General features: G+C 41.6%; 45 protein-coding genes and 3 pseudogenes. 25 read left to right on the top strand and 23 right to left on the bottom strand.

All coding sequences use genetic code 11. The features are described 5' to 3' along the window. Window positions 1–308 precede the first annotated feature (308 nt). From ilvN to RMZ41_RS25780, 6 genes are all read left to right on the top strand, one after another. Window positions 309–827: an acetolactate synthase small subunit gene (gene ilvN / locus RMZ41_RS25805; protein WP_069069184.1), complete on the top strand. Its 519-nt coding sequence runs from the start codon at window positions 309–311 to the stop codon at window positions 825–827. A 264-nt stretch (window positions 828–1,091) separates the two neighbouring features. Further along, entirely contained in the window at window positions 1,092–1,700 is a 609-nt protein-coding gene (locus RMZ41_RS25800; protein ID WP_322643078.1) for a hypothetical protein, read from the top strand. 79 nt (window positions 1,701–1,779) lie between these two features. Continuing rightward, a complete protein-coding gene (locus RMZ41_RS25795) occupies window positions 1,780–3,564 on the top strand; it encodes an OmpA family protein (RefSeq protein WP_322643079.1) in 1,785 nt (594 codons plus the stop codon). 17 nt (window positions 3,565–3,581) lie between these two features. Then, on the top strand, window positions 3,582–4,079 hold the full coding sequence (locus tag RMZ41_RS25790; protein ID WP_322643112.1) for a Rab family GTPase: 498 nt from the start codon (window positions 3,582–3,584) through the stop codon (window positions 4,077–4,079). Beyond that, the gene (locus RMZ41_RS25785; RefSeq protein WP_322643080.1) at window positions 4,080–4,478 is read left to right on the top strand and encodes a hypothetical protein; all 399 of its coding nucleotides are present in this window, start codon (window positions 4,080–4,082) and stop codon (window positions 4,476–4,478) included. It abuts the gene before it with no gap. Window positions 4,479–4,520: 42 nt separating this feature from the next. Further along, window positions 4,521–5,636: a HAMP domain-containing sensor histidine kinase gene (locus RMZ41_RS25780; protein ID WP_322643081.1), complete on the top strand. Its 1,116-nt coding sequence runs from the start codon at window positions 4,521–4,523 to the stop codon at window positions 5,634–5,636. 342 nt (window positions 5,637–5,978) lie between these two features. Here the strand turns inward: RMZ41_RS25780 and RMZ41_RS25775 are convergent, their stop codons facing one another. Both RMZ41_RS25775 and RMZ41_RS25770 read right to left on the bottom strand, forming a co-directional pair. Next, a complete protein-coding gene (locus RMZ41_RS25775; protein ID WP_322643082.1) occupies window positions 5,979–7,124 on the bottom strand; it encodes a SpoIID/LytB domain-containing protein in 1,146 nt (381 codons plus the stop codon). 196 nt (window positions 7,125–7,320) lie between these two features. Then, the gene (locus RMZ41_RS25770) at window positions 7,321–9,525 is read right to left on the bottom strand and encodes a polysaccharide biosynthesis tyrosine autokinase (protein WP_322643083.1); all 2,205 of its coding nucleotides are present in this window, start codon (window positions 9,523–9,525) and stop codon (window positions 7,321–7,323) included. A gap of 606 nt (window positions 9,526–10,131) precedes the next feature. On the opposite strand from RMZ41_RS25770, the gene RMZ41_RS25765 reads away from it, so the two are divergent. Both RMZ41_RS25765 and RMZ41_RS25760 read left to right on the top strand, forming a co-directional pair. Beyond that, complete coding sequence (locus RMZ41_RS25765; protein ID WP_322643084.1) at window positions 10,132–10,401, top strand: hypothetical protein; 270 nt, start codon at window positions 10,132–10,134, stop codon at window positions 10,399–10,401. A gap of 126 nt (window positions 10,402–10,527) precedes the next feature. Continuing rightward, entirely contained in the window at window positions 10,528–11,331 is an 804-nt protein-coding gene (locus RMZ41_RS25760) for a sensor histidine kinase (RefSeq protein WP_322643085.1), read from the top strand. A 61-nt stretch (window positions 11,332–11,392) separates the two neighbouring features. Here RMZ41_RS25760 and RMZ41_RS25755 read toward each other — a convergent pair whose 3' ends face one another. The 3 genes from RMZ41_RS25755 to RMZ41_RS25745 form a co-directional block, all read right to left on the bottom strand. Beyond that, window positions 11,393–12,352 (bottom strand): ribonuclease Z, encoded by a 960-nt coding sequence (locus RMZ41_RS25755; protein ID WP_322643086.1) that lies wholly within the window; start codon window positions 12,350–12,352, stop codon window positions 11,393–11,395. 243 nt (window positions 12,353–12,595) lie between these two features. Continuing rightward, a complete protein-coding gene (locus RMZ41_RS25750; protein ID WP_322643087.1) occupies window positions 12,596–13,879 on the bottom strand; it encodes an aspartate aminotransferase family protein in 1,284 nt (427 codons plus the stop codon). Window positions 13,880–14,445: 566 nt separating this feature from the next. Beyond that, entirely contained in the window at window positions 14,446–16,233 is a 1,788-nt protein-coding gene (locus tag RMZ41_RS25745) for an ABC transporter substrate-binding protein (protein WP_322643088.1), read from the bottom strand. 255 nt (window positions 16,234–16,488) lie between these two features. Between RMZ41_RS25745 and RMZ41_RS25740 the strand changes: the two genes are divergently transcribed. After that, window positions 16,489–17,505 carry a potassium channel protein gene (locus RMZ41_RS25740; RefSeq protein ID WP_322643089.1) on the top strand — a complete coding sequence of 339 codons (1,017 nt, stop codon included), beginning with the start codon at window positions 16,489–16,491 and terminating at the stop codon, window positions 17,503–17,505. Between the two features lie 91 nt (window positions 17,506–17,596). Here the strand turns inward: RMZ41_RS25740 and RMZ41_RS25735 are convergent. The 4 genes and pseudogenes from RMZ41_RS25735 to RMZ41_RS25720 all read right to left on the bottom strand — a co-directional run. Next, window positions 17,597–17,968, bottom strand: a pseudogene (locus RMZ41_RS25735) (DUF4351 domain-containing protein); the annotation flags it as partial. 56 nt (window positions 17,969–18,024) lie between these two features. Continuing rightward, window positions 18,025–18,582 carry a methylmalonic aciduria and homocystinuria type D protein gene (locus RMZ41_RS25730; protein WP_322643090.1) on the bottom strand — a complete coding sequence of 186 codons (558 nt, stop codon included), beginning with the start codon at window positions 18,580–18,582 and terminating at the stop codon, window positions 18,025–18,027. Between the two features lie 309 nt (window positions 18,583–18,891). Next, window positions 18,892–19,098 (bottom strand): glycogen debranching protein, encoded by a 207-nt coding sequence (locus RMZ41_RS25725; protein WP_322643091.1) that lies wholly within the window; start codon window positions 19,096–19,098, stop codon window positions 18,892–18,894. A gap of 146 nt (window positions 19,099–19,244) precedes the next feature. Further along, on the bottom strand, window positions 19,245–19,898 hold the full coding sequence (locus tag RMZ41_RS25720; protein ID WP_322643092.1) for a MotA/TolQ/ExbB proton channel family protein: 654 nt from the start codon (window positions 19,896–19,898) through the stop codon (window positions 19,245–19,247). Between the two features lie 176 nt (window positions 19,899–20,074). On the opposite strand from RMZ41_RS25720, the gene RMZ41_RS25715 reads away from it, so the two are divergent. Both RMZ41_RS25715 and RMZ41_RS25710 read left to right on the top strand, forming a co-directional pair. Beyond that, the gene (locus tag RMZ41_RS25715) at window positions 20,075–20,254 is read left to right on the top strand and encodes a DUF6888 family protein (protein ID WP_409875971.1); all 180 of its coding nucleotides are present in this window, start codon (window positions 20,075–20,077) and stop codon (window positions 20,252–20,254) included. Next, window positions 20,251–20,475 (top strand): DUF6887 family protein, encoded by a 225-nt coding sequence (locus tag RMZ41_RS25710; protein WP_322643093.1) that lies wholly within the window; start codon window positions 20,251–20,253, stop codon window positions 20,473–20,475. Before RMZ41_RS25715 ends, RMZ41_RS25710 begins: the two co-directional genes overlap by 4 nt. Before the next feature lie 13 nt (window positions 20,476–20,488). On the opposite strand, the gene rsmH is transcribed toward RMZ41_RS25710, so the two are convergent. After that, complete coding sequence (gene rsmH, locus RMZ41_RS25705; protein WP_322643094.1) at window positions 20,489–21,385, bottom strand: 16S rRNA (cytosine(1402)-N(4))-methyltransferase RsmH; 897 nt, start codon at window positions 21,383–21,385, stop codon at window positions 20,489–20,491. A 493-nt stretch (window positions 21,386–21,878) separates the two neighbouring features. Between rsmH and RMZ41_RS25700 the strand changes: the two genes are divergently transcribed. The 5 genes and pseudogenes from RMZ41_RS25700 to RMZ41_RS25680 form a co-directional block, all read left to right on the top strand. After that, window positions 21,879–23,063 carry an NAD(P)H-quinone oxidoreductase subunit H gene (locus RMZ41_RS25700; protein WP_194041009.1) on the top strand — a complete coding sequence of 395 codons (1,185 nt, stop codon included), beginning with the start codon at window positions 21,879–21,881 and terminating at the stop codon, window positions 23,061–23,063. Between the two features lie 231 nt (window positions 23,064–23,294). Next, complete coding sequence (locus tag RMZ41_RS25695; protein WP_322643095.1) at window positions 23,295–25,163, top strand: phospholipase D-like domain-containing protein; 1,869 nt, start codon at window positions 23,295–23,297, stop codon at window positions 25,161–25,163. Window positions 25,164–25,314: 151 nt separating this feature from the next. Then, complete coding sequence (locus RMZ41_RS25690; protein WP_322643096.1) at window positions 25,315–25,824, top strand: hypothetical protein; 510 nt, start codon at window positions 25,315–25,317, stop codon at window positions 25,822–25,824. After that, window positions 25,802–26,086, top strand: coding sequence for a hypothetical protein (locus tag RMZ41_RS25685; RefSeq protein ID WP_322643097.1), 285 nt, complete (start codon window positions 25,802–25,804; stop codon window positions 26,084–26,086). The genes RMZ41_RS25690 and RMZ41_RS25685 overlap by 23 nt, the downstream gene beginning before the upstream one ends. Continuing rightward, window positions 26,032–26,484, top strand: a pseudogene (locus RMZ41_RS25680) (Uma2 family endonuclease); the annotation flags it as partial. The gene RMZ41_RS25685 and the pseudogene RMZ41_RS25680, both read left to right, overlap by 55 nt. A gap of 66 nt (window positions 26,485–26,550) precedes the next feature. Here RMZ41_RS25680 and RMZ41_RS25675 read toward each other — a convergent pair. Both RMZ41_RS25675 and RMZ41_RS25670 read right to left on the bottom strand, forming a co-directional pair. Then, window positions 26,551–26,901 (bottom strand): annotated as a pseudogene (locus tag RMZ41_RS25675) (DUF4351 domain-containing protein); the annotation flags it as partial. Between the two features lie 831 nt (window positions 26,902–27,732). After that, a complete protein-coding gene (locus RMZ41_RS25670; RefSeq protein WP_322643098.1) occupies window positions 27,733–29,064 on the bottom strand; it encodes a hypothetical protein in 1,332 nt (443 codons plus the stop codon). A gap of 154 nt (window positions 29,065–29,218) precedes the next feature. Between RMZ41_RS25670 and RMZ41_RS25665 the strand changes: the two genes are divergently transcribed. Then, complete coding sequence (locus tag RMZ41_RS25665) at window positions 29,219–29,791, top strand: Uma2 family endonuclease (protein ID WP_322643099.1); 573 nt, start codon at window positions 29,219–29,221, stop codon at window positions 29,789–29,791. A 146-nt stretch (window positions 29,792–29,937) separates the two neighbouring features. Here the strand turns inward: RMZ41_RS25665 and RMZ41_RS25660 are convergent, their stop codons facing one another. The 5 genes from RMZ41_RS25660 to rpsT form a co-directional block, all read right to left on the bottom strand. Then, window positions 29,938–33,984 (bottom strand): DNA-directed RNA polymerase subunit beta'', encoded by a 4,047-nt coding sequence (locus RMZ41_RS25660; protein ID WP_322643100.1) that lies wholly within the window; start codon window positions 33,982–33,984, stop codon window positions 29,938–29,940. Window positions 33,985–34,107: 123 nt separating this feature from the next. Next, window positions 34,108–35,985 (bottom strand): DNA-directed RNA polymerase subunit gamma, encoded by a 1,878-nt coding sequence (locus tag RMZ41_RS25655; RefSeq protein WP_322643101.1) that lies wholly within the window; start codon window positions 35,983–35,985, stop codon window positions 34,108–34,110. Window positions 35,986–36,101: 116 nt separating this feature from the next. Then, window positions 36,102–39,401, bottom strand: coding sequence for a DNA-directed RNA polymerase subunit beta (gene rpoB / locus RMZ41_RS25650; protein ID WP_322643102.1), 3,300 nt, complete (start codon window positions 39,399–39,401; stop codon window positions 36,102–36,104). Between the two features lie 742 nt (window positions 39,402–40,143). Next, entirely contained in the window at window positions 40,144–40,929 is a 786-nt protein-coding gene (locus tag RMZ41_RS25645) for a TatD family hydrolase (RefSeq protein ID WP_322643113.1), read from the bottom strand. Window positions 40,930–41,275: 346 nt separating this feature from the next. Further along, window positions 41,276–41,575, bottom strand: a complete 300-nt coding sequence (rpsT, locus tag RMZ41_RS25640) for a 30S ribosomal protein S20 (protein WP_322643103.1) — start codon at window positions 41,573–41,575, stop codon at window positions 41,276–41,278. A gap of 714 nt (window positions 41,576–42,289) precedes the next feature. Between rpsT and hisD the strand changes: the two genes are divergently transcribed. Continuing rightward, a complete protein-coding gene (gene hisD / locus RMZ41_RS25635; protein WP_322643104.1) occupies window positions 42,290–43,591 on the top strand; it encodes a histidinol dehydrogenase in 1,302 nt (433 codons plus the stop codon). Between the two features lie 351 nt (window positions 43,592–43,942). Beyond that, the gene (locus RMZ41_RS25630) at window positions 43,943–44,368 is read left to right on the top strand and encodes a universal stress protein (protein ID WP_322643105.1); all 426 of its coding nucleotides are present in this window, start codon (window positions 43,943–43,945) and stop codon (window positions 44,366–44,368) included. 116 nt (window positions 44,369–44,484) lie between these two features. Here RMZ41_RS25630 and RMZ41_RS25625 read toward each other — a convergent pair whose 3' ends face one another. Beyond that, window positions 44,485–44,871 (bottom strand): hypothetical protein, encoded by a 387-nt coding sequence (locus RMZ41_RS25625; RefSeq protein WP_322643114.1) that lies wholly within the window; start codon window positions 44,869–44,871, stop codon window positions 44,485–44,487. 207 nt (window positions 44,872–45,078) lie between these two features. Here RMZ41_RS25625 and hslO point away from each other — a divergent pair, with 207 nt between their 5' ends. Both hslO and RMZ41_RS25615 read left to right on the top strand, forming a co-directional pair. Continuing rightward, on the top strand, window positions 45,079–45,984 hold the full coding sequence (gene hslO / locus RMZ41_RS25620; RefSeq protein ID WP_322643115.1) for an Hsp33 family molecular chaperone HslO: 906 nt from the start codon (window positions 45,079–45,081) through the stop codon (window positions 45,982–45,984). 154 nt (window positions 45,985–46,138) lie between these two features. Then, window positions 46,139–48,214: a chromosome segregation ATPase gene (locus RMZ41_RS25615; RefSeq protein ID WP_322643106.1), complete on the top strand. Its 2,076-nt coding sequence runs from the start codon at window positions 46,139–46,141 to the stop codon at window positions 48,212–48,214. A gap of 139 nt (window positions 48,215–48,353) precedes the next feature. On the opposite strand, the gene RMZ41_RS25610 is transcribed toward RMZ41_RS25615, so the two are convergent. From RMZ41_RS25610 to RMZ41_RS25600, 3 genes are all read right to left on the bottom strand, one after another. Continuing rightward, entirely contained in the window at window positions 48,354–49,220 is an 867-nt protein-coding gene (locus RMZ41_RS25610; RefSeq protein WP_322643107.1) for an NAD(P)-dependent oxidoreductase, read from the bottom strand. Between the two features lie 387 nt (window positions 49,221–49,607). Then, the gene (locus tag RMZ41_RS25605) at window positions 49,608–50,795 is read right to left on the bottom strand and encodes a class I SAM-dependent methyltransferase (RefSeq protein ID WP_322643108.1); all 1,188 of its coding nucleotides are present in this window, start codon (window positions 50,793–50,795) and stop codon (window positions 49,608–49,610) included. A 256-nt stretch (window positions 50,796–51,051) separates the two neighbouring features. Then, complete coding sequence (locus RMZ41_RS25600) at window positions 51,052–52,419, bottom strand: DUF3370 domain-containing protein (protein ID WP_322643116.1); 1,368 nt, start codon at window positions 52,417–52,419, stop codon at window positions 51,052–51,054. Window positions 52,420–53,011: 592 nt separating this feature from the next. Between RMZ41_RS25600 and hisH the strand changes: the two genes are divergently transcribed. Together hisH and rsmD are read left to right on the top strand one after the other, a co-directional pair. Beyond that, on the top strand, window positions 53,012–53,647 hold the full coding sequence (hisH, locus tag RMZ41_RS25595; protein WP_322643109.1) for an imidazole glycerol phosphate synthase subunit HisH: 636 nt from the start codon (window positions 53,012–53,014) through the stop codon (window positions 53,645–53,647). An 84-nt stretch (window positions 53,648–53,731) separates the two neighbouring features. Further along, on the top strand, window positions 53,732–54,322 hold the full coding sequence (rsmD, locus tag RMZ41_RS25590) for a 16S rRNA (guanine(966)-N(2))-methyltransferase RsmD (protein ID WP_322643110.1): 591 nt from the start codon (window positions 53,732–53,734) through the stop codon (window positions 54,320–54,322). A gap of 61 nt (window positions 54,323–54,383) precedes the next feature. Here the strand turns inward: rsmD and petG are convergent, their stop codons facing one another. After that, the gene (gene petG, locus RMZ41_RS25585) at window positions 54,384–54,497 is read right to left on the bottom strand and encodes a cytochrome b6-f complex subunit V (RefSeq protein WP_063721252.1); all 114 of its coding nucleotides are present in this window, start codon (window positions 54,495–54,497) and stop codon (window positions 54,384–54,386) included. 210 nt (window positions 54,498–54,707) lie between these two features. On the opposite strand from petG, the gene RMZ41_RS25580 reads away from it, so the two are divergent. Continuing rightward, window positions 54,708–55,082: a c-type cytochrome gene (locus RMZ41_RS25580; protein ID WP_163928961.1), complete on the top strand. Its 375-nt coding sequence runs from the start codon at window positions 54,708–54,710 to the stop codon at window positions 55,080–55,082. 1,074 nt (window positions 55,083–56,156) lie between these two features. Further along, the gene (locus tag RMZ41_RS25575; RefSeq protein ID WP_322643111.1) at window positions 56,157–56,945 is read left to right on the top strand and encodes a peptidylprolyl isomerase; all 789 of its coding nucleotides are present in this window, start codon (window positions 56,157–56,159) and stop codon (window positions 56,943–56,945) included. Between the two features lie 521 nt (window positions 56,946–57,466). Here the strand turns inward: RMZ41_RS25575 and RMZ41_RS25570 are convergent. Further along, window positions 57,467–57,671 (bottom strand): hypothetical protein (locus tag RMZ41_RS25570; RefSeq protein ID WP_409875957.1); only part of this gene is annotated, 205 nt, incomplete at its 5' end.

Below are 57,671 nucleotides of genomic sequence, written 5' to 3'. Positions count from 1 at the left end.
GTTTAAAGGCTTTACAAAAATGCCGCATCTATCAATGAAAAGAGATCCATTCTATAAAATTATTCCTTACAGAATAATTTCTGCCCAATTTATCTCTAGAGAATGCAATGAGTGCAACCATTGAGTTTACAATAAAAGGTCGCACTGACAATTAGTGCAATAGTACCTTAGCCCAGAAATCAACATACATTTTACAAAATGTCAAGAGTTTAAAACTCAAGGAATTTTGAATTTTGAATGAGTGAATTCTGCAAAACAGTACTAATGTTTGCCTTACTTAATTCCTGCTCTAGCCTCTGTTGGCGAAGATGAAACATACCCTTTCAGTTCTTGTAGAAGATGAGGCGGGGGTTCTTTCCCGCATTTCTGGTTTATTCGCCCGTCGTGGTTTTAATATTGAAAGCCTTGCTGTTGGCCCTGCTGAACAGGGAGGTGTCTCCCGAATTACAATGGTTGTACCTGGTGACGATCGCGTGATCGAGCAACTCACCAAGCAACTATACAAGTTAGTCAATGTCTTAAAGGTACAGGATATTACTGAAACCCCTTGCGTAGAGAGGGAATTGATGCTTTTGAAGGTGAATGCTAGTAGCAGCAATCGCTCAGAAGTAATCGAACTGTCTCAGATATTCCGGGCGCGAGTCGTGGATGTGGCGGAAGATTCTCTCACCTTAGAAGTTGTGGGAGATCCTGGTAAAATGGTAGCGATCGTGCAGGTGTTGCAAAAATTTGGTTTGAAAGAAATCGCCCGCACTGGCAAAATTGCCCTGACTCGTGAATCGGGTGTGAATACCGAGTTACTCAAGTCTTTGGAAGCAAAAGTTTAGTTGGTAACTTAAATAAAAGCTTGCATAAATCAACTTTTGGGGGCAAACAGATGTTCGCCCCCAATGTGTGTTGCATCGATGTATGAGCGAGAATAATTTAGATGCCTTTACCGTGGTATAGCAGGGTAAGCAGTCTTAACATATTCAAGTAGATGTAATTTCTTGATGTATAAATATACTTTATACTTATTAGTATCTATGCTGTAAAGATAGTATTAAAACCAACAATCAAACCAAATTTGAGTTGTAAAAGGAATTAAAAATATGAATTCACCTGAAGAATACATCAATAATAATTCATCCAATATGGAAAAACAGGGGTCGAATCCAGATATAAATGAGTTGCAATTTAGTAGTAATAATATGAGCGAAGGTAGGAACTTAGAGAAAGTTAGAGAAATTCTTTTTGGCAATCAAGTACGAGATACAGAAAGAAGGTTTACCCGTTTAGAAGAACATTTAATCAAGGAATTGGGTAACGTGCGAGATGAGACAAGAAAACGTCTTGATGCTTTAGAAACTTATATTAAACAAGAAGTTGATTCTTTAACACAGCGCTTAAAAAATGAGCAGTTAGAAAGAGACTCCCAGGTAAAAGCAGTTGCTGAAGAAAGTAAAAACACAAGTATATCTTTAGAAAAAAAGATTACTCAGTTTGAGGGAGAAAATACTAATAATCAACGAGAGTTGCGCGAACAGATTCTCAACCAATCTAAAAACTTACAAGATGATATCCAGCAAAAATCTCAAGAAATCCTAGCTTTACTAGAACGGGAAGCTCAAGAACTTCGCAAAGGTAAAACGGATCGTTCTCATCTTGCCGCTATTTTTACAGAATTAGCCATCCGACTAAATGCAGAAAATAAGTCTTGAGTTAATAGTTAGAAAACACAAAGTTGATTTTTTCTCTATTAGCGCATCTTTATTACTTGAGACTTAGGAGATTTTGGTAATGAGTGACTATTCGACAAATCCAATACCGAAAGCATTCTCTGAAGGTTTGAACAGCAACAGCCAAACCTCCAAAGTCAACGATGAATTAACTATACTCCGCAGTTTGCTTCTAGATATTGAGCCGACTAAACTTAAAAAACTTTACGAGCGATTAGAAAACCCTCAAATTCAGCCAGAAGATATTAGCCAGATGCTTCCAGAAGCTATTATCTTACGCTCAAAGCAAGATAAACAACTTGGACAAGTAATGGTATCAACAGTGGAAAATGCCATTGAAGTTTCTGTTCAACAAGACCATAATGTGCTTGCAGATGCATTATTTCCAGTTATTGGCCCAGCCACTCGCAAAGCGATTTCCACCGCTCTTGAGGAAATGATGCAATCGATGAATCAAACTCTAGAACATAGCTTGTCTCCACAAAGCTTTAAGTGGAGATTAGAAGCGCAACGCACAGGAAAATCATTTGCGGAAATTGTCTTGTTACGGACGCTTGTTTATCGAGTAGAACAAATATTTCTGATTCATAAACAATCTGGATTATTGCTACAACATTTAGTAACAACCCAGGTAGGAGTTCAAGATCCCGATTTAGTAGCTGCAATGTTGACAGCAATCCAGGATTTTATCAGAGATTCATTCAGTGTCCAAAAAGTAGATGGGCTAAAAAGTTTACGCTTTGGAGAACTGATAATTTGGATTGAAGAGGGGCCACAAGCGTTAGTAGCAGCGATGATTCGGGGGAATCCTCCCCAAGAATTAAGGTTAGTTTTGCAAGAAGCAATAGAAAAAATTCATCTCAAGCTCAGTAGAGAAATTAAAAATTTTACCGGGGAGACAGAAGTATTTCAAGCCAGTAAACCTTATTTAGAAGCTTGTCTGGTAGTTCAGTATAAATCTGCGGCTAAGAAAAATTATACCTATGCCTGGGCTTTCTTGGGTGCGATCGCGATCGCTTGTAGTATTTGGGGCTTTTTTGCCATTAGAGAACAACTCCGTTGGCAAGCCTATCTCCAAAAACTCAACTCTCAGCCAGGAATTATTGTGATTAACTCCAAGCAAACTTTTGGAAAATATTTTATTTCGGGAATGCGCGATCCCTTAGCAATAGATCCCAACACACTAATACAAGCAACAAATATCAATCCCAAAATAGTAATTACCCAATGGCAACCTTATCTTTCATTGGAGCCACAATTTACTGCCAAAAGAGTTAAAAAGTTGTTGCAGCCACCGCAAAGTGTATCACTCAAAATTGATAATAACGGTATTCTTAATGTCACTGGTTATGCACCTCGCAAATGGATTTTAGAAGCCCGGAATTTATGGCGATTTATCCCTGGTATCACCCAATTTCAAGAAAATAATCTTGTAGAAATAGAACTTAGACAATTAGAATTATCCAAAAAACAAATAGAGCAACAAATATTGTTATTTTCTGAAGGAACAACTGATCTAATGCCTGGTGAAGTTGACAAACTACCTAATTTATTGATATCAATTCGTAGATGCTTAAATATTGCTAATTATCTAGGTAAGAATGTAAAGATTCAAATAATTGGACATACTAATAGTGCCGGAACTGAAGGGCAAAATAAGCTCCTCAGTCAAGCCCGTGCTAATAAAATTCTATCTTATTTAAAATCCCAAGAAATTAATAGAAACCAATTTAAAGCATTAAGTGTAAGTTATAGCCTACCTTTCCAGCCAGAACTAACGCCAGAATCTAAAAAAGTTAATCGCAGAGTATCTTTCAAGGTATTGATGGTTAATACCCATAAATAAAGCTATATCAATTTATGATTATCCAGAAAAAAATTTGTATGATCGGTGCATTTGCTACAGGTAAAACTAGTTTAGTAGCGAGGTTAGTCCACAGTATTTTCTCAGAAAAATATCATACGACAGTGGGTGTAAAAATTGATAAAAAAACTATAGAAATTGAACAAAATAAATTAAATCTTATTCTTTGGGATATTTATGGAGAAGACGAATTTCAAAAGTTACAAATGTCTTATTTACGGGGTTCTGCTGGTTATTTATTAGTTGTGGATGGTACTAGGCATAATACTCTAGAACAAGCTTTTGATTTACAAAAAAAAGTAGAAGATGCAATTGGGAAAATTCCTTTTATTTTGGTAATAAACAAATGGGATATAACGGATGAGTGGGAAATTGAATCTGCTGAGATAGATGATATTATTCATAAGGGTTGGACTGTGATTAAAACAAGCGCTAAAAATGGCATCGGTGTAGAAGAAGCTTTTCAAATTATTGCTAAAAAAATATTGGATTGCTAAATGTTAAATATCCCTGTTTTTGTGATTACCTATATTCTAAGTTTTCTAACAGCAGAGCCTTCTCTTGCCTATCTGTTGGTTAATAAAGATGGTATCCTTCTAGCTTGGGGCGGGCAGTTGGCAACTTATGGAATTACTAATCTTTGTGAAGGGAAAAAGGCAAAAGAGCAAGTTGTTTTTCTGGAAGGTTTACTACCATTAGATGGTACTTCCTTATTTCTACCATTTATACAAACAGAGTATGGGAGTTGCGTAAATGTTCATATATTACCGACAAAAGAAGTAGATTGGATATTGCTGTTAGATAGTAGTTGTGATAAAAATTACCTCTTTTCTATTCAACAAAAAGCCAATGATTTCAAACTTTTACAGGAAAAACTAAATCGGAAATTAAATTAGTAACCTAGAGTCAAAATAAATTGATTGTAGTAGGTTTAAATCATGAATACATCTATAGCAAACGATCTGCTTACCGCTTTAGACATTTTATCGTTAGAGCAAATTAATGAAGGTTTATTTAAAATTATTGGTAATTTACCTGATTGGTTAAATCAATTCAATTGCAATAAATTTGCATTAGGAATGAATATATTGATACCGCAGGAAGAGTTTTGTTTTTTAAAGAATTTTTTAATTGATGCTGAAGAATTTTGGTTGAACAATAATGCTAAAAAACTAAGTTCCGGTTTATGGACTGAAACAGATATAACTGGTCAAGAATACCATTTTAAAGCTTATGCAATTTTTGCCGATAATAAGAAAGTTTTATTAATCGAGGCTTTAGAAGATAGCTATAAAGAAAAACAAGATATTCTCCAGAAAGCTAGAGAATATAAATTAATTTATCAGCAATTGCTCAAAGATAATCAAAAAAAAGAGGTTTTAATCCATTGTCTGATTCATGACATAGCAGTGGAATTAAGTGCTATAAATTGCTGTTTTTCCCTGCTAGAATATGAAGAATTAACAACTCAAGGAAAAGAGTATTTAGAAACGGGTATTAAGCAATGCTTCAAGCAAAAAATACTAATTCAAGATATTTTAGATGCTTTTTCAACTGAAGTAATATTACCAGAAGATTCTCCTACTGACATTGACGACGCACCAAATATATTAACTTCTATACAAGAAGTAACTGAGTTTTTAAAGCCTAATTTTGCGCTTAATCATATCCAATTGCAGCTTGACACCAACATTGACAAGACTATTGACTGGACAGTTATTGGAGATCAATCTCGTTTAGACAGAGTGATTTCTAATTTAGTAGAAAATGCTTATCGTCACAGCGTGGCAGATTCTACTGTGACTATTAATCTCCAATTGGATGGGGAATATGTTTTAGTTACTGTAGACGATCAAGGTTTGGGTGTACCCCCAGAAATGGTAAAAAATTTATTTCAAAAGTTTTCCCAAGGTAAAGATAAATCAGGAAGAGCAGGTCTGGGTCTTTATTTTTGTAGAATTACACTCGAACGTTGGGGAGGTAAAATTGGTTATTTACCCCGTCCCGAAGGTGGTTCTAGATTTTGGTTCCGCTTGCCAAGAGCAGCACATTAGTATCAAAGTCAGAATAACTACAGCTAGACAATTAAATAGATGCAGTTATGTCTTTTTCTAAGGTTTCTGATAGCAAGAGATTGCAACCGCCAAAACGGTTAAGACATATTATGTAGAGCGATCGCTTATGCTCAAATTGCCAAGGCGATCGCTACAAATGAAAAGTGCTGAGTTGAGTTAGCGGAAGCGGGGCGTTTAGCCCGTGCTGAGTTAAAAGACCGTCCACAAGGGGCGGGGCTTTTACCATAGTGTGGAAGTACTGAGTAATCTTCTTGCTACTCATTACTCATTACTCAGCACTCATTACTCATTACTCAGCACTGAGTGTTGTAAATAATTAGACTACTTTGCCTTAATTGGTGTTAAGGCTACACCTTGATAATAATGTCCCAAAATTTGCAAATGATTTACTCCTTGTCGAGCTAGATTGTACGCCCCCCACTGACTCATACCCAAAGCATGACCGTAGCCAAGCCCTTGCAGTACAAAACTTCCATCGGCTCCCTTAGTAACGGTAAAGCGAGTACTTTTTAGCTTCAGGGCTGTTCGCACTTCCTCGCCCTGTAGTACCTTTGTGCCCTTGTTACCGACGATTTTCAAGACTTTAACACTACGGAAAGGCGAGTATGTCTCTGGAGTCATCGCCGTCACACCGCCAACTTCAGGAAATTTAGCACTAATTTCACTAGGCGAGAAGGTTTTTACCCAATTACACTCCCTGATATTTTGATCGTAGTCTTGAACAGCCCGTAGGTAGGGTAAGGTATTTCCCCAAACATCTTCGACGTTTTCGGTGTGTCCCCCAGAACAAGCGTGAAAAACTGAGAGAATAATCCGGTTTTTGTAAGTTAACACCTGCCCTAGTGTAGAATCCACTGCGGCGTAAGTAGCAGGAGCTTCACTGATAACACCTTTGTAAATTTGCCAACGATCGGGGGTATTACCTAAATCGTAAACGGGATTATTCCGTTGTTTTTCTCGTTCGTAAAGAGCATAAGTGCGGGCTGCGATCGCTTGGGCTTTTAGAGCTTCTTGGGGCCAGCTAGCATCCATTTCGCCACCGAGAACGCTGTAGAGATATTCTTGGTCATCAACCCAATTAACGGCCGTTAAGCCTTTTTCTGTGGGAACAACCAGAGTTCTGCCTCGATACCAGCGATCGCCAATATAAACGAATCCTTTACCTGTTGGCTCAATCCAAAATAAACCAGACTGCCATTTATCTAAAGCAACTCCCCCTGGAATGGCTTGAGCATAATATGCACTCATCGCTGGTAACTGTCCCAGAGTCCGCCCGGTACTATCCTTGACAATTCCAGTGGTGGAACTGCCTACTTTTACCTGATTAACGCCCCTCTCAATTGCCACGCGCAGAATTACAGACGCTTGGGCGGGGGCAACTAAAGCAATCCATAAGAGGACACTTACCCACCAATGACGTACTTTAATCTGGGAAAATAAAAAGCCTAAGTAAAGTTGGAATTTCATACTGGTCATCTAATCACACTAGTATCTAATTGACGCTCTAGATTATTGCGTCTACTACTTTAAGATGAGACACCACTCCAACGCCGGAGGTTGCCACCTCCTACTAATTATGCATTTTGCTTTAGCTCTCAGCTAGAAATCAGGAAAAGAAGCTAGGCGGATAATTCCTCTCCTATACCAATTCCCCATTCCCAATCTACGATGCCAATACCTTTTGAGAATTGTTCACATCATTAGCGATAATTCCAATTAAATTCAACTTACTCAAAATTTCTGTAGCTTGAGTTAGTTCGGTTCGAGTCACTTTACCCATACGCTCTACCATCACAATACCATTACAAAAAGATGCCACAATTCTGGCATCAACCGTACCTAAAATAGGCGGAGCATCTATCAGTACCAAATCATAACTTTCCTCAAACAACTCTATTAATTCCTTCATTCGTTGAGAACTGAGCAACTTCACCGTGTCTTCTGGTTCCGGCCCAGCAGTCAAAATATCAATTGCAGGATGAATAGGCTGGATGTAATCTTGAAAATGAGTAGTTGTCTCATCAACTAATAACAAAGATAGTCCCCAATCGTTGGATAGTTCCAGAATTTTGTGCAAGCTAGGATTTTGCAAATTAGCATCAATAACTAATACCCGCCGATGCATCCGGTTAGCGCTAGCCACAAGCCCTAATACTAAGGTTGTCTTCCCTTCCCCTGGTAGCGCTGAAGTAAACATCAGCGACTTGAAAGGTAAGGGATATTTTAATATTTGAATATTTTGGTAGATCATATCTAGCGTTTCATGAACGGGCAATTTAGTACTCACTTCTATGACAGAGGAATCCGATCTTCGTCGTCCATTCCAAGGCAGTCCCAGCCATCGCTTTTTGACACCACGCGATGGAAGTTTTGGTACCGATCCCAATACACGTAAGTTTGTCAGTTTCTTTATATCTCCCGCACAATAAACAGCGTCATTAAACTTTTCCAAAATCAGGGCTGCTAAGATACCTAAAATCGGCCCAATTACTGCTCCCCCAACCAAAAGTAATAATCTGTTGCTTCCCGTATAAGTACCCAAAGTAGGTTCTACCAAAACTTGCCAGTTATATCCTTCCTGAGCAATTTTCAGTCCCAAAGACTGTTGCGCCTGTAGCAGTTGTTCAAGGGTTTTACGACTACTTTCTGCCTTTGGCAGTAGACGATTATACTCTGCTATTAAGCTTGGGTATTTGTTTACCTCAGAACGGAGTCGCTGTTCTGACTCAGCTAAATTCTTCTCATTGGCAGTTAATCCTAAAACAGTTGTCTGCACTAGAATAAACTCGTCTATTAACGTTGGATCAACTCCAATAGTTTGACCTTTTAAAAGTGGTTCTCCCTTACCGCTAGTAGTAATAGATTTCACTTCTTGTCGTAATAGTGACAATTGACTTTGGCGTTGCTGCTTTAGTTTTTGTACCGATGGATAATCATCTGTATAGCGCAGTCTCTCCTTAGCCAATGCTAGCTCAGTCTTTTGAATTTCACCCAATAATGTTTGATAGCGACTTGACTGATTTAAACGAGAAGAAATTAGTTCATTCTGTTGAGATGAAGATGCTATTTGTTGCTCTAAGTTATCGTAGCGAGCATTTGCATCTTGAAGGTTTGCACGAGTGCTTTGTAGTTGGTTTTGAATATCGGCTAGAGATTCTAAGAGAATTTTACTTTGGACTTCGGGATCGAGTAATTTATGCTTTTTACGAAATTGTTCCAAATTCTTATCAGCTTTACTCACCTCTTTTTTTATCTCAGGTAGGCGAGCATTTACAAAAGCCATTCCCTGATTTAGGCGCTCTTTATGTTGTTCTTTATTGTAGTTTTGATAGACTTTTTGTAGAGCTTGAAGGAATTTTTGGGCTTTAACTGGATCTTCATCATTGAAAGAAACTTTAAATACTTGACTAAAAACTTTATTAGCTCCTATACCTCCTTCTTCTGGAGTTACTTTTAGAGGTGCTTGTTTGTTATTCTTTTGACCGTTAATATCCTCTAAGGTAATCTCAGGATAATCAGAATGAACTAAATTTACAGCTTTTTCAAGAAGCTTAGAACTCAGCATAAGTTTCATCTGAGTAGTGGAATCAACAACCTGAGAATTATTAACCTGAGTATCTGCCTCGACTGGGATATTATTTGACTGTGCCCCTTGAGATAAATTGGAATTTACCAATATCTGCATATTGCTCTGGTAAGTGGGTTTGGTAATGACAGCTAAGAGGCTAGCAGCTGACATAACTACGCAAGAAACCCCAAAAATCAGAAAGCGTCGGCGAAGCAAAATAGTAGATAGTTGTCTGATGTCAACTGCGCCTTGTGCTGAATTAGTAACCTGTTTCTCTGGATTCAGACTAATCTTAGCCACTATCAAACTCCTCTAATATTGAAACACTATATTTATGTGGAAGATTTATGAGAAATGTGAAATGTTTTTTACATTTATAGCGGCAATAGTATACTTAATGATTCTTCCAACGATGACAAGCTCATTTGGCACAATCTTATGCAAACTGGCACTTTCATGTTCATCAATTCATGCATATAAATTATTAATCAGTGTTGAAAGAATAAATTTTTAATAAATATTTTATTTAAGGGATAAAAATCTTGGCAAAAAATTAATTATTTTTTCTAAAAATTGGAGTAAAAAACTATCTAATTCACAACATTCCTATATATTGAGGTTATTTTAATAACCTCTAATAGAGAGAACACATTCATATAAATATTTAGCCCATACTATTTGTATATTTTTAATCTACTTAGCTATCCGTAAACTGTTGGTTAATTATTTGACTTAATCGTAAAACTGAACTGCTGTCTATTTGCTAGACGTGATGAGTTGGACTACTAAACTCCAGCATAGAACGTAGTTAATCTTAGATTTTAGATTAGAAAAGTTCAATAGGAAATCTAAAATCGGTGACGAGACGACTCCTCTTTTACCAAGGGAAAAAATATTGTCTATAAAATGGATAGTCAAGGGAACCGAACTCAAAAGATTGGTGCTTATGACTTTAATCCGTTAACTTATCCTCCATTCGTCCGAACCTCACAATTGCATAAACCTAACTGGTCGCCGGTGAAAGTTTTGCAGGAAATTGATGGAGATGTTGCTCTTGTGTTTGGTCATCCAGTTTACGATCGCAACCAAAACTTCATCGGCATGATGGCGGCCGATCTCACACTATCTCAGATTGGTGACTTTCTTCAAGACTCAAAGAATCATTCGAGACACTAGAACAGAGGGTTAGCGATCGCACTGCCGCATTAGCTGTATCTAATCACCAGCTAGAACACGCTAAAGAGAAAGCAGAAGTAGCAAAATCTCAAAGAAACTCAACTCCAATTGGTGCAACACGAGAAGATGTCTGCATTGGGTAATCTTGTGGCTGGTATTGCTCACGAGATCAACAACCCTGTTGGCTTTATTGCTGGGAATTTACAACCTGCAATTGATTATATTAACGACTTATTTAGATTGATTGACTTTTATCAAACTAAGATGCCCGATCTTGAACCAGAAATTGCAGACATTGACTTGGAATATTTGCGAGAAGATTTGCCTAAGTTAATTAATTCATTAAAACTCGGAGTTCAACGCATCCGCCACATCAGCATGAGTTTACGTACTTTTTCCAGAGCCGATCGAGACTACAAAGTACTATTTAATATTCATGAGGGTATTGATAGCACAATTATGATTCTCAAACACCGCTTGAAAGCTAGTAATGACCGTCCAGAGATCGAAATTATCAAGGATTATGCTAATTTACCTGAAATCGAATGCTTTCCGGGACAACTCAATCAGGTATTCATGAACATTCTGGCAAATGCAATTGATGCTTTGGAAGACTCAAATATAGGACGGAGTTTCACAGATATTGAAGTGAAGCCAAACCGAATTACAGTAAAAACTGAACTATCAAATCATAGTCAATTCGTCAACATCCGCATTCAAGACAACGGCATCGGCATGAGAAATGATGTCAAACAGAAGATTTTTGAGTATTTGTTTACTACAAAAGCCGTTGGTAAGGGAACAGGATTAGGATTAGCGATCGCTCATCAGATTGTAGTCGAAAAACATGGTGGAGCGATCGCGGTCAATTCTACTTTAGGTGAGGGTACTGAGTTTGTGATTACGCTCCCAGTGAAAGGCAATTATTGAAACAACCCGTTACAAAACGTAATTACGAATTACGAATTACGAATTACGAATTACGAATTATTTAAATGCCTACCTTGGTTAACTCTACTTCCCGTCGTCTGGGTACTTCATGAATCATGAAATCATAAGCCATATCAGTGCGGGGGAAAATAGCACGGGCTTCTTTGAGGAGATCCTTCAACTCCAAGGTATTTCCGGGAGCATAGCGGGGGCTGAAATGACTCATAATCAGTCGATGTGCCCCAGCAGCTAAAGCTGTTTGCGCTGCCATTGTGGTTGTGGAATGCAAGCGTTGAAAAGCCATATCTGCATCTTGATGGGCAAAGGTTGCTTCATGAATTAATACATCTGCATCATGAGCTAATTCCACTGCACCATCACAATAAATGGTGTCTGTACAATAGGCAATTTTTCGACCAATTTCTGTCGGGCCGCATAATTGAGTGCCATCAATCACCCGTCCGTCTTCAAGGGTAACAGTTTCACCGCGCTTGAGTTGACCGTAAATGCGACCAGAAGGAATTTCCAAGGCTTTGGCTTTTTCCACATCAAAGCGTCCTGTCCGGTCTTTTTCGGCTACGCGGTAGCCGAAAGCTGTAATCCGGTGATGCAAATTACCACAGCTAACGGTGAAGTCATTATCTTCATAGATTATCCCTGGACGGATGGCGTGAACTTTAATTGGGTAAGAAAAGTGTGTGTAGGAGTAACGGGAGGCGGATTGAATATAATCATTTAATCCAGGTGGCCCATAGATATCAATTCGTTCCACGTTGCCAGCCAAACCGCAAGTAGCAAGAAGTCCCATCAAGCCAAAGATGTGGTCGCCGTGCATGTGGGTGATAAAAATTCGGGAGAGTTGACTGATTTTCAGTTCACTCCGCATAATTTGATGTTGCGTACCTTCGCCACAGTCAAATAACCACAGTTCCGCCCTTTGGGGTAATCTCAGGGCGACACTGGAAACATTGCGCGATCGCGTCGGTACACCGGAACTCGTCCCTAAGAATGTTATCTGCACAGTGTTCTTTAGTCTTCCTATTGCTCAATATTGCAGCTATATTTTCTATAGTGACACGGTTATTGATTTATTTTTTGATAGTCCCTAAATCAGCAAAATTTAGTTTATCCACTTTGACAACTGGAATGCACTTAATATTTAGGTCTTACAGAATTCATTCTGAATTCTGACTCCTGAATTCTGTTTTGATAAAGCCAAGAAAAAGCGAGAATATACAAAGACTTATCCTCGCTTTTTGATTATCTAAGCTGTAAGAGTTGCGATCGCCTTTTCTACAGCTTGCAAGGCACTCTTTACTTCTGCTTCCGTGACAATTAGGGGTGGCACAAATCGGACTACTTTTGGCCCGGCGGGTACTAGTAAAACACCCTCTTTTATGGCAGCATTGACGACATCGGCTGCGGTTAGTTGAATATCGGCTCGTAACTCCAAACCGTTGATTAAACCCCAACCCCGAACTTCGCCAATGTGCTGAGGATATTTAGCTGCGATCGCTTTTAATCCAGTTCGCAACTGTTCACCCCTATCTTGAACATTCTGCAAAATATTTTCCCGTTCCAATGTCTGACAAACACTGAGTGCTACACCACACACAAAAGGATTGCCGCCAAAGGTGCTGGCGTGTTCCCCTGGTTGAAAAACATCGCAGAATTTCTTACTCATCATTGCACCGATGGGAATACCGCCACCTAAGCCTTTGGCACTGGTAAAAATATCCGGTTCAACGCCGAGATGTTCGTAAGCCCATAGTTGGCCACTGCGCCCCATACCTACTTGCACTTCATCAAAAATCAATAAAATGCCAGTTTCATCGCAAATCTGCCGCAGCTTTTTGAAATAGGCAACATCTCCCGGACGCACACCGCCTTCTCCCTGCAATGGCTCGATTAGAATTGCTGCTACCCGGTAATCGCCTTCATCCAATTCGCTAATTGCCACTTCCACAGCGTTAATATCGTTGTAATTGACGTAGTGGAACCCAGGAACCAGAGGATCAAAATACTTTTGATACTTCGGTTGGGCAGTGGCGGTAATAGTCGCCAAAGTCCGGCCGTGGAAACTGGCATTGGCGGTTAGAATAATTGGTTTTTCAATTTCTAATACTGTGTGAGCATATTTCCGCGCCAGCTTAATAGCGGCTTCGTTGGCTTCAGCCCCAGAGTTGCAGAAAAATACGCGATCGGCACAAGAATGTTCAACGAGCCATTTTGCCAATTCGCCTTGTTCAGGAATATAGTACAAATTAGAGACGTGATGCAGCTTTTGGATTTGGCGTGTTACCGCTTCTACCATAACTGGGTGGGCGTGTCCCAAAGTACAAGTAGCAATTCCCGCTACAAAGTCTAGATATTCGCGCCCCTGTGTATCCCAAACCCGACATCCAGCACCCCGTTCTAGGGCTAAGGGAAACCGACCGTAGGTAGACATGACAGCTTCATTAAAGCTATCTGCATCAAAGGGACTGGAAGTTACAGACCCTGAATCTGCAAAGATGGTGGCTTGGTCAACGAGAGTTTGTAGACTCACTACCGCTCCTCCTGAAAGTTTTTCATTATATAGTTATTTACTAGTTTGCTAGAAATCACTAAAAATTACTTTTTATTTAGCACAATTCGTACTTCTTATTAGGCTAACGCTTATCCCGCATTTCTCACAAGCTTCAGGCGTTTGATGGAGCAGAGGGGCAGAGGGGAAAGAACTTGGTATTTGAACTCTCCCACTAGCGAACCTGCTCCTTTGCTCCCCTGCACAAGCGCAGACTTTAAGAGGTGTGGTGAGAAATCCGGGTTATATAAGTTTCGCGGTGGTGAAAAAAACTTTTGACCTTAATTAGCCAAAGTGGGAGCGACACGCAATTTGCGTAAATGCAGCCCAAACTAGGTATCGTCAGTCTTGGGTGGAGTCCAGCGATTTTCTCACTGATGTCCAAGCCCGACTCGTCATAGCACAAGCCTTGGTGGTTAGAACATCAACAGATGATGAAACTTAGACATAAAAAGACTTTTCACCCAGTCCCCAGTCCCTTCCTATAAATGTTAGCCTGCGGTTTTGATGAGTCAAGCTTGGATAGATGAGAAAATCTCTGCTGAGAATTATTTTTCTGTGATTTTCAGTTCATCAATATTCCAAAAAGTTGAACCCAAGGCAGAAAACTTGATGGGATTGACACGTTCACGCACTGCTTGAAACGAGATTGGATTCACAAGACAGAATATCGGCAACTGTTCAGCAACGATTTGCTGGAATCTCTCATAAATCGCCTTGCGCTTGCTCTGGTCTAGTTCTTTAAATCCGGCGCTGAAAAGATTGTCAATTTCTTTCTCCCATTCAGAAACTACCCATCCTTGAAGTGGGGGTTTTCCTGGTAGAGAACCTTGGTTGAACTGATGAAATGAACCTTGACTAGTCCAAAATAGAGATAAAAGATTAGGTTCAACATCTGCACCAGGAACACCAAACGCACCAACATAACAATCCCAATCTCGACGAGAGAGTAGCTTTTGCAATATTACGTTAAAACTGACTACCTGCAAATCTGCTTTGATACCAATTTGACTGAAGTCTTGTTGGATTTGAACTGCGGCATCGATTCTTGATTGATCTTCCGCTTTCACCAAAAGATTAAATTGCACCCGATTTCCATCTTCGTCTAACAGCTCTTTTTGGGAGTTGTATTTAAAGCCAGCCTCTAGCAACATCTGCCTAGCTCTCTGGGGATTATAATCATAAACTTTTAACCCTGCTGCTGGGGACAAATAATAAGGACTTTGAACAGCAATTGGTGAATGTTGGATTTTGCCTAAACCGCGATAGATATTAGTTTTCATCCGGTCGCGGTCAATGGCATAAGCAACTGCTTGTCTAAAAGCTAAGTTATTAAACCATTGAGATTTGATTGGGTCTATAAAAGGCTTCCCTTTGGAATTACTAGCTTGGTTGAGATTGAAACCCACAAAGCTAAAACCCGCAGTAGTCCCACCATTGTAAATAATAAACTTTCCTCGTTTTTCCTCTTTTTTGAGTAACCCAAATACTGCTGGTGTCACATTTAAAGTATCTAGTTCCCCTGAGCGAAATCTCAGTAATTGGTTTTCTGTAGAAGCAATAATTTGCCAGACAATACGTTCAATATAAGGCTGAGGATTACTTTGAGAATCTTTGCGCCAGTAATAAGGGTTGCGTCGTAAAATTACCCGTTCACCAGGAGTATAGCTTTCTATTTTGTACGGCCCATTGGAGATAATTTTTTGCGGAGCGGTATTGGTTCCCCACATTGAGAGAAACTGAGGATTACCATTAGCATCTTTGGAGAATACAGAAGAACGCAAGGCATGAGCAGGTAAAATCGCTAGTCTTTCGGCGTATCTTAAAAAAGGAGCAAAAGGTTCCGTAAAAGTGAACTCAACTCGCAGAGCATCTAGTTTCTGCACTGAGGGGAAAGTTTCGGTGTTGCCAATGCGTAAAAAATCTCTATATAAAGTGGGAATTTTTTTATTAAGATAAATATCTTGATATGTAAAGACTACATCATCTGCCGTGAGAGGTTCACCATCTGACCATTTCAATCCTGTTTTTAAGTTAAAAATAATTCGCTTTTTATCAGCAGATATTGACCAAGATTCTGCCAGTCCTGGTTCTAACTTACTAGTCATAACATTTTCATCGACCAATCCTTTATAAATCAAAGAAAAAACACTGTATGGAGAGTCATTAATGGCATAGTTAAAAGTAGTTGGATCGCTTAGGGAAACTAAAACTAATTGAGCTACCTGAGATGCTTTGCTTTTCATTTGTGTCGGGTGACAGCTTGTGAGCAAGAAACAACAAGATAGCAGCAAACCAACTACTAAATTCAGAGGTCGAACAACAGCAGGAATCATCTCTAGTTATCTACCTTGCAGCTACTATCTACACAGTACAGTATGGTGATTTCCTAGTATTAGGATCGTGGCAGTAGACCGAAATGTTCTGCGATCGCAATGACCTGTTATAGCTAGATAACTTGTAGTTTGAATGTACTAAAAAGCACAAATGCGATAAAGTTATTACAAAACTAGAAAAAGTAGGCTAAAAGTACTATTGTTACTTCATTCTCAACACTTGAGCAAAAATATCAACGTATCCAAAAGGAGTTAATGGCTGGGGCGATCGCTCTTGGCGGTGTTTTCTTCATTGGCACTTCGTGGTACTCGTTAGTTGAGGGTTGGTCATGGGAAGATGCAGCTTACATGACAGTGATCACTCTAGCGACTGTGGGATACGGGGAGACGCATCCACTGGGTAATCGCGGACGATTATTTACCATCGCCCTGATTTTGTTGGGTGTAATCAACATCGGTTACATTGTCAACAGATTTACAGAAGCGATCATTCAAGGCTACTTTCAACAAGGAATTCGGCTACAACAACAAAGGCGGTTAATGGAATCCCTGTCAGAACATTACATCATCTGTGGATTTAGCCGCACTGGTCGGCAAATTGCTAAGGAATTTCAGGCTGAAGGCGTACCTTTTGTAGTGATTGATGCTGATATGGAATCTGTGCAAAGGGCGCAAGCAGAAGGTTACACAGCATTCCAAGGTGATGCTACATTAGATGACACACTTTTGAAAGTTGGTATTGAACGGGCGATGTGTATTGTTGCAGCCCTACCTTCAGATGCCGAAAATTTATATATAGTTTTATCAGCCAAAACACTGAATTCAGGAATTCGGGTAATCGCCCGCGCCAGTACAGAAGAAGCTTTGCAGAAGTTACGACGCGGTGGTGCAGATGAAGTCATATCCCCCTATATTACTGGCGGGAAGCGTATGGCTGCTGCCGCTCTCAGACCCCAAGTATTGGACTTTGTAGACGGGATTCTCACAGGTGCAGACCGTCAGTTATATATGGAAGAATTTTTACTCGACCCGGCTTTTTGTCCCTTTGTGGGTCAGAGTTTGCAAAAAGCGAGATTGCGATCGCAATCTGGGGCATTAGTTCTGGCAATTCGCCGCGCTGATGGCACTTTAATCGGTGGCCCCACTGGCGATACGATTTTAATGCCAGGCGATCGGCTAATTGGTATGGGTACAGCAGAACAGTTGCGTAGCCTGAACCAAATTCTCGGCCCAATTGGTTCTCAAAAATTGCGACGACCGAAAAGTAGTTGAGGGCAGATATCAGATAATTTTTGTAGACAAAAAGTAATAAGAAAAAAGTTCTAAAAAAATAGGTATTGATATGAATACAAATTTAGAAGATTAATCCCTCCAATTGTTCAGTAGATAAGACTTGGAGACGTTCAATTATTAATGAATCTATCTCACCAAAGCGTCTATTTACAAGGCGTAAAGTATATTTCAATGCTTCCTTCTGCTCTCCCCTTTGTTCTCCCTGATGCAAAATATCCTGATAAATCACTGACTCTTGCATAATTTCCTCCCGTTTGAAATTCCAGGTGTAAAATCCGATTTTCTGTTTGCAGAAATGTCACGGAATCAGCGCGGATCGGTTCAATGCTCAATTCGGTTTTTAAAATTTCAATTTTTGCGGTTCTTGATTTAGTAACCAACGAGCAAAATCATGGGGATACTTTTCTGCAAGTATTTTACAAAGGTTGTCATATTCTGCCATCTGGCATGATTGCACCTGATTTTATGAAATATTATCTAATGGTCAATGACTAATGACTAATAATCGATTTCTTTCCACCCATGCATGGATGCTATGCCTTTTGTAACCCATTCGATCACAATTGGGGGAGCTTCTGATATCAAAATGCTAGGATAAACTGCTGCACCCCATTCGGGATGCACTAGTACGCGGCATTGATTTTTAATCACTGGATAGTTGAGCAAAGCTTTGACAACTGCTGTGTCATCGTGGGGGATTGCTCCGGGATGAGATAGTAAAGGATAGCCTGTACGAGGGTCGATTAAGTCTGTTAAATAACCGCGATCGCGCAAATTAAATGCCAAATCACAGCCAAATCGCATAAACTTTTCTCGTAAGCGTTCTTTCTCTGACTCTACTTCTGCCGTCTTTTTGACTAATTGATAACGCGATCGCTGTAAGACAATCACTACTCGTAAAAATGGCTGCCGTTTCCAATCTGGTAATATCCGTTCGCAGTTGGCACAGATATATTGGCTGGGAGCATGAATTGAAATTTGAACCGCTTGTCCTATTTCGCCAACTAAATTAATAGGACAGGCTTGCTCCGAAGTGTAAACTTTGGGATAGTTCACTAAATTGATTCGGCTTATATAAGTTTTTTAATTTAATCTCCGGTATAGATGATAGCTCTTAAAAGTTCAAAAAAATCATCAATTTCTTATTTTATGTTACTTTTTTTTAGCAACAATTGCTAATAATTTGAGAATTTTAATCCGAATTTTATCCTTTATTAACCTGTTCTCATATAATTTGGTGCGATCGCTGTAGGCATTGCCATAGATACAGCGTGTGGTAAACAAGCAATGCATACGGCAGGCTACGCCTACGCTCCTGAAATCTATTCGATCAAAACCTTAAAAAATGAACTCTATCTCACCCAATTAATTGAGTTTTAAAGAATTCACCGGTACTTCATCCCAAGAATCGACTGTCCGCAATTGCGCTATCCAGCCTGCTTCCTTTTGCGCCTCGGTCAAATTATTCTGGAAGGAATCATGACACTCTTTAGCTTGAGATTCATTACAAGTAGCAATACAGGCATGAATCATCCCAGACGGATCAATTTGCTCATTTACCCAAATAGTCATGGAATATTCCCTCGAAAACTGTATTGAAAAAAGCTATTAATTATTTTAGAACACTATTAGAGACGAAAATTGTAGGGCAAAATCGGTAACAAATAGTAAACTAATCCCAATTACCGATTGCTAATTTATAATTCTCCAGTTTTGCTTCATCTGGTAGGCACATAGGATTTATCGCCTCTTTCGTAGCGACGGCGGTAGAGTAATTCTAACTGTCCACCATATTCTTGAATCCAAGCTATTTGGCGTTGATAGAGTCCTCGGAAAGTATTAGCAAATAATAGTGTAAAGATTGCTACTACCAATCCTGATGCTGTGGATACTAAAGCTTCACTAATTCCAGCTGTCACACCTGTTGTTTTACTACCTCCCACATCTCCAATATTTAGAGAGGCAAAGGAGTTAATTAATCCTAAGACAGTTCCTAGAAGTCCCAACAACGGTGCAAGACCAATAATTGTCTCAAAAATATTTTGCGATCGCTTCAGTAAGGGAATTTCGGCTTGTGCTTCACTTTCTAGTGCCAAACGAAATTCTTCTGGTGTCGGCTCCTCTAATTCTAAAGCTGCTAAAAAAATTCGGGCGATAGGTAAATCAGCATTTTTTTGCAATTTATCTACAGCACTAACTACATTATCCAGGCGATAAAGCTGTAGTACCTCTCGTACTACCTTGTTTTGTCGATTACTTATCCTTACCCAAAAAATGATCCGTTCGATAATCAGCGCCACGCCTAACAAAGAGAATGCCAGCAGAGGCCACATGACTACGCCACCTGCTGTAAACAGATTACTAATTTCCATCTACTCTTTTTTAACTCATCAACAACGCTAGATTAACATCTCGTTGAGATGGAGCAGTTTAACGCTGCATTGTAGTTACAACAGCTTTTGGGCTATCCTCAGTTTGGCCGATCGCGATCGCAGGTTATTGAGAATTTATTTTTAGCAGTAACTTTAATAAATGTTAAGGAGTTCAGATTATTCCTACACCAGAACAAAAAACACAGTGCTACATATTGTGCTGTTGGTTTACTAAGCTTTACTTGCCGATTAATATCGTTCGGATGGATGAACGGACAAAAAATCTATTCTTCTTGGCAGGCGAGGAAAATATCATAGAGATATATCCTAACGGTAAATGGAGATACATAGGATGAGCAAGCCTAATTTTCATGCAATGAGTCAGAAAGAGTTACATGATTACGTTCTTGCTCATCGGGAAGATCAAGAAGCCTTCTACGCTTATGTCGATAAGTTGCATCTCGAAGGTAATTGGATTGAAATGCCACCGTTACAGTCAGAACAAGATTTAGAAAATTATCCTAAGTTTATTGAGCGTATTCGCAGCAGTTCTGAGCCACGAGATGAAGCAGTTTAGCGCTGCATTGCAGTTACAGCAACTTTTCAGCTATTCTCAGTTTGGCCGATCGCGATCGCGGATTCTGACTAATTTCTTCTTCTTGTGCAATAATCGGCTTTTTTGTCAAGACTTTTAACAAAGGTGAATTTCTTAAACCATGCTTCACCGGACGGTCTTCTAAACTATGAAAACTGATAATCGCAATTCTACCGCCAGGGACAAGGGCATTTGGGGCTTTATCCAAAAAGGTTTCTAGGGATTTTAATTCGTCGTTGACGACAATTCGCAAAGCTTGAAAAACCCGAGTTGCCGGGTGAATTCTACCATAACGGTATTTTGGAGGGACTGAAGAAGCGATCGCATCAGCTAATTCTGTAGTCGTATGCAACGGTCGGCGTTCTATAATACGACGAGCAATGCGCCGTGATAATCTTTCCTCACCGTACTTAAAGAAAATATCAGCTAATTCTGCTTCATCCCAATTATTAATCACATCAGCAGCAGTTAGCGATCGCCCTCGATCCATTCGCATATCTAAATTTGCAGATTGGCGAAAGCTAAAACCCCGTTCTGCTTGATCTAAATGGTAAGAACTTACCCCCAAATCGGCTAAAATACCATCGAAAGTGTTAGGGGGAAATTCGTAGTCAGCAAAATTACTATAAATAAATTGTACGCGATCGCCAAACTCAGCTAATTCTTTCTTTGCAGCAGCTAAAGCATCTTCATCTTGGTCAACTGCCGTTACCCGCACATCTTCAGCAGCTTCTAAAATTAAGCGACTGTGACCACCACCGCCTACCGTTACATCTAAATAATGTCCACCTGGACGAACCGCCAAACCCTCAATTACCTCCCGTCCCAAAACGGAAATATGAGAAAAAGCCAGTTCTTCTAAATCTAGCGGCGTTTGTAAATCTGATTTCATCTTTAATTTTAATTTTATTTTTGTTTCTATTTGGTAAGACCTACACCAAAAACCTCTTAAACTCCTATTCTTCCGTGTCGCGCCAGTTGCTACAAGTCGGGGAACCGCAAGGACGCACTGGCTTCTCTACGTCCTCTGTGGTTCAATTTCCCATTACTTATACGTAAGTCTTATTTAACACCCATTCCCGATTCTCCATTCCCAATTCCCAATCCTTAACATCAAGATTTTAAATGCAAAAAGAGATTACATGAAAAAAAACCTGTGCCTCAATCCCTTGCATATCAAGCTTCCCTATAATAATTGAAGAGGTGCAACGAAATGAAACAATTACAACTCCTGCGCTGCTATCCTCTCTCCAACATAACCCTGTAGAGTCAAAATTATATAGATTGCCCCTACAAACCTCATTTTGGCAGACTAGATAAATCGGCTGTGGTTGGAATCTAGGCGGTTCAATTCAAAATTTTCACGAACGGAGAACACGAAATCTATGACCAGACTAGAAACCCGCACTGAACCAATGGTGCTAAACATGGGGCCACACCACCCCTCAATGCACGGGGTTCTGCGGTTAATCATGACTCTGGATGGCGAGGATGTCGTTGACTGTGAACCAGTTATCGGCTATTTGCACCGGGGAATGGAAAAAATCGCTGAGAACCGTACTAATGTAATGTACGTCCCCTACGTTAGTCGGTGGGACTACGCGGCGGGAATGTTCAACGAAGCGGTTACTGTTAACGCCCCAGAAAAACTTGCAGGTGTAGCTGTTCCCAAACGCGCTAGCTACATCCGCGTCATTATGCTGGAGTTGAACCGCATTGCTAACCACTTGCTATGGTTTGGCCCTTTCCTCGCTGACGTAGGCGCACAAACTCCCTTCTTCTACCAGTTCCGCGAACGGGAGATGATTTATGATTTGTGGGAAGCAGCTACAGGTTATCGGATGGTAAATAATAACTACTTCCGCGTAGGTGGAGTAGCGGCTGATTTACCTTATGGTTGGGTAGATAAGTGTCTGGAATTCTGCGACTATTTATTACCCAAAGTTGATGAGTACGAACGTTTAGTAACAGATAACCCCATCTTCCGGCGGCGTGTTGAGGGTATTGGTACTATCACGCGAGAAGAAGCAATTAACTGGGGACTTTCTGGCCCAATGTTACGCGCTTCTGGCGTGCAATGGGACTTGCGGAAAGTTGACCATTACGAATGTTACGACGATTTCGATTGGGATGTACAGTGGGAAACCGCCGGTGATTGCTTTGCCCGTTACGTAGTGCGGATGCGGGAAATGCGCGAATCTGTGAAGATTATTCGCCAAGCAATTAAAGGACTTCCTGGCGGCCCTTACGAAAATCTGGAAGCCAAGCGTTTAGCCGCAGGTAAAAAATCTGAGTGGGACGCATTTGATTACCAATTCATCGGCAAAAAAGTTTCCCCCACTTTCAAGATGCCCAAGGGTGAAATCTACGCCCGTGTAGAAAGTGGCAAAGGTGAATTGGGAATTTATTTAGTTGGCGATGATAACGTCTTCCCCGCACGTTGGAAGATTCGCGCCGCAGATTTCAACAACCTCCAGATTGTTCCACATTTACTGCGCGGGATGAAGGTTGCAGATATTGTGGTTATTCTCGGTAGTGTTGACGTAATTATGGGTTCTGTGGATAGGTAGAAAATATCTATCTAATTATTTTTTTGAGCAGTTGTATTATGCAACTGCTCTTTTTTTTATAATTTTTGAAGATGCGATAAATCGCCGTCTTTAGGAAGAAGACGCGATAAATCGCCGTCTCTACAAGGGATTGATTATTGTAGAGTCGGCGATTTATCGCGTCTCTAATCTGGCTGGAAAATTTTTTTACTCATATAACAGATGTACAAAATATTTATCGAGTTTTAAATAATGCCCCGCATTTTTGACAACATAGATTTGCAACTGCTACCGATTTTACGAGAAACTCTCAAAATCTCTTATCGAGCAGATTTTTGTGTTGGCTACTTTAACCTCAGAGGTTGGCGAAGAATTGATGATTTAGTCGAACAGTATGTTGGTGGTGAAAATGCTTGTTGTCGTTTGCTAATTGGGATGCAAAGCTTACCCAGTGATGAAGTTCATGCAGCGTTTAGCCTTGTTAGTGGTGATGGACGAATTGACAACAGTAGCATTGTGCGGTTTAAAAAACGCATGGCGGCGGAATTTCGTCAACAGTTAACTATTGGTGCGCCAACTAATCAGGATGAAGCGGGGTTGCGGCGGTTAAGTCATCAGCTAAAAAGTCAGAAGGTAATTATTAAACTGTTTTTGCGTCATTCTCTCCATGCCAAGTTATATCTTGTGCATCGCAATGACCCGAATACTCCAATTGTGGGATTCTTGGGTAGTAGTAATTTAACCCTTCCCGGATTGGCGAAACAAGGGGAGTTGAATGTTGATATTTTAGACCACGATGCTTGTAATAAACTACAAAAGTGGTTTAGCGATCGCTGGCAAGATTACGGTTGTGTAGATATTTCCCAAGAATTAGCAGAAATTATCGATCAGAGTTGGGCTAGGCAAGAGCTAGTTTCGCCTTACTACATCTACCTGAAGATAGCTTACCACTTATCCCATGAAGCGATCGCCGGACTTTCAGAATTTCGTATCCCCCGCGAATTTAACAACTTATTTGACTTCCAAAAAGCTGCCATACAGCTAGCAGCACGTCATGTAACTAGGCGTGACGGCGTATTAGTGGGTGATGTGGTCGGTTTGGGCAAAACTTTAGTTGGAACTGCCCTTGCCAAGATATTACAAGAAGATTGTTATTTAGAAACACTGATTATTTGCCCAAAAAACTTGGTTTCAATGTGGCAAGAATATGTAAATAACTATCGGTTACTTGCCGAAATTATGCCAATTAGTCAAGTACAAAATAAATTACCAACATTGCGGCGTTACCGAGTTGTATTAATTGATGAAAGTCATAATTTACGGAACCGCGAAGGTAAACGTTATCGAACAATAATAGAATATATTGCAGCTAACGAAAGTAAATGTATTTTATTATCTGCAACTCCTTACAATAAAAGTTACCTTGACCTTTCTGCCCAACTACGGCTATTTGTGCCAGAAGACCAAGATTTAGGATTAAGACCAGAAGCTTTAATTAATGAACTTGGCAGCAGTTCCATAGGAGAATTAGAGTTTATTAGAAAGCATCAATGTTCAGTTCGCTCTTTAGCGGCCTTTGAGAAAAGCGAACACCCTGATGACTGGCGAGAATTGATGAAGCGTTACATGGTAAGGCGTACTCGCTCTTTTATTAAAGATAATTATGCCCACACAGATGAAACAGGGCGGAAATATTTAGAATTTGCTGATGGGAGACGTTCTTATTTTCCCCAGCGTTTACCTCAGAATCTCAAGTTTCCTCTAGAAGGTTCTGATACTGATTTTTATGCTCGTCTTTACTCTGAGTTAGTAATAGAAGTGATTAATCAACTTAGTTTACCGCGTTATGGGCTAGGGAATTACGTTATTGCTAAACAAAAACAGCCGCCTACAGACACCGAACAACGTTTTATTAATAGCTTATTTCGTGGCGGTAGGAGGTTAATGGGTTTTTCTCGCACTAATTTATTTAAACGTTTAGAAAGTAGTGGCGTTGCTTTTATCCAATCAATTGAACGCCATATATTACGAAACTTCATTTATTTATATGCTTTAGAGCAAGGACTTGATATTCCCATTGGAACTCAAGAGGCTGAGTTATTAGGGAACTCCGAAAAATAAATTATCCCAATTTCTGGACTCAATACGACTGTTCCTCCCCCTGCTCCCTGCTCCCTGCCCCCTGCCTACACAGCGATGGGATATTTTTTTAATTGGAAGTCCCTTAGATACGAGTAATAATGATGAAGATGCCGATTCTGTAGCAGCAGCTTTGTTTGATACAGAAACAGAAGATGATGATTCTGACCTAACATTAGAGAATGGGGAGAATTTAAAGCCTCTCTCCTTGCAAGAGAGAGGTTTTCCAGATTATGTTTTTCGTCAAAGAGCAAAATTAATTTACCAAGAATATAGAACTCGATATCAACGAAGATTTAAGTGGTTGCGTTCTACGCTTTTTGATATTAAGAAACTGAAACGTGATTTGCTAGAAGATGCTAAAGCCCTGATTAATGTGCTGCAACAGTGTGGCGAGTGGAATCCTCAAAAAGATGAAAAGCTTGCAGCTTTAATCAAACTATTAACAGAAATTCATCCCAAAGATAAAGTACTAATTTTCACACAATTTGCTGATACAGTCCGCTACCTTGCAGACAATTTGCAGTCGAATCATATTACTAATGTAGCTGGGGTAACGGGACAATCTAAAGACCCCACAATAATAACGGGAAGATTTAGCCCAGTGAGTAATGGAAAACGTGAGCAAATTACCGAGAGATAAACAGCATCACAACTTAGTGCAAAAGGGTGCTGAATTGATTGCTGAGGAAGAGAAAAATGCCGGCGGTCAATTAGGGCGACCATCTGGTGCTAGATTCCGCACTTATGAACGACTAAAAAGTTATGTTCAAGAAATGAAAGGAACACTATTTGTTAGTGAAGAACTTTTAAAAGCAATTGATGAAATTTACCGTTATCCTTTACGACACAGGGAAAACATAGCAGAATCCAAACTCGTTTATCAACTGAGATTAATCGGGTAAGCAAATCTGAGCAAAAAGCTTTAGCATTAACTGAATTACGCTGCACATTTGGAGAACGCTCTTTAGTTCCAGATATTGCTGTATTTGAGTGGTCACGGCTTATTGTTGATGAAGATGGGGAAATTGCCAATAAATTTGAAATTTATCCAGATTGGATAATTGAAATTCTCTCACCTGACCAATTTCCTAACCGAGTGATTGATAAAATTATTTTCTGTATTAATCATGGAACAAAATTAGGTTGGTTTATTGACTCTAATGATAAATCGGTAATGGTATTTCAACCTAATAAATTGCCAGAAGTAAAATATAATAACGATAAATTGGCTGTTCTTGATGAATTAGCAGATTGGCAAATTACGCCAGCAGATATATTTAGTTGCTTAAAGGTTAAATAGTAAATCAATATATAAATGGTAGGGTGCATTAACCTTTGGCTAACGCACCCTACTGGATTTTAAAAATTAAACTGTTTGATTTGCTTCCAACCAGTTAAGTAAATCCTCAATGGCTGTAAAATCCAATAAAGCCTCGCTAAGTACCTCTAATTGCTCTAAGGAAAGAGTTTGAATCCGCCCCCGAACCTCTTGTGGTAAATCTCCTACCCGTTTTTGTAGTTGCCGTAACACGAGGGTTTGTCCTTGTTCTTGTTTTCCCCGCTCGTAACCAATGCGCTCGCCTGTGGTAATGTAGCTCATAGTCCGCTCTTGCTCTAATTTCTTAAACTCTTGCCAAAATTCTGCTTCCAAGGCTTTTGGTAAAATCATAACCCAATCAATAAATCGATAAAGGTTACGAATATCTTTTTCTTGCAATAGACGCGATAAATCGCCGTCTCTACAAAGGACTGATTATTGTAAAGACGGCGATTTATCGCGTCTTTGGGAACTTGTGGAAAACACCTAAATTAGAAAGCAAACAAACTGGGGTTTGAATAAGTAAAAGCTGCTTCTGCTTGCGGAAAATACCAAAACTAGTAAGTCAAATCACCTTTTGAGTAAATCAAAGCTGCTTTTGCTTGCGGAAAACACCAAAATTAGTAAGCAAACTGGGGTTTGAATAAGTAAAAGCTCATTTTGCTTGCAGAAAACACCGAAATGAGAAAGCAAACTGGGGTTTGAATAAGTAAAAGCTTCTTTTGCTTGCGGAAAACACTGAAATGAGAAAGCAAACTGGAGTTTGAATAAGTAAAAGCTTCTTTTTAGAAAGCATTTCAGTGTTTTGAGAAAGTAAACAGACCTTTTTATAAAGCAATTAGATGTTTTGATAAAGTAATCAGCAAATATACTTGACAATAAAAAATCACAGCTGCACAAATAAACCCGACTTTTAGAGAAATCGATAATTTTTCCGTATAATTTCTCAGCCTAATTAAATGTAAAGGATTTATAAAGTATAAAAAGTATGGGTAAAAATTTAACTCGTCTAAAGCTGATTTTTCACGGTATCTGGAAAACCTCTCTTTAAATCTCTCTCTCTTAAAAGAAGAGAAACTTTAGAATTTTCCCCCTTACCGACACGGGAAGGGGGTTAGGGGGTTAAGTTTTGGTGGATTTTTTCACATAACGTGAAAAGTCAGACAAGTAAGTGAGGTACAAATGCAAGACTCACGCACCAAATAGAGTTTTTGCCTCCTCCCTCACTGCCTAACTTCGTTGAAAACCCTTAGCTGGCTTTTGTTGCCCCTTACCCTTTGGCTTAGATTTGCTAACTTCTCCTAAAGCTTCCTGAAATAAGTTATGCAAATGTATGGGTACACTGGCAATATCTGGTAACTCTGGCTCAATAGGTTTGTGGAATTCTTGCAAAAGTGCATTCAAATCACTTTCAAGGTTAAATGGACGTTGCAAAACTGTTTGCAACACATTTTCTAATTGAATTGGATACTGTTGTGCTAATCGATGCCAAATAAAAGTATTAATACTTTTATCTTCGAGATAGTAACGAATTAGTTTTTCTGCCCCTTGAACACTTTGCCAATCTTCTGTTGATAAAATTGCTTGTACCTTACTATAAGTTGGTAAAAACATTTGTCCCCAACGAGGATGAGAAAGGGCTGTTACTTGTTCTGCTTTCTTGAGTTCGGCAGGTAAATCAACCTTTGGCATAACCATTTTACTATTACCAGCTTTGCTGTTTAACATCTGAGAGACTACGTTAGAATCAGCACCAAATTCTTGGGCTGCTGCTTTGATTTCTTCGTCTCCAATGCCAGCCGCTTCTGCCACTTCCGCTAAAGATTTTGAAGGGTCAATTCCTGCGGCTGCGAAGCTTTTTTCAGTAATTACTTCTTGAAATTCCGCTATTTTTTTATTAAGTTGGTATCCAGGTAAAGTGATTTCATCAGTACCAAAAAAGTCCACAAATTGCTGATGATATTTTGTTACTGATTGCCAAGCTTCTTCTAATAAGTCTGGAGCATCGCTGTAAAGATTACTTTTATAGTTTTCTTTAAAATTTCCAATTGCTACAGCCAATTTTGGTTTACCTAATTTGCCCATTATTGTGTAGGGGCCAGATAACATCCAATAGCTATCGGTGACAGGAGAAATACGAGTTAGTAAAATTTCTCCTACTTTCAACCGAGATATTGCCTGTAATGTTTGAGTATTGTTAGGCTTGACAATATAGCTTTTATCTGTTAGCCAGTTCGTCAATTCAAAGCCATCAGGTAAAATGTTACTAATGGCAAATAAGCCAATAAAACTATGATGCCAGCTTTTGATCAAGTTGCGATCGCTCTCTTCTAAATCTGGATGGCTTTCAATAAACAATTCTAATGGTGATTTTTCACCGACTTTCCCGGCTGTCAGAAAGCTATCGATAATTAAGTCCTGCTGTGTACTATCGCCACTTCCACGACGCAACTGTTCTGCTGCATAAGTTTCCAGTGCTTTTGCCAGTTCACCTTCAGCATCTAGGACAAAATCTACTAGGGCTTGTTTTAATTGGTGCGATCGTTCTAATATGACATCCACAAGTTAATCTCTCGGTGCGACAGATGTAGATTATAGCCTTTGAGAAAATTACAGCATCTAGCAATAGCTAGATTTATAGTGAGGTGTACTTAGCATATTTAGCTGTCAAACTTATCTTAAACTAGATACAACGCATCATACAAGGTTATTACAGATGGTCGCAATCCCAAATTCTAGTTATGTTTCCCCAGAAGACTATCTCAAAGAAGAAGAAACTAGTCCTATCAAGCATGAATATAGACAGGGACAGATTTATGCAATGGCAGGAGCAAGTAACAGCCATGTAATTATTTCTCTTAATATTGCTTCAATGCTGAGAAATCATTTGCGCGGGAGTGGTTGTCAGACTTATATCTCAGACACCAAAGCACATATTGAATCGATTAATATCTATTACTACCCCGATGTGATGGTAAGCTGTGACCAACGAGATAAAGCTTTTAATAACTTTTTGCGTTATCCCTGCTTAATTGTAGAAGTGCTATCTCCAACAACAGAAGCCTTTGACCGAGGCGATAAATTTGCTGACTACCGACAAATGGAGTCACTTCAGGAATATGTACTTATGAGTCAAACTCGCTTAAATGTTGAGTGTTTTCGCCGCAACTCAGAGAGACAATGGGTACTTTATCCCTATGGAAAAGAAGATATCATTCATCTGGCAAGTGTAGATTTTCGATGTGCTGTTGCAGATTTATATGAGGATGTTACTTTTGAATCACCTTAATTGACTGACTACTAGATTAAAAGCAAGAAACCAGAATCTTAAAGATTAAAAATGTGTTTTTATAAAGCAAAATAAAAAGGCAAAAGAAGATTTTCTTTTGCCTTTTCAGTTTTTACCTTTTAATCGAGACGCGAGATTTCAAGTCTTTATTCGTCGTCGAAATCATCATCATCGTCGTCTTCTTCTTCCTCGAAATCGTCGTCGTCTACTACTTCATCGGCGATTAATTCATCTTCATCATCTAGAATTGACCTTTCTGCACGTCTGCTACCAAAACCAGATTCACCAAGAGTCGGAGAATCTAAATTATAGGCGCGGGCTGTACGGTCATCTAATACCATATCCAGGGGATCGTCAACTTCATCTAAGACACTACTGCTAATTTCAGCAGCATAATCTTCGATCGCACCAGGTTCTTCATAAGTATTGTACCCAGTACCCGCCGGAATCAATCGCCCGATAATCACGTTTTCCTTTAACCCGCGCAGCCAGTCAGATTTACCTTCAATAGCTGCTTCGGTAAGTACCCGTGTTGTCTCTTGGAATGATGCGGCGGAGATAAAGCTGTCGGTGTTCAAGGATGCTTTGGTGATACCCAACAATACTGGGGTATACTGTGCCCTCGCACCGCCTGTAATTGCCATAGCTTCGTTCACCTGCTCAACTTGGCGCAGTTCCACCAATTCACCAGGAAGCATGGTAGTGTCGCCACCATCATCAATCCTGACTTTGTTGGTCATCTGGCGAACAATCACTTCAATGTGCTTATCGGAAATATCAATCCCTTGAGACTGGTACACCATTTGCACTTCGTTCACCAAGAATGTCTGTACCTTTTGCAAAGCAAGGCTAGCACAAGCATAGATTCCATCTTCGGAACCCAGGCTAAAGAAGATTTCCAAAATTTCATGGGGATTGGATGGGCCATCAGTTAACGGTTGTCCCGCTGATACCATTGAGCCATCTGGCACAATCAAGTTTTGTCCAGGCCCCAGAGGATAATCTGTTACTACGCCATTTGATTCTACGACCTTAATAGCGATCGCTTCATCACCATCACCGTAAACTACCTTAACTTCACCCGCGCGGCGACATAAAATGCACGCTTCTTTGGGTTTACGAGCTTCAAGCAGTTCTTCAATCCGGGGCAAACCTTGAATGATATCTCCAGTTTTGGCGCGTTCAAACACCAGCAACACCAAGTTATCACCCCGTTGTACTAAATCGCCGTCTTCTATCTGCAACACAGCACCAGGACTGACTCGATAGGGGCGACCGACGCGGATAGTAACACCGTAGTTTTTAGTACTCAAAGCTGAATCACCACCAGAGGCAGCAGGAGCATTTTTGACATCCACTACTTGCCCTGATTCTTGAGCAAAAACTCCAGGAGCAATTTCTGTTCCCTCTACTAGCAAGTCACCCACTTTCACCTTGGGCTGAGTACTAGTATTCGTAGTTAGCATGTCGGTATCACGCAGTACCAAACAACGACGCACGTTTTCGGTTCCTTTTTGGACACCCCGCACGATCCCCCCTTCTTTACACAAGATTTGGGTACGTGCTACCACGGCTCCAGGGGCGATGGAAAGACCATCTTGTACCTCAAGTGTTGTCTGGGTACTACCTTGGGTGGCATCGGCGGTAATGTCTCGACGAATTACTAAGGACTCCAAAATCACCAACTGCAAGCGTTGAACTTCTGGGTCTTCAGTATCCTGTACCAATTCAATATCTGCTGCTAGGGGCGAAGCATTGTGGTCTTGTTCACCTTCTTGCTCAATTTCCAATACTAGCTGGGTTCGCAGCAGTTCCACACCTTCAACGGACTTGACACGTTCCGAATCCTTGTAAGGTAGTCTTTGCACAGCCCGCAGTTGAATCGATCGCCCGGTTTGTTGACTTACAGATGTAGTTGATGGCACATCTGGGTTATCAGGTACGGGAAACTCAACTACTGGACGAATCAACAATGCAGGCCCTTCTGGTGTCTCCACATACTGGATATAACGCAATTCCGTGGCGACATTGCCTTGGAATTCTTCACCTGGTTGGATGAAGGTGTTATCTCGCCCGATGACTGATTCTGGATCGTCCACCATTAGAAGTTCCCCTGGCTTCACCACAACTTCCCGCAGGATGTCGTTTTTCTGGGTTACTTCTATAACACCACTGTTTTGGCAGAAGATATCTTTTACTACCTCAGTGCCAGCTTCTACAAACTGACCGTCTTCTACCAACAGCAACGAGATATCTTTATTGACTTCGTGGCTTTCTTCGGGAATCCACAACAGAGTACCGCCCTGGACAACTTCATAACCCAGTTTGGCTTTGCCTTTTTTCTGGACTTCGACACCCGCGAATTTCAGGAATCCACCAGTGGTTGTGCGATAGCGGTCATCAATTAACTCAGCTACTACTTGACCATTTTGCACTTTTGTGCCTGGTGTAGCCCGGAGGTTAAATACCTGATTGTTGCCAGTGGATACTAAGTAGTTATTGCGACCTTGGGAACTTTGGACTGTCACCGTTGCTTGGTCTAAGACCACAGAAGCAGTGATAATCTCAATTTCTCTAGTACTCTTACCTGGGGTAGCTTCAGGCAAACGCACCACACCGCCGTGTAAACTGGCTAATTTGGTTTCTGCTAAAACTCCATTAGAAGCGATCGCATCACCATTTTTCACGACTAATTCTGCCCCAGGTGGCAAGTTGTAAACTTCCCCAGACAAAATCCAAATCAAACCACCCCGTGCGGCTGTGGTTGTGGTATTACCTTGACGGTCAGTTTTTTGTTCTGGGACTACTTCGGAAAATTGGACTTCCCCTGCTAAGTCAGAGGCAACATCTTTAACTGCTTTTTCTGTATTAGTCCGAGTTGTCCGTCCACCAAGGGCGACCTCTGCCAACAACTGCCCTTGTTTTACCTTATTTCCATCAAATACATATAGTGTTGAACCTTGGGTAAGATGAACCTCTTGGTTCTCTGGGGTAACATCACCTACTTTTGCTGGCTCCAAAAGCATGATGCCATTCGCTTCAACATAGAGGGCATCTTCCCCGTGGCGAGTCCTATATGTTCTAGTCTTCAGTTTGCGGGGAAGCTTGACAGTCCCATCAATTTTAGAACGAACTTGTTGCGCCACTTCCCCAGTAAACACCCCACCAGTGTGGAATGTCCGCATGGTTAGCTGAGTACCAGGTTCACCGATACTTTGGGCAGCAATGATCCCCACAGCTTCGCCTAAGTCTACCATTTTGGCGTGGGCTAAACTCCAGCCGTAGCAGTGTTGACAGACAGAACGTGCAGCTTCACAAGTTAGGGGCGATCGCACCACAACTTCTGCCACCCCAGATTTTTCAATTTTCTTCGCCAATTCTTCAGGAATTGGGGAATTGCGTGCTGCAATCAATTCTTTTGTTACTGGATGCACCACATCTTCGCCAATTACCCGTCCCATTAAGCGGGTTCCCAGAGGAATCAAGGTTTTGGCACCTTCTGTCATTGGCCCAATGGTAAGACCTCTGGTAGTTCCGCAGTCAAATTCCCGAATAATTACATCCTGGGAAACGTCCACCAACCGACGGGTAAGATAACCAGAGTCAGCCGTCCGCAATGCAGTATCCACCAATCCCTTTCTCGCACCGTAAGACGAAATAATGTATTCCGTCACAGTGAGTCCTTCCCGGAAGTTGGTTTTGATCGGTAAATCGATAATTTCCCCTTGAGGGTCTGCCATCAGTCCCCGCATTCCCACCAACTGCCGGACTTGCGAGATGTTACCCCGTGCCCCAGAGAACGCCATCATGTATACAGAGTTCAGGGGATTAGTCTTCTTGAAGTGAACAACTACTTCATCTTTCAGGGCTTCACTAGTACCATTCCAGGTATCAATTACCTTTTGGAAGCGTTCTACTTCAGTAATTTCTCCCCGTTGGTAACGGGTTTCAGTGGCGCGAATTTCCTCTTCGGCTGCTTCTAAAAGCAATCGCTTAGTTGGTGGCACCATCAAGTCATCTACACTGATAGAAACCCCTGCTTTGGTAGCGTAGCGAAATCCCAAATCTTTCAGTTTATCCGCCATCACTGCGGTTCGCGCCGTACCATAATGAGTAAAGGCCCAAGAAATTAAATTTCTCAGTTGACCTTTATCAACCACCCGATTGCGAAAAATCATTTTTTCGTTAGTCATTAGTCATTAGTCCTGAGTCATTAATAATTAATAATTCGTAATACTCGCTGGAGGCGAGAAGCAAGCTACATAATTCGTAGTTCGTAATTCTTCAATTACGAACTACGAATTAGAAATTACGAATTAACTAGCCAGTGCTTCCTGAATGGCGTTATTGTAGATAACTCGACCAGGCGTTGTGTATATATACTGAGAAAGTACATTACCTTTAGCGTCTTGTCTGACTCGGCGGAACTTATAGAGTAATGTCCGGCTACCATCCTCGTTTTCCGTCACTTTCAGGGGTTCCGTATCCGCTTGGTCTGATTCTATTTCACCGTCAAACCGCACGTAAATATAGGCGTGCAAGTCAACTTGTTCTTGCTGGAAAGCCATAATTACATCCTCTAGCGAAGAAAAGTACCTTCCTGCACCTTTTGTTGCGTCGGGATTTTCTGCTGTTAAGTAATAGGCTCCCAACACCATATCTTGGCTGGGTGTGATAATGGGTTTACCCGTGGCTGGTGACAAAATATTGTTAGAAGCCAACATCAGCAACCGCGCTTCAGCCTGACTTTCTAACGACAGAGGTACGTGTACCGCCATTTGATCCCCGTCAAAGTCAGCGTTGAATGCCGGACACACCAGAGGATGCAGTTGAATTGCTCTACCTTCTACCAAAATCGGTTCAAAAGACTGAATACCCAAGCGGTGCAACGTTGGTGCCCGGTTTAGCATTACAGGGTGTCCTTCAATCACCTCTTCCAGTACATCCCAAACACTGGGATCGTTACGTGATATCAGCTTTTTCGCAGCTTTGATATTATTTACCATACCGCTACGAATCAGGCGGTTAATCACAAATGGTTGAAATAGCTCAATTGCCATTTCTCTAGGCAAACCGCACTGGTGAATTTTCAGCTTTGGCCCGACCACAATAACCGAACGTCCAGAGTAGTCAACCCGTTTACCTAACAAGTTTTGTCGGAAACGTCCTTGCTTACCCTCAATAATGTCGGACAAAGATTTCAGTGGTCGGTTATTTGCTCCTACCACAGTGCGTCCCCGACGACCATTGTCAATCAAAGCATCCACTGCTTCTTGCAGCATCCGCTTTTCGTTCCGCACAATAATCTCTGGGGCCAAAATTTCTTGCAAGCGTGCCAAACGATTGTTGCGGTTAATTACCCGCCGATACAAATCATTCAAATCGCTGGTAGCAAAGCGTCCGCCATCTAGCTGCACCATTGGGCGCAAGTCGGGGGGAATCACGGGAATTACTGCCATTACCATCCACTCTGGTTTGGAACCAGTAGCGATAAAGTTGTCAATTACCCGTAGTCGCTTGATTAGCTTGGCTCTCTTTTGTCCTTTAGCGTTACCAATTTCTTCGCGTAGGCTTTCCGCTTCTTGTTCTAAATTGATATCGGCAAGCAAGCGTAACAGTGCTTCAGCCCCAATACCTACTTCTACGCCTTGCAGCACAGAATCTTCGCTATAAATTTGGTCTTCTATTTCCAACCACTGGTCTTCACTGAGTAGCTGTTTATAAGTTAAAGTTTCGGCATTACCTGGACTCAGGACAACATAAGAGTTGAAATAGACAATCTGCTCGACATCCCGCAAAGGCATATCTAATAGGATGGAAATATAGCTAGGAATGCCTTTGAGATACCAAACGTGAGCTACTGGTGCGGCGAGTTTGATATAGCCCATGCGGTGACGACGCACCCGTGACTCGGTGACTTCCACCCCACAGCGCTCACAGACAATACCTCTGTGACGAACTCTTTTATACTTACCACAATGGCATTCCCAATCTTTCGCGGGGCCAAAGATGCGCTCACAAAATAAGCCATCCATCTCTGGCTTGAGAGTTCGGTAGTTAATCGTCTCTGGCTTGGTAACTTCACCGACTACTTGACCATTAGGCAATGTTCTTTCGCCCCACTGCCGAATGCGTTCGGGAGAAGCCAAGCCGATTTTTACGTAGTCAAACTGATTAGTTTGGGCAGGTCTCATACTTAAGTGCTGAGTTTTGAGTTATGAGTATATTTAGTTTTGGAATATTGGGCATTGGGCATTGGGCATTGGGCATTTTTCCCATTCCCTATGCCCCATGCCCTATTCCCTAATCCTTACTCGTCATCATCCAGCGATTCGCGGGAAAGAGATTCATAAGTTGGTCGAGGAGGTGTGCGACGGGCTGATTGGTCTGCCATCAAATCGACTTCCACATCTAAGGAACTGCCATCTGTTTGGGTTTCTACCTTATGTACGGCAATGTCTAAGCCCAATGATTGCAACTCGCGCATTAGCACCTTAAAGGATTCTGGAGTTCCAGGTCTAGGAATTGCCTTACCTTTAACGATCGCATTTAACGCTTCATTCCGTCCTTGCATATCGTCAGATTTAACTGTGAGCAATTCCTGTAAGGTGTAAGCTGCACCAAAGGCTTCCAATGCCCACACTTCCATTTCCCCAAACCGTTGACCACCTTGTTGTGCTTTACCACCCAAGGGTTGCTGAGTTACCAGTGAGTATGGGCCTGTAGAACGGGCGTGGATCTTATCATCCACCAAATGCACCAGTTTCAGCATATAAGCCACACCGATAGTAATTGCTCGGTCAAAGGGTTCGCCTGTACGACCGTCATACACCATGATTTTGCCAGGGTTATCTGGGTTGTATACCCAGTCTTTCCCTGTTTCGTCTCGTGCTTCTTGCAATTTGCCATGTACGATTCGGCGGGATGACTCTTCACCGTACATTTCATCAAAGGGAGTAATCTTAAATCGAACTCCCAAGGTTTGACCAGCCCAACCCAAGAGGCATTCAAATACTTGTCCGACGTTCATCCGACTAGGTACGCCCAAGGGGTTGAGTACAATGTCCACTGGTGAACCATCGGGCAAATAAGGCATATCTTCTGCCGGTAATATCCGAGAAATAATCCCTTTATTACCGTGACGACCTGCCATTTTGTCGCCAACTTGGATTTTGCGTTTTTGGGCAACGTACACCCGGACTACCATATTGGCTCCTGGTGGCAGTTCATCGCCTTGTTCACGAGTAAACAAGCGCACATCAACAACGCGACCTTTTTCACCATTCGGTACTCGCAGAGAATTGTCTCGCACATCCCGCGCTTTTTCACCGAAAATCGCCCGCAATAGTTTTTCTTCTGGCGGTTGGTCAGATTCACCTTTGGGTGTTACCTTACCCACCAAGATATCTCCAGCTTCTACCCATGCCCCAATGCGAATGATTCCCTGTTCATCTAACTGACGCAAGGCATCTTCCCCGACGTTGGGAATTTCTCTGGTAATTTCTTCTGGCCCCAGTTTTGTTTGTCTTGCTTCAATTTCATATTTTTCAATGTGAATTGAGGTGTAGATATCATCCTGTACCAGTCTTTCAGAGATTAAAATTGCGTCTTCGTAGTTGTAGCCTTCCCAAGGCATGTAGGCAACGACGATATTTTGTCCTAGCGCTAATTCACCGCCTTCGGTGGAGGAGCCATCAGCCAAGACCTGACCGGCAACAACCCGCTCACCAATGCGGACGAGAGGTTTTTGATTTAAACAGGTGTCTTGGTTTGAGCGTTGGTACTTGGAAAGGGTGTATTTAATTTCGGAGGTATTAGCTTTAGGACGAACACGAATTTCTGTGGCATCCACATAAGTGACATCGCCATCAGTACGCGATACAATTACCATCCCGGAGTCTCTTGCTCCTTGGGCTTCCAAACCAGTACCCACCAAGGGACGCTCTGGCTTCAGCAGGGGTACTGCTTGCCGTTGCATGTTCGATCCCATCAGCGCTCGGTTAGCGTCATCATGCTCCAAGAAGGGAATCATGCTGGTTGCTACCGATACAATCTGTACGGGAGATACTGCTACGTAGTCCACCTGTTCTGGCGTTGTGGTGGAAAATTCCTGACGATAGCGCACTGGCACTTGCGGCCCAATAATGTGCCCAGTTTCATCTACAGGAATATCCCCAGGAGCAACCCGTAGATCGTCTTCTTCATCGGCTGTCATGTAAGCTGGAGGCAGATCGAATCTGACTCGCCCATTTTCCACAGGTCTAAATGGTGTTTCGAGGAACCCATAAAGGTTAACCCGCGCATGGGTAGCCAAGGAGCCAATCAATCCGGCGTTGGGGCCTTCAGGTGTTTCAATGGGGCAAATGCGTCCATAGTGACTAGGGTGAATATCCCGCACCGCAAACCCAGCGCGTTCGCGGGTTAAACCACCAGGCCCAAGGGCGCTTAGACGGCGTTTGTGGGTCAGTTCTGCGAGAGGATTGGTTTGATCCATGAACTGACTTAACTGGCTGGAACCAAAGAATTCTTTAATTGCTGCTACCAATGGTTTGGGGTTCACCAAGGAAGCGGGGGTTAAAACTTCGGCATCGGATACAGTCATCCGTTCCCGAATAATTCTTTCTAAACGGTTTAAACCGACCCGCACTTGGTTTTGCAGCAATTCACCGACGCTTCTGACTCGACGATTGCCTAAGTGGTCAATGTCATCGATATTACCGATGTCATATTCTAGGTTAATTAGGTAATCTACGGCTGCCAGGATATCGCCAGGAGTCAACACCCGCATGGTGTCTGGGACAGAAAGGCGCAATTTCTTGTTGAGTTTGTACCGCCCAACGCGACCAAGGTCATAACGTTTCGGGTCAAAGAATCGGGAGTCTAGGAGTTGTTGTCCACCTAATACTGTGGGTGGTTCACCAGGACGCAGTTTGCGATATAACTCCATCAGAGCTTCTTCTTCAGAAAACTGCCCTTCTTTTTCGATGGTTTTTTGGAAATATTCGGGGTGGCGTAAGGCATCAAAGATTTCGTTGTCTGATAACCCTAAAGCCTTTAGGAGTACTTGCGCTGAGAGTTTGCGGGTTTTGTCAATGCGTACCCACACCAAATCGTTACGGTCTGTTTCAAATTTCAGCCATGCTCCCCGGTTCGGAATTAAGCTAGCTGAATAAGTACGCCGCCCGTTTTTGTCTATTTCTGATTTGTAATAAACCCCAGGCGATCGCACTATTTGGTTGACAATTACCCGCTCGGCCCCGTTAATAATAAACGTGCCGCGATCGGTCATCAAAGGCAAATCTCCAATAAATACTTCTTGCTCTTTGATTTCCCCAGTTTCTTTGTTAATCAGGCGTGTAGGGACATACATTTGGACGGCATAAGTACTGTCCCGCCGTTTGGCTTCTTCGACACTGTACTTTGGCTCTTTGAGTTTGTAGTTATGACCCAAAAAGTGCAATTCTAATTTGCCCGTATAATCTGTAATAGGACTAAAGGAGTTTAGTTCTTCTATCAGCCCTTCTTCCAAAAACCAGCGAAAGCTAGCTCGCTGAATTTCGATCAAGTCGGGCAACAGAAAGGCGGGTTCCATATATGTTTCTTTAGTCATGCCTCTTCCTTTGTCAACCTGGTAAAATTTTCCCTTGGATACTGCTGTTTGAAGCTTCCCACTGCTAGTCAGTATCCTTAGTTGTTTGGGAACTTTTGACACACTTGCTATTTACAGGTGTGGTGGGTCAAACGCAGCGATTAAAGCTGGAACGATCAATTTGGACAAGGGGGCAATTCCCCTAATCGGGTACTCAGACAGCAAAAACCCACTATAGTCTTGATTTAAGAAGAATATACAGTTGAGATATTCCTGAGTTTTATCTACGTTCTTCATTTCCCCTCCAAAAAGCGCGTTAATTCGCTGACGCGGCTCTAGACGGTGTGTTTTAAATCCACCCGACTATTTAGATTCTCAGTGATATCTTAGATATCCTAAGACTGAGGGAACGATCCGCACCTTGTGGGTTTTGAATCAGAATCACTTCATTTTGCTGGATTATACTCACAAGCCAATTTCGTTTAAGGATTTTGTATAGGTTAAATACCCAGAAGTCGATTGTGTGCAAAATAGCTCAACCTGGTTTGGCACGGTTAGTTATGTGTGGAGAGCATCCGCTTGTAGAGATTTGGAGGATGGCCAAGCCGATAAGATCGCGGAAAATTAGGCTTAGAAATTTTTTGTTCCTTCCTTTATCATTATGGCGCAAGCAAAATGTTTTTGAGGGAATAATATTACCATATTTTCCCTTTTTAGAGTTTTATTTTTTTTAGCACAACCGAATAAAAGAGATTAAAGCCTTTTATATTGAGAGACCAAATAGTTCACAGGCATTCTGGGTAGTTTGATGGGCGATCGCTTCTACCGTTTCTTGACGCAGTTTAGCTACTTGCTCGGCTACATAAAGTACGTAGGCAGGCTCGTTGCGCCTTTCACCCCGTTTTGGAACTGGGGCGAGAAATGGGCAGTCTGTCTCAATTAGTAGACGATCGCTACTCACCATTGCAGCTGAGGATTGGATCGCTTTGGCGTTTTTGAACGTTACCGTCCCGCTAAAACTGATGTAGAAGCCTAAGTCTAGAAACCATTGAGTTTCTTCTGGCGTTCCTCCCCAGCAATGCATAACACCCCGCACTCTCTCTCCCTTCAGTTCGCGCCATTTTTGCAACACTGTTCTGGTTGCTTCAGCAGCATCGCGGCAGTGGATAATTACTGGTAAGTTGAGAACAGAAGCGATCGCTAACTGCGACTCAAACACCATCAGCTGATGCTCATAGTTATCAGCTTTGTAAAAATCCAGCCCTATTTCCCCAATTGCTACCACATTCGAGTCAGAACTAGCTAAAGTTTTGATTTTCTCGGCTGTTTCGCTATTCCATTTCTCAGCATCTAGAGGGTGTAACCCTACGGCAAAGCTGATTTCGGGAAACTCGTGCGCTATGGATTGAATGCTGGCAAACTCATCAGGGTGAACACAGGAATGTACTAAACGCACTACACCTGCTTCTTGCCACCGCGATCGCACCATTGCTAAATCTGGCTGAAAATTATCAAAGTTGAGGTGAACGTGCGTATCTACCAGTTGCATTCTTTGTTCTTTGTCGTTAGTCATAAAATTGTTAGTTAGCTTTTGAGCGCAACTAAGGACAAATGACCATCTAGGTAAATCTTTCTCCTGTGCTAATCGCTACGCGATCAACAAACGATCAAAAGGGAAAGCACCCCACCACTTGATTTCAATTGGGAAAACCAGTTGCTCATGGAGCAGCCTTGCTGTAGTTCGGTTAAAACGAATAGAGCAAGGGTGTGGAAAGCCTCTAGACTACATTAGCTTTGCATGAGCAACTGGCGTTTTACGCCAATTACTACAACTTTAAAAAAGTTTGTAACTCAGTGGTTAACTAAATTAGAAGATCCCACTGCCTTACCAATGACTATTGAGCGGCTGTTTGAGTTAGAGGCTTTAGTTTATGAGCCAATCTCGACTTTTTCCTTGCGCCATTGTTGGCGTGAAGGACACCCCGTTTGACTGCTTTATCGATTTTGCCGTAAGCTTCGGATAAGCGAGCCTCTGCTTCTTGTTGTAATTCTGGGGTAGGATTAGCTGCATAGAGAGCTACAGCATTAGTGTATTTCTTCATCAGCGTCTTGACTGCTGATTTGTAAGCTTTGTTACGCAGTCGGTTACGTTCTGCGATTTGGGCACGCTTGAGAGCAGACTTTGTATTCGCCACAGTCAATTCCAAAAATACTATTAATATGTACACACACTACTAGACTTACTAATATAGCATCCAAATTGCCAATGTTATAATTTCCTAAAAAAATTCTGCGATTGGACAATAGTTTTTCTTCTCCTACTTCCTAATCTCTGTCGTCAATTTAGGAATTGCGTTAAAATAAAGCGATATCAAATACAACTGTTACCCTAACTCATCAACTACCCGATCAAGCGGTGTGAATGCCAATGTAATTTGTCCTGAATTGTAGGATGTATTGTCAGAGGCAAAAACTGTAAATAGCTAAATTTCAGGGGTTTCAAAGTATGGAAGCGATATAATATCGTCTCTGTACACACATTAACTACTGAGAAGTTAGGAAAAAAGTAAAAATTATACTCAGACGCTACGCCCTGGAAATCTAGGGTATTGGATGTGCAAACACACCACCTGCACCCCGCAAGGAGTGAAGGAAAGGGCGCAAGGGTAGTGGGAAATTGAATGGGGAAATGGCATACCCACTTTCTGCCGCTAGCCTGCTAAGGGTTGTCGGACTGAGCAATTAAGTTGCCTTCTCAAGGAAACCATCTGTTGGCAACCTTGGGAGTATCAAAAAAATCCAGGTTAAGCTAGAGAAGAGAATTAGAGTCAGCTTACACACCCCAGTGGGTCAAGAGCAATACTAAATCTCAGGTGTGAATATTATAATTTTGGCATTGTCCTTACTCCATGCTGCGAATCATTACTCAGCAGGCAGACGTTACAGCAGAACTGCAACGGATCTGCGATCGCACCCATGACGAACAGGTGCTTCACAAAGAAGCAACGGTACGCGAAGTTTTGCAGGCAGTAAAGCGCCAAGGCGACAAAGCTGTATTGCATTACACAGCCGAATTTGACAAACAAACCCTGAAAGCAGAAGAACTTCGAGTTACAGGCTCGGAATTAGATGCAGCCTATCAGCAGGTGTCAAAGGAGTTGTTGGGCGCAGTTCGGCTAGCTTGTCGCCAAATTGAAGCGTTTCATCGTCAGCGAGTACCAAAAAGCTGGGTACACTTTGGCGACGATGAAGTAGTGCTGGGCAAACGCTACACCCCCGTCGATCGAGCAGGGTTGTATGTACCTGGTGGCCGCGCTGCCTATCCCAGTACAGTGCTGATGAATGCAATTCCGGCAAAAGTGGCTGCTGTACCTCATATAGTGATGGTGACACCACCAGGGCCAGGGGGTGTAATTAACCCAGCAGTCTTGGTAGCTGCCCAAGAAGCGGGAGTGCAAGAAATTTATCGCATTGGGGGCGCACAAGCGATCGCGGCTTTAGCTTACGGCACAGAAACGATTCCGAAGGTGAACGTCATTACTGGGCCTGGTAACATTTATGTCACCCTAGCGAAAAAACTTGTCTATGGAACCGTTGGCATTGATTCTTTGGCAGGGCCCAGCGAAGTGCTGGTGATTGCTGATGAAACTGCAAATCCGGTGCATGTAGCTGCTGACTTACTAGCCCAAGCCGAACACGATCCAATGGCGGCAGCAATTTTGCTGACGACAGATGCGGCTTTGGCGAAAAACGTGCAATTAGCCTTGGAAAGACAGCTAGTGGATCATCCACGGCGAATAGACACAGAAAAAGCGATCGCTCATTATGGGTTGATTGTCCTTGTGGAATCGCTCCAAGCAGCAGCAGAACTCTCAAATGAATTTGCCCCCGAACACCTGGAATTAGAAGTTAAAGACCCTTGGGCACTCTTACCACAGATTCGCCACGCTGGGGCAATCTTTTTGGGTTACTCCACACCAGAAGCTGTAGGAGACTATTTGGCAGGGCCTAACCACACTTTGCCAACTTCTGGCGCTGCCCGCTATGCCTCGGCATTAGGGGTTGAAACCTTTCTCAAACACTCCAGTATTATTCAATACTCCCAAACTGCGCTGCAAAATGTAGCTGGTGCTATTGATGTACTAGCAACAGCAGAAGGCTTACCTTCTCATGCTGATTCAGTCCGTCGCCGAGTTCAGCAAGAAGAGTGATGTTGACAAAAGTGATTCCTGTAGATAGCAAATAAATTATTTGCTACCTTATTTTAAGCCTATTGGCGGGCATCTACTAGACATTGCCCGCCTATTGTGCTGAGTTCTTATAAAAAGAGTTATCTTTGCAGTAAATCAGCGAGCAGTTCAGCCAAGGATTTGTGTCCCAAAGAATTGGCGAAAATATCTTTTTACAAGGCACTAGCATCAAAGTTGAGTGAAAGCTATTTATAGCATAGCCTCGAAGTACATATACTAAATAGGCAGATGGAAAAATAATTTAGTGTCGCTGCCAACAACTTTTGCTACATACTAATGTAAGGGGTCTACTCTTATTAGGAGATGAGAGCGGTGCTAAAAAATATTTTGGTAGCTCTGGACGGTTCGGAAATTGGAGAACGAGTAATTCAGAGTTTAGATAGTTTGGCATTGTCAAATGATGCCAAGATTATCCTCTGTCATGTATTTCCCACACCAGAGTCAGAAATGGAATTACCTGCCGATCGTCCTCAACCAGAGTCCCCAACATTTTCTTATTTCCAGCTTGAAAAACAGCTGCAATGCTATCAAGAAAAATTATCAGTCACAAGTGAGTTAGAACTGGTAACTGGCGATCCTGCCGAAGAGATTATTCGTCTTGCCAATATTTACAAAACTGACTTGATCGTAATTGGTAGTCGTGGGTTGATTGGGATGAAGCGAATTGTCCATCGTTCTGTTAGCAGTCAAGTTGTGGAAGAGGCTAATTGTTCGGTGTTTGTGGTAAAGCAGAATTAAATTTATATCATACATAATTAAGTAGTTAGACACAATTAAATTCATTGGTGGAGATAGGGAATAGGTTAGAGGTGACAGGAAAAAACCAATTCCTATTCCCTTCACCTCCAATCAATTCAACGTTCTTGAGTTGCCAAAAACTGACGCAAGCTCAACAAACTCAGGGTTTGACCCAAATTTAAGGGCAAAAGTGAAACTCCTTCCAAGCGCGATTGCACCCAGCCTTCTCCCCAGTACCATTCGTGAAACCCGTCAATACCTCCACTGAGTAGCAAGCGGAGGCAGTTGGATTTTACAACGTCTACTTGATGATGAATTGAGACTGGCCCAGTCCAGGTTGTAAACTGGAATCCTGAAAGTAGTTCTTCTGGCATTCCTGGCGCAAAGCGTTGTCCTAAGAGCCATTTTTCTAGTTGCGCCGGATGCAGCAGACTGTTGCGAATTGCATCTATTGGCGCTTCAATTTCGATCCGTAGTTGACTTTGTTGAAAGTTACCTAGCATTTTTCTAAAATTGCCTAAAGGTGAGATATGGCTATTTCTAATATTGCAAATAGTTTTTGTCATTATGTAGTTAGTCCTTTGTTCTTTGCAAATGACCAATGACCAATGACAGCCGTTTATTTGCGTAACACCCCATTACGTTACTTTTCTAGCAGCAGAGAACTTAGAATAGAAAAAGTGAACTTGTTAAGAAATGTAAGGTTATTCATGGCGGATCAGTTAATTCGTGCAACAGCAGCCGAAGGTGGAATTCGTGCCGTAGGTGTGATAACCACACGTTTAACAGAAGAAGCACGAGGGCGACACAAGCTTTCTTATGTGGCAACGGCAGCACTGGGTCGGACTATGGCAGCTGGCTTGTTGATGGCTTCTAGTATGAAGCGAAGTGGATCAAGGGTCAATGTCCGGGTAAAAGGCGATGGCCCTTTGGGTGGCATATTAGTAGATGCTGGGTTAGATGGTACGGTACGCGGGTATGTGGCGAATCCATCTGTGGAATTGCCTCCCAATGCCAAAGGTAAGCTAGATGTTGGTGGTGCAGTGGGCAGTGGCTACCTCTACGTTGTGCGGGATGTGGGTTATGGTTATCCTTACTCTAGTACGGTAGAACTAGTTTCTGGCGAAATTGGCGATGATGTGGCTCATTATTTAGTGAATTCCGAACAAACACCTTCAGCTTTAGTCTTAGGTGTGTTTGTGGGAGCAACTGGAGTAACGGCTGCTGGAGGGTTACTAATACAAGTGTTGCCCAAAGCTGCTAGAGACGAAGCTTTAGTAGAAACATTGGAATCGAGGGTCGCGGGTCTGGCAGGATTTACGCCATTATTGCAAGCCGGGAAGAATTTAACTGAAATCTTTAGCGACCTGTTGGGAGATATGGGACTGGAAATCTTTCCCGAACGGCAAATAGTGCGCTTCCATTGTGGTTGTTCTTTCGATCGCGTTTTGGGGGCACTCAAAATTCTGGGAGAAGCCGAACTGCAAGATATGATTGTTAAAGATGATGGTGCTGAAGCAACTTGCGACTTTTGCGGCAACGTTTACCAGGCAAGTAGCGATCAGTTAGCTCAACTAATTGCCGATTTGCAAGCTGAATCTACTGTTTCAGGATAAAGTATAAACTAGCACTGATTTTTTAGATTGTTAATGGTACTCTGTGGAGAGAGATAATCGAAAAAGTAGCTTTTTAATCATGAGAAAGTTACTATGTCAACAATGGAATTATCAACCTAAAACAGAGCGCTATTCAATTATTTTGGTGTGAGAGATGACAGAGCGGGATATTCCAGATAGTTGGTCAAGAGCCAGTGGAAGTGAGCCAGATCAAAACAAAAGATTATCCCGAACAGAACAATTCGGTGAAACTCAGCCCTTTGATGTCCCAGCTACTGGTTCTACCTCCAAGTCAGTGAAGCGGCGAAAAAAAAACCATAGGGAAGGATTACCTATAAATAGTAATTCAGAAGAAATTGCCCAACTTAGTAGTACTTCTGGTAAATGGCCACGCTGGATGAAAAGCTGGACATTGTGGCTGGTACTACTAATGTTGATTCCTGGCAGTGTAGGATTCTTAGCAATGGCAATGTTGCTAAAGTTGCCAGCTGCCCCTAATTGTCCGTCGATTTTCTGGCCCCTAGCTAGTGCTTCTGTGCGGTTACACTGCGCTCAGTTAGCAGCTTCCAAGGAAACAGTGAACGATTTATTGCAAGCGATCGCTCTGGTGAAGGAACTACCAGCAAATCACCCGTTGCATGGAGAAATCAATCGTTTCATCGAAGAATGGTCGCGGGATATTTTGAAGCTAGCCGATCAAAGTTTCCAAACAGGGAATTTAGAGGAAGCGATCGCTACTGCTCGTAAAATACCCGAAGATGTGGCAGCTTATAAATTAGTCGATCAACAAGTTGACAAATGGCAAACAATCTGGTCAAAAGCAGAAGCTACATATAATGGTGCGATCGCCGAAGTCAAGGAACTACATTGGCAATCGGCGTTCATGTTATCTGCCAAAATGTTGCGCGTAGACAATCAATATTGGGCGGGTACTAAATACGACCAATTAAATCGTTTAATTGCCACAGCACGGGAAGATGGCGATAAGTTAGGAAAAGCTGAAAGTTTAGCAAACAGCAAAGTAGTCGATAATTTACTGGAAGCCATCAAGTTAGCTGAGTCTATTGGGCAGGAAAGTTATCTTTACCAAAAAGCTCAGGAAGCAATTCCCGCATTTGGACGTAAAATGCTGGAATTGGCACAGGCAAAACTAGATAAGCGAGATGCCGATGAAGCACTGAATATCGCTAGACAAATTCCAGAGAGTACGAAATTACAAGGCGAGACAGATGACTTTATCGCCATTGCTGATGCGAAAAGAAGTGCTTGGATAGGTAACGTTTCTGGTTTACAGGCTGCGATCGCTCAAGCACAACAAATCGATCCTTCTAGACCAGTGTATAACGAAGCACAGCAACTAATTGCTCGTTGGCAGTTGGAAATTGAAGATGTTGCCAATCTAGAAAAAGCAAGAATATTGGCTAGCCAGGGAACAGTCCCTAATTTAACAGCAGCGATCGCCCAAGTCCAGTTAATACCTGCAAGTAATCCCAGGGCCACAGAAGCAAGGCAAGAGATAGATCGCTGGCAAGCCCAAGTGGAAACGATTCAAGACCAACCTTACTTAGATCGCGCCGATCAGATAGCTGTATTCGATGATATCAATTCTTTGCAAGCTGCGATCGCTCAAGCCAGCGAAATTCGTAGAGGTCGGGCATTATATCCAGAGGCACGGAAAAGAATTCGTACTTGGGTAGGGAAAATTCAGAGAATTCAAGATCAACCTTACTTGGATCAGGCGCAAGAACTGGCTCAGAGCGGAAATCTCACCGCTGCCATTAGCGCTGCTCAACAAATTGCCTCATCGGGAAGGGCGCTTTCTGGGGAAGCACAAGCTGCGATAAATGACTGGGAAGGGCAAATCCGCACTAGAGAAAACTGGAGGAAAGCTCAGGAAGTAGGCGCAGCTGGTACGCCAGAAGCTTTGGTTGAAGCAATACGACTGGCAGATCGGGTTTCAAACAATAGCATCTTACGTATGGATGCGAATCTGGCTATTGACCAATGGAGTCAGCAATTGTTAGAAATAGCCCGCTCTCAAGGTCAGTCTGATATTGCTAGAGGGATTGATATTGCAAAATCGATTCCACGCGGTAGTGCTGCTTACAGTGGGGCGCAGGAGCAAATTAAGGCTTGGCAAGAATTTCTCAATCCTCAACCAACACCTCAGCCCCAGCCCCAGACTGAATCTTTACCATTTCCTCAATCAACTACTACTGATGGGCAGTAATATCGTTATTAAAGATTAAAACCTTTTAATTCAGTATTTTCAAAAGGCATATCAGGGATACAGGGTATAAAGAGAAAATTTTATATCCTAAGTAGGTAGCACAGCTAGCTGTGCTACCTACAAAACTACCTACAAAAATTTATTCACCCCATTCTTTAATTACAGAAAATAGTGATGAGTAATCATCATCAGCAAATGACATTTTCACGGCTGTTTGCAAGATTTGTCGCACACCTTTAATGCTGCTAAGATCCAAACTTCGGGATTTCGCTTCTGAGATAAACAATTCTGTATCTTTGAGCAAGTGTTTTGTGGGGAAATTTGGATCGGCATAATTGCCATCCAACATCCGTTGTAGCTTTTTGTCAAAGGTAGGTGCGTAGAGTGGACTGTCGCGCAAGATTTGCATAAACATATCCACATCAACACCTTGACGCTGGACAAAAGCCAGACTTAAAGCAAAGCTAGTTGTTAGGGAAGCTATTAGTTGATTTAGTGCCAATTTAAGCGCCGCCGCAGATCCAACTGGCCCTATAAGTAAAGGTTCTGTCCCAAAATTTTGAAGTAGCTTTAAGTGCTGTTGAAATTGTTCTGGTTCTGCCCCTACCATAACACTCAACTTGCCAGCTTTTGCTTCTGGGATACTCCCTAATACAGGTGCTTCTAAATACTCACCACCACCACCAACAACTGCATCTCTAATTTCCTGGCTTTCTGTGGGGGTAATTGTTCCCATTTGGATAATTGTGCGCCCTTCCAAAGTTTGCCAAGAAGTATCTGAAAGCAACACATTATAAATAGCCGGGGCATTAGTCAGCATCAGGATTATGCACTCAGCAGCACGAATAGCGTGGCGGGGATGTGTAGCAATTTCAGCCCCAGCAGCTTGTAATGGTGCTAATTTTTCTGGGGTGCGATTGTAAGCAACTAGCTGTATATCTGCGGCTAATAACCTTTGAGCCATTGGTAGTCCCATCAGTCCAGTTCCCAGAAATGCCACCTTCATTTTTCACGTTCCTTTAATACAGCGTCACCGATAGCGAGTTTTTAAGCGTCACAGCCCATTTGAACATCGCGTTTGCATTGTTTGATTCAAATTTAGTTGGGAAGTAGTTATTGGAGACTTTTAAGATACAATCCTAAATCTCAGTTTCTCTACTCCCTATTGCGACTCTCTAACTTTGGCAATCAACCACCGGCGGCAAAAGTCAACATAATTATCACTGAAAGTAAAATACCAGGGGTAAGTAGTGTTGCTAACATTAGTAGGTCATGAGTTGACATAATTATTACTTTGGTAGTGTGTTTAACTTTACAGTATTCACTGTTATGCTAGTCTAAATAAGACTGATACTGCATTCTTAAATAGAGTTTTAACTTTTCAAATATACCTTTACTCCGGCAGAGTCAATCCTTTTAGGGGTTGAGAAGTTTCTGTATTGTTCAGACCTTTACTCTGAACTAAAACTCCAAAGCCGCCTAGTCCTGTGGGATCTATGAGTTGTTGTAATGCGTCACGGCGCTGTAGTAACTCCGAAAGGAGTTGCTTTTGATAAGAAAGGGCTGCAATACGATCGCCTAACCCCAACGCCATCAAAAATAATCCTTGCTGGATAAAACCAATATTTTTTAAATTGCACTTCTCGCCCCAGCGTTCCAAAGCTGTAAAGTCAACATGGGCAGTGATATCTTGTCGCCCAATATTGATATAAGGGTTGTCATGGAAACGATGATGATAATAACACTGTAGCGTTCCTTGCGATCGCCTGGGATTATAGTAACGGCTGGCGGGGTAGCCATAATCAATTGTTAACACATAGCCACGTTGTAAGCGGTCTGCTACTATACTCAACCAGTTTAGAGCAGCTAAATTAATTTCACTACGGTAGCCATCTGGATATGCACTTTGGGTAAAGTCCATTTCCACTAAGTCTAAATATTCAGCTAGTTGGGGGGTTGAAGGTTCTGCTGTGACTTCTACAAATGATGGGCATGGGGCATTGGTTTCTTTTTTATTGTTATCTGTTGTCACATAAATTTCTCGGAGTTCGCCTGTTTCTAGGGTGAATTGATGGACGGGGAACGCATCTACTAACTCGTTGGAAAAAAAGCAGCCTGCGATCGCATTTGGCGGTATATCCTCTAAGTTGCACCAACGCACGGGTAAATCTTGTAAATGTTGTTGCTGTTCTTGTCTTAAAGTTGGAGACTTTTCAACAATGATGTACTCCAGGGCGGTAAAAAAATCTGGATAGTGCTGTTGATAATATTTAAGGATATGCAATGCTAGCAGTCCTTGACCTGCTCCCATTTCTACAAGAGAAAAGGGTACAGGTTTTCCTAGAATCTCCCACATTTGAAAAAATTGTTCTGCTAGTAACTCGCCGAAGTCAGTACAAAGGTTGGGAGAGGTGAAAAAATCACTACCTTTAAAGCCAATTTTGAGTGCATCGCTGGAATAGTAGCCGTATTTAGGATGATATAATGCCAGATCCATGAATTGGGCGAAAGTAATTCGTTTCTGGGGACTGGTGGTAATCTGATTTGCGATCGCTGCACACAATGCTGGATTTGAATCCATAAAATTTGAGATTGGGGAGAAAAGAAAATAAATAAATTATGAATTATGCAAAACAAAATTCATAATTTCCCTGTTCAGCATCTATACCCGTTAACCCGGAAGGGAAAGATCAGCTTTATTTAGAACAATTTTTACAGCATCTCTGATTACATCAGGTCGATCTATCCATATAAAATGACCGCTCTCACTGTTTATGTAAACAGCTTGTTTTCTGTCGAGGTTTAAATCTCGAGCACAAAACATAATTACGAATTTTTTAATACTGGGTTTTAGCTTGAGTTAACACTGTTAATACTTGCGGTGGTGTAGCATCCGGTGGATAGAGAAAGTCTACTTCTACTAAAGAGCGATCGCCAGCTTTCATCTTTAATGAAACTAACGGTTCCCCTGGTTGACCTCTCTTTTGCACTAAATGTACAAATTGAGTTTGTGGCCGACCTTGGTCATCTTTGTATCGTACCCGAACTGTCCCTCTGAAAAATACCTCACGGGCTGGTGTACTCAAAAAGCGTAACCCTGGCTTGACTAACTGATTCTCTTTAAGCGGAGTTTGTATGGCTACGCTTACAGTTTGAGGACTTTGAGTATTGTTGTATAACGGCAACTTGAGATTATATTGAATTCCATAGTTGCCATGAGCGCGATATGCGGTGTCAGGATAGCGCACCAGCATGGTAGCACTTTGAATTTGACCAGTTCCTAATGTACCGCCATGCAGGGTACTTAGAGCGTAGGAAAACACTTGACCAGGCTGAGGAATAGTTAGATACCTCGCTTTAGGATTATCTACTAATAAGGCTCTCCATCGTGAGCCATTAGCCACTCCAGCAACCCGTCCATAAATTATCGGCTTGTTAGTTTCCTCTAGGGGCGTGGGCGCTTTATCTCGTGGCCCAGCCAAATCACCATTATCTAGTAAATTCTGCCATTCTTCTAAAGTAGGCGATCGCTCACTACCATCAGGATTCACTCTTGCAAACATGGCTAGGCTGGCTGCATAGACATTGTCATTACTTTGCAATCGAATCAATGTAGACCGACCATTAAGAGGCGGTGTCAATCCCTGTACAGGGATTGGTAAATTTAGTAACATCCGACTTTGCTTTGCTGGAATCTCAATTTGGGCAGGGAAAATCTCTTGTCGTAGTCCCCTCAACACATCAGACATGACGCGATCGCCGGGCCCTGCAAAGATTGTCCCTAAAGGATTTTGGCTAAAGGATGGTAACTGAATAAATGGCGCATCCGGTTGACTCAAATAACTCGCCGCCTGCCAAATATTCACCTTCACTGTTTCTGAACCAGGGTTATGCAAAATTATCCCTAAATAGAGCGAGCGCAAATTTTCTGGAGGTTCAGCCCTAGCAACGTGATGGGCAAAAATATCAAATCGTCCTCGAAAGGGAAAATTTAGATGCGCTGTCGGGAATTTTTTGCCATTTGGTGGAAAAGTGGAAAGTAAAATTCCTTCTTTCAACACCAATTCTGGACTATTGCTGTTAAAAGTTGGCACTGTATCCAATTTACCTGGTAAAGGGCGTACTTCTTGTGGTTGTACAACTTCTTCAGGTGGTGTCGCAGGAGTTGATTGAGCAATTGGGAAAATTAGTAACAATGGCAACATATACTTAGATATTTCTTTCACCATACAGACATTAACAACTTGATGAAAGTGCCAGTTTGTTAATAATTAATACGAAATCTCCAAGAATCTCCATCAAATTTTCTTGGTTTAGAACCGGAATGTGGATAAAAAGACAACTGATCGTAAGTTGATTTTAGTCTAAGTAGTCCAAGCCTAAATAGGAAAAAGAAATTGACCGCAGTCGTGGCTAACCTGAATTGATGCTTCTCCCGCCACTAATTTTTCTATATCAACTTCTAATTTTTCCACAGCTAGCAGACGCTTCGACACTTAATTGTATAAGGATTGCAGCCTGCCTACAACAGATGATGTATTCAGGTTGAATTCCATTGATTTTTTCCATTACCTGAGTACTGGCAAGTTGCACATCTACTGGTAACTGGCGTAAAAAACTCAAGTCATTTGGTATCAGATCGAGTTTGGTAACTTCAAGTAATAAATCATCAGAAGAATTTCGACTGTTGAAATTTTAGGTAAATGTCAAAAGAAGTTAATAGAATTCTTTTCTTCATATCAAATATTATTTAGAATAGAAAAACCCTCCATTAATAAATTTGCAAGGAGCAGGTGAATGCCAGTAATTGCGGTCGTAGATTATGAGATGGGAAATTTGCACTCAGTCTGCAAAGGCTTGGAAAAAGCTGGGGCAACTCCTAATGTTACTTATTCTCCAAAGGAATTAGAGCAGGCAGATGCAATAGTTCTGCCGGGAGTGGGAGCATTTGATCCAGCAGTACAACACCTGCGATCGCGTGGTTTAGAACAACCGATTAAAGAAGCGATCGCATCTGGTAAACCTTTTTTGGGAATTTGTTTAGGATTGCAAATTCTCTTTGAATCAAGTGCAGAAGGTAGCCAACCAGGACTAGGAATTATCAAGGGAAAAGTACGGCGATTTCGTCCAGAACCTGACATCACTATTCCTCACATGGGTTGGAATCAGCTGGAAATGACTCAGCCAAAAAGCATTTTGTGGGAGCATTTACCGTCCGATCCTTGGGTATATTTTGTCCATTCTTACTATGTTGACCCAATAGACCCGCTAATCCGTGCAGCAACCATCACTCACGGTACTCAAACCGTCACAGCTGCGATCGCTCAAGAAAATCTGATGGCAGTTCAATTTCACCCCGAAAAATCCTCTAATATCGGATTGCAAATCCTATCTAATTTTGTTGCTCAAGTCCGTGAAAAAATTCCTGCCTAATACTCTTTTTGTCATTTGTTCTTTGTCCTTTGTCTAAAATTAATGACCAACGACTAATAACTAATGACCAATGTCTAATAACCAATGAGCCTCAGAATTTACGGTAATCGCCAGCTAAAAACTTTACCTGGAAAAGAAACTAGACCTACCAGTGCGCGGGTAAGGGAGGCAGTCTTTAATATTTGGCAGGGAGAAATTGCAGGTTGTCGCTGGCTAGATTTGTGCGCCGGTACTGGTTCAATGGGCGCAGAGGCTTTGTGTAGAGGAGCTAGCCTAGCAGTAGGAATTGAACAATCCAGCCGAGCTTGTGCCACTATTCAACAAAATTGGCAGCAAGTAGCTAATGCCGAGCAAGAATTTCGCATATTGCGGGGAGATATTACGCAGCAGTTAAAGAATTTATCAGGCAAGCAATTCGATAGAATTTACTTCGATCCACCTTATGCCAGTGGATTGTACCAACCAGTATTAGAAGCGATCGCTCACCATCAACTTTTAGATCCTAGTGGCGAAATCGCAGTTGAACACGCCTCACAAGGTTGGACATCGCCAGAGATTCCCGCTTGGGAAATTTGCCGTGAGAAAGTTTACAGCAACACATCACTTACTTTCTACAGAATTCGGAGTGAGGAATCAGGGGCAAATAAAGGAGATGAGGAACAACATAACTCCTAACCCTTCACTCCTAACTCCTAACTCCTAACTCAGCACTGGGAACTCAGCACCCACTACTTCCTCAACCGCCCAACTGATTGGGGCGCTTGTATTGCTTATAGGCAGCGTAAAACAGTCCGGCGAGGGTGACGAAAACTAGACCAAGGACAATACCTGATAGCAGGGGTTCAACCACTGGAAATCTCCTCTTTGTAATTATTAAATATTCGTTGCCTGTTTTTGATTTTACCAAATTTGGTATGAATCCTGCGCTCTACAGACTTTTTGGAAGGCGACTGCTCAAAAGAAAATAGTCTTCTGTGCTTGCAGACACCATCAAGAACTTTTAAGCTATGTGTAGGAAAAGAAAACTTTTTAGCACACCTAGACTTTCACCGCAAACCTTTTGGATAACCAGATTACCAAACCTGAAATTTTGATTCAGCGCATCGTTTTATTGACGCTGGCCATACTGCTATCAGTCCCTTTGGGCTTTTTTGGTGTTCAGTTGGTTCAAGCCTCCGATCCTTATGTAAAGAGTGTTTTATCTCTAACAGGAAACCCAGTTCAAGGACACGCGATCTTTCAAATTAACTGTGCTGGTTGTCATGGTTTGGAAGCAGACGGGCGAGTAGGGCCAAGTTTGCAAGCTGTTTCCAAGCATAAGTCTCAATATGGATTGATTCATCAGGTGATCAGTGGCGAAACGCCGCCAATGCCAAAATTTCAGCCTAGCACCCAAGAAATGGCGGATCTTTTGAGCTATTTAGAGTCGTTGTAGATGTTACATTCTTGGGTACTGGATACATACAGCAGATTTCAATTTGGGTATTTTACCCAGGCTAAGTTTCAAAGTTAGGAATAAAGCGTGTTTTACTTCTACTAATTGGACTTAACTCATTCTGACTCCTGAATTATGCTGTAAATTCCTAATGAAAAAGGCAACATTTTGACTTGTTGCCTTCTTTAATAATTTTTAATAAATCTTAATAAACTATAAAAAGTTGTACACCATGTTCTGCACTCTTACTCCGCCCCAAATTTAATTAAGCATTGTGATGCAAGTTGAACTTTCTCAATTATTATGTTTGTTGAAAGGTTTTTCCCAAATACTCTTTTAAACCTCATCCATTTTGAGAACTGGAGTTTTGAAGATATATTACTGTGAAGAAGTACGTATGACAAATAGCAAAATAGGGAAGCTCAAAATCAACTGCGATCGCCAGAACCAAAATTTTGCATGAAATAAGAAGCATTAAAAGCAGATTGTGCTAGTAGCCCTGAGCCTTTGATGGCACTGTATGAGATATGTAATGAATAAAAATGCAACACAAGTAAGTAGACAAACAGGACGGAACCCTCAGACAAGAATAGAGTGGGTACATCGTTACAATATTGCCGTAGCTTGAAAACTGCTACACTCCAATTCTCTTCTCCATGTTGATATTAAACGTAGACACGTTCGCAAAACGTCTAGTAGAGAAGCGGTTTGTCGTTAAACATTGCTGTTTGAGCATCCATATCCTCAACTTCATCTTTTGTTTCTTTTATCAACTATGCTGCCTTTCTTTACTTCTGTTATCCTCTAACATCTACATTACAGCCATGTTAAGAAAGATACAGGTAATGAATAGCTTTATCTATAGAGATAGAACAGGCGTTAGATAATTTGATGAGGAAAAACTACGGGTTTCAACCTAGACAAGGTTTCAACTGTATATTTTAAAGTGTGTAATTATTGAAAAAGTGAGGTTAGTGTATTTATCTCGGTAAGATTAAGATAAAAGCTCCCAGTGAATGGGCTACGTTTTAGCTTCTTTAATAAACTAGATATTCTTGAGATGCCCAAAAGCTAATGACTGAAGCGATCCAAATCGGTAATCGTACAATCACAGCAAGTGAACTAATATCCTTGCTTGCAAGTTACCAAATGCTGCCACAGTTGCAGCGAGAATTGATCATCGATGAGGCCATAGAGCAATCACGCTTTGAGAAGGTAGTAATAGAGTGTACACCCGAAGAAATAGCCCAAGCTAAACAGCAGTTTTACGCTGAAAAACAGTTTAAAAATGAAGAAGATATCCAGGCTTGGATTGCACGTCAAGGGCTGACTCCTGAACAACTAGAAGTTATTACCACTCGTAAGCTGAAAATTGAAAAATTTAAGCAAGCCACTTGGGGTAATAAACTAGAATCCTACTTTTTTCAGTCCAAGGCAAAACTAGACAAAGTAATTTATTCCCTACTACGAACCCAGGATGTTGGAATAGCCCAAGAACTTTACTTTCGGATTCAGGCAAAAGAAAACTCTTTTGCTGACTTGGCGCGGGAATACTCACTCGGGCCAGAAGCTCAAACTGGTGGGTTAGTAGGCCCGATTGAACTGAATGCACTACATCCAGTAATGGTGCAAATGCTCTCAAGCAGTCAACCAGGTCAGATATTGCCCCCTACCCGTATTGCTGACTGGTTCGTGATTTTGCGGCTGGAAAAATTTATTCCCGCACAACTCGATGAATTTATGAAAGTGCGCCTTTTGAATGAACTCTTTGAAATCTGGCTACAAGAACAGCAAAAGCAAATCATATCTGCAGCACAAGGAGAGGGAGGTACAGGAGGACAGCAAGAGGGCGATAAACCTTAACCTAAGCATGGGACTCACCTTCGATGCTTGGCATCAAAAGCGATCGCTTTGTTACTTTTCGAGGCTAGAATCGCTCTCATGTTTGTTGTTCATATACATATAGTAGATAGAATCCCATTAATTTTTAAAAAGTGGAATCTCGCCTTTGTCAAGATAAAAATAGGGGTAGCTAGACTAAAGATTAGAGAACTTACAGCAGAAAGAAATTGAATAATCAAAAATGTGGCTGAAGATGCTAAGGTAAAATATAAGACAGTGAAAAGTTACTCCCTACATCCCCTAAGAGGATGTTTTAAAAGTGGGGGGGCAATTGTAACAAAGCTCACAAGGCTTAAGCTGAGATTGTAAGCATCAGCACCTTGTGAGCAAATGACTAAAGCATATCGTAGTAACCCTGTGAGACTTTTATTTACATTGCGATGATACGTCTTATGGTCAGGCGACTGGCATAATTTTTGACTCGCTTCGACTTTTAAAACATCCTCTTAGAATACTCGGAAAGTGACAGAAGAGGCGTATGTTTAGTTGGTTCGTGCAACTGCCTCACTGAAAAGATATCTAATCTTAGCTATAGAGAGATTAGCTAAATGATCTATCCAAGATTCAGATAAACAAAAACCCCAAAGCAGTGATGTGAGCTTAGGGGTTTCTAGTTGTAAAATAATACCTGGCATCGAGCTATTTTTGCGTAGGGCGACCCCTAAACTATCGTTGCCGCAACAGCGT

The organism is Nostoc sp. DedVER02 (assembly GCF_034530675.2).
In the GTDB taxonomy this organism is placed as follows: domain Bacteria; phylum Cyanobacteriota; class Cyanobacteriia; order Cyanobacteriales; family Nostocaceae; genus Nostoc.
This window is presented reverse-complemented; position numbering and strand designations above follow the sequence as displayed.

Bases quoted from the DNA above. Each gene is read 5' to 3' on its own strand.
- RMZ41_RS25720 (WP_322643092.1), bottom strand. From the start codon at position 19,898: ATGGAAATTAGTAATCTGTTTACAGCAGGTGGCGTAGTCATGTGGCCT.
- RMZ41_RS25795 (WP_322643079.1), top strand. From the start codon at position 1,780: ATGAGTGACTATTCGACAAATCCAATACCGAAAGCATTCTCTGAAGGT.
- RMZ41_RS25725 (WP_322643091.1), bottom strand. From the start codon at position 19,098: ATGACTATTTGGGTAAATGAGCAAATTGATCCGTCTGGGATGATTCAT.
- RMZ41_RS25765 (WP_322643084.1), top strand. From the start codon at position 10,132: ATGGATAGTCAAGGGAACCGAACTCAAAAGATTGGTGCTTATGACTTT.
- RMZ41_RS25695 (WP_322643095.1), top strand. From the start codon at position 23,295: ATGCCCCGCATTTTTGACAACATAGATTTGCAACTGCTACCGATTTTA.
- hisD (WP_322643104.1), top strand. From the start codon at position 42,290: ATGCTGCGAATCATTACTCAGCAGGCAGACGTTACAGCAGAACTGCAA.
- rsmH (WP_322643094.1), bottom strand. From the start codon at position 21,385: ATGAAATCAGATTTACAAACGCCGCTAGATTTAGAAGAACTGGCTTTT.
- RMZ41_RS25655 (WP_322643101.1), bottom strand. From the start codon at position 35,985: ATGAGACCTGCCCAAACTAATCAGTTTGACTACGTAAAAATCGGCTTG.
- hslO (WP_322643115.1), top strand. From the start codon at position 45,079: ATGGCGGATCAGTTAATTCGTGCAACAGCAGCCGAAGGTGGAATTCGT.
- RMZ41_RS25760 (WP_322643085.1), top strand. From the start codon at position 10,528: ATGTCTGCATTGGGTAATCTTGTGGCTGGTATTGCTCACGAGATCAAC.
- rsmD (WP_322643110.1), top strand. From the start codon at position 53,732: ATGAGCCTCAGAATTTACGGTAATCGCCAGCTAAAAACTTTACCTGGA.
- RMZ41_RS25740 (WP_322643089.1), top strand. From the start codon at position 16,489: ATGGCTGGGGCGATCGCTCTTGGCGGTGTTTTCTTCATTGGCACTTCG.
- RMZ41_RS25625 (WP_322643114.1), bottom strand. From the start codon at position 44,871: ATGCTAGGTAACTTTCAACAAAGTCAACTACGGATCGAAATTGAAGCG.
- ilvN (WP_069069184.1), top strand. From the start codon at position 309: ATGAAACATACCCTTTCAGTTCTTGTAGAAGATGAGGCGGGGGTTCTT.
- RMZ41_RS25775 (WP_322643082.1), bottom strand. From the start codon at position 7,124: ATGAAATTCCAACTTTACTTAGGCTTTTTATTTTCCCAGATTAAAGTA.
- RMZ41_RS25785 (WP_322643080.1), top strand. From the start codon at position 4,080: ATGTTAAATATCCCTGTTTTTGTGATTACCTATATTCTAAGTTTTCTA.
- RMZ41_RS25600 (WP_322643116.1), bottom strand. From the start codon at position 52,419: ATGTTGCCATTGTTACTAATTTTCCCAATTGCTCAATCAACTCCTGCG.
- RMZ41_RS25780 (WP_322643081.1), top strand. From the start codon at position 4,521: ATGAATACATCTATAGCAAACGATCTGCTTACCGCTTTAGACATTTTA.
- RMZ41_RS25745 (WP_322643088.1), bottom strand. From the start codon at position 16,233: ATGATTCCTGCTGTTGTTCGACCTCTGAATTTAGTAGTTGGTTTGCTG.
- rpoB (WP_322643102.1), bottom strand. From the start codon at position 39,401: ATGACTAAAGAAACATATATGGAACCCGCCTTTCTGTTGCCCGACTTG.
- RMZ41_RS25615 (WP_322643106.1), top strand. From the start codon at position 46,139: ATGACAGAGCGGGATATTCCAGATAGTTGGTCAAGAGCCAGTGGAAGT.
- RMZ41_RS25800 (WP_322643078.1), top strand. From the start codon at position 1,092: ATGAATTCACCTGAAGAATACATCAATAATAATTCATCCAATATGGAA.
- RMZ41_RS25610 (WP_322643107.1), bottom strand. From the start codon at position 49,220: ATGAAGGTGGCATTTCTGGGAACTGGACTGATGGGACTACCAATGGCT.
- RMZ41_RS25660 (WP_322643100.1), bottom strand. From the start codon at position 33,984: ATGACTAACGAAAAAATGATTTTTCGCAATCGGGTGGTTGATAAAGGT.
- RMZ41_RS25700 (WP_194041009.1), top strand. From the start codon at position 21,879: ATGACCAGACTAGAAACCCGCACTGAACCAATGGTGCTAAACATGGGG.
- RMZ41_RS25665 (WP_322643099.1), top strand. From the start codon at position 29,219: ATGGTCGCAATCCCAAATTCTAGTTATGTTTCCCCAGAAGACTATCTC.
- RMZ41_RS25645 (WP_322643113.1), bottom strand. From the start codon at position 40,929: ATGCAACTGGTAGATACGCACGTTCACCTCAACTTTGATAATTTTCAG.
- hisH (WP_322643109.1), top strand. From the start codon at position 53,012: ATGCCAGTAATTGCGGTCGTAGATTATGAGATGGGAAATTTGCACTCA.
- RMZ41_RS25605 (WP_322643108.1), bottom strand. From the start codon at position 50,795: ATGGATTCAAATCCAGCATTGTGTGCAGCGATCGCAAATCAGATTACC.
- RMZ41_RS25710 (WP_322643093.1), top strand. From the start codon at position 20,251: ATGAGCAAGCCTAATTTTCATGCAATGAGTCAGAAAGAGTTACATGAT.
- RMZ41_RS25575 (WP_322643111.1), top strand. From the start codon at position 56,157: ATGACTGAAGCGATCCAAATCGGTAATCGTACAATCACAGCAAGTGAA.